At 44.3% G+C, this 57,671-nt stretch carries 43 protein-coding genes, 1 tRNA gene, 1 other RNA gene and 2 pseudogenes (1 of these 47 running past the window's edge); 38 read left to right on the top strand and 9 right to left on the bottom strand.

Going from position 1 to position 57,671, the window contains the following annotated elements:
• The 16 genes from LKD42_RS02285 to LKD42_RS02210 form a co-directional block, all read left to right on the top strand.
• Positions 1-2,275: the end of a discoidin domain-containing protein gene (locus LKD42_RS02285; protein WP_248834687.1), read on the top strand. Its footprint begins 2,537 nt before the window's first position; only the last 2,275 of its 4,812 coding nucleotides appear in the window; its start codon lies beyond the left edge, outside the window; it ends in the stop codon at positions 2,273-2,275.
• A 280-nt stretch (positions 2,276-2,555) separates the two neighbouring features.
• Positions 2,556-2,627, top strand: a tRNA-Glu gene (locus LKD42_RS02280).
• Between the two features lie 112 nt (positions 2,628-2,739).
• The gene (locus tag LKD42_RS02275; RefSeq protein WP_147631539.1) at positions 2,740-4,662 is read left to right on the top strand and encodes a DNA gyrase/topoisomerase IV subunit B; all 1,923 of its coding nucleotides are present in this window, start codon (positions 2,740-2,742) and stop codon (positions 4,660-4,662) included.
• 91 nt (positions 4,663-4,753) lie between these two features.
• The gene (locus LKD42_RS02270; protein ID WP_248834686.1) at positions 4,754-7,003 is read left to right on the top strand and encodes a DNA gyrase/topoisomerase IV subunit A; all 2,250 of its coding nucleotides are present in this window, start codon (positions 4,754-4,756) and stop codon (positions 7,001-7,003) included.
• Positions 7,004-7,168: 165 nt separating this feature from the next.
• Entirely contained in the window at positions 7,169-7,633 is a 465-nt protein-coding gene (locus LKD42_RS02265) for a ribosome maturation factor RimP (RefSeq protein ID WP_147631537.1), read from the top strand.
• 23 nt (positions 7,634-7,656) lie between these two features.
• On the top strand, positions 7,657-8,850 hold the full coding sequence (nusA, locus tag LKD42_RS02260; protein WP_173865833.1) for a transcription termination factor NusA: 1,194 nt from the start codon (positions 7,657-7,659) through the stop codon (positions 8,848-8,850).
• A 3-nt stretch (positions 8,851-8,853) separates the two neighbouring features.
• Positions 8,854-9,132, top strand: a complete 279-nt coding sequence (gene rnpM / locus LKD42_RS02255) for an RNase P modulator RnpM (RefSeq protein ID WP_022119277.1) — start codon at positions 8,854-8,856, stop codon at positions 9,130-9,132.
• Positions 9,119-9,466, top strand: a complete 348-nt coding sequence (locus LKD42_RS02250; protein WP_147631535.1) for a L7Ae/L30e/S12e/Gadd45 family ribosomal protein — start codon at positions 9,119-9,121, stop codon at positions 9,464-9,466. Before rnpM ends, LKD42_RS02250 begins: the two co-directional genes overlap by 14 nt.
• Positions 9,444-12,071, top strand: a complete 2,628-nt coding sequence (infB, locus tag LKD42_RS02245) for a translation initiation factor IF-2 (RefSeq protein WP_248834685.1) — start codon at positions 9,444-9,446, stop codon at positions 12,069-12,071. The genes LKD42_RS02250 and infB overlap by 23 nt, the downstream gene beginning before the upstream one ends.
• 19 nt (positions 12,072-12,090) lie before the next feature.
• Positions 12,091-12,474 (top strand): 30S ribosome-binding factor RbfA, encoded by a 384-nt coding sequence (gene rbfA, locus LKD42_RS02240; protein ID WP_022119358.1) that lies wholly within the window; start codon positions 12,091-12,093, stop codon positions 12,472-12,474.
• Positions 12,464-13,429, top strand: coding sequence for a DHH family phosphoesterase (locus tag LKD42_RS02235; protein ID WP_248834684.1), 966 nt, complete (start codon positions 12,464-12,466; stop codon positions 13,427-13,429). The genes rbfA and LKD42_RS02235 overlap by 11 nt, the downstream gene beginning before the upstream one ends.
• Complete coding sequence (gene truB, locus LKD42_RS02230) at positions 13,426-14,358, top strand: tRNA pseudouridine(55) synthase TruB (protein WP_248834683.1); 933 nt, start codon at positions 13,426-13,428, stop codon at positions 14,356-14,358. The genes LKD42_RS02235 and truB overlap by 4 nt, the downstream gene beginning before the upstream one ends.
• Before the next feature lie 15 nt (positions 14,359-14,373).
• Positions 14,374-15,264: a bifunctional riboflavin kinase/FAD synthetase gene (locus tag LKD42_RS02225; RefSeq protein WP_248834682.1), complete on the top strand. Its 891-nt coding sequence runs from the start codon at positions 14,374-14,376 to the stop codon at positions 15,262-15,264.
• Positions 15,254-15,703, top strand: a complete 450-nt coding sequence (locus LKD42_RS02220) for a DUF3592 domain-containing protein (protein WP_022119363.1) — start codon at positions 15,254-15,256, stop codon at positions 15,701-15,703. The genes LKD42_RS02225 and LKD42_RS02220 overlap by 11 nt, the downstream gene beginning before the upstream one ends.
• A gap of 113 nt (positions 15,704-15,816) precedes the next feature.
• A complete protein-coding gene (gene rpsO, locus LKD42_RS02215) occupies positions 15,817-16,083 on the top strand; it encodes a 30S ribosomal protein S15 (protein ID WP_022119364.1) in 267 nt (88 codons plus the stop codon).
• A gap of 237 nt (positions 16,084-16,320) precedes the next feature.
• The gene (locus LKD42_RS02210) at positions 16,321-18,417 is read left to right on the top strand and encodes a polyribonucleotide nucleotidyltransferase (protein WP_147631529.1); all 2,097 of its coding nucleotides are present in this window, start codon (positions 16,321-16,323) and stop codon (positions 18,415-18,417) included.
• Positions 18,418-18,744: 327 nt separating this feature from the next.
• Here LKD42_RS02210 and LKD42_RS02205 read toward each other — a convergent pair whose 3' ends face one another.
• On the bottom strand, positions 18,745-19,338 hold the full coding sequence (locus LKD42_RS02205; protein WP_022119366.1) for a cytidylate kinase-like family protein: 594 nt from the start codon (positions 19,336-19,338) through the stop codon (positions 18,745-18,747).
• 226 nt (positions 19,339-19,564) lie between these two features.
• On the opposite strand from LKD42_RS02205, the gene LKD42_RS02200 reads away from it, so the two are divergent.
• The 4 genes from LKD42_RS02200 to LKD42_RS02185 all read left to right on the top strand — a co-directional run bounded on the left by LKD42_RS02200 (position 19,565) and on the right by LKD42_RS02185 (position 21,991).
• Positions 19,565-20,344 carry a nitroreductase family protein gene (locus tag LKD42_RS02200; protein ID WP_248834681.1) on the top strand — a complete coding sequence of 260 codons (780 nt, stop codon included), beginning with the start codon at positions 19,565-19,567 and terminating at the stop codon, positions 20,342-20,344.
• 67 nt (positions 20,345-20,411) lie between these two features.
• Positions 20,412-20,593, top strand: a non-coding RNA gene (gene ssrS / locus LKD42_RS02195) — 6S RNA.
• A gap of 151 nt (positions 20,594-20,744) precedes the next feature.
• The gene (locus LKD42_RS02190; protein ID WP_022119368.1) at positions 20,745-21,533 is read left to right on the top strand and encodes a Cof-type HAD-IIB family hydrolase; all 789 of its coding nucleotides are present in this window, start codon (positions 20,745-20,747) and stop codon (positions 21,531-21,533) included.
• A gap of 17 nt (positions 21,534-21,550) precedes the next feature.
• On the top strand, positions 21,551-21,991 hold the full coding sequence (locus LKD42_RS02185) for an acyl-CoA thioesterase (RefSeq protein ID WP_147631526.1): 441 nt from the start codon (positions 21,551-21,553) through the stop codon (positions 21,989-21,991).
• Here the strand turns inward: LKD42_RS02185 and aroA are convergent.
• Together aroA and LKD42_RS02175 are read right to left on the bottom strand one after the other, a co-directional pair.
• Entirely contained in the window at positions 21,945-23,228 is a 1,284-nt protein-coding gene (gene aroA, locus LKD42_RS02180) for a 3-phosphoshikimate 1-carboxyvinyltransferase (RefSeq protein ID WP_248834680.1), read from the bottom strand. The two genes, LKD42_RS02185 and aroA, sit on opposite strands and share 47 nt — an antisense overlap.
• Before the next feature lie 14 nt (positions 23,229-23,242).
• Entirely contained in the window at positions 23,243-24,343 is a 1,101-nt protein-coding gene (locus LKD42_RS02175; protein ID WP_248834679.1) for a prephenate dehydrogenase, read from the bottom strand.
• 355 nt (positions 24,344-24,698) lie between these two features.
• Here LKD42_RS02175 and LKD42_RS02170 point away from each other — a divergent pair, with 355 nt between their 5' ends.
• Positions 24,699-26,774: an elongation factor G gene (locus LKD42_RS02170; protein WP_022119372.1), complete on the top strand. Its 2,076-nt coding sequence runs from the start codon at positions 24,699-24,701 to the stop codon at positions 26,772-26,774.
• Between the two features lie 5 nt (positions 26,775-26,779).
• Here LKD42_RS02170 and LKD42_RS02165 read toward each other — a convergent pair whose 3' ends face one another.
• Entirely contained in the window at positions 26,780-27,154 is a 375-nt protein-coding gene (locus tag LKD42_RS02165; protein ID WP_248834678.1) for a NusG domain II-containing protein, read from the bottom strand.
• A 20-nt stretch (positions 27,155-27,174) separates the two neighbouring features.
• A complete protein-coding gene (gene tig / locus LKD42_RS02160) occupies positions 27,175-28,281 on the bottom strand; it encodes a trigger factor (protein WP_248834677.1) in 1,107 nt (368 codons plus the stop codon).
• Positions 28,282-28,471: 190 nt separating this feature from the next.
• Between tig and scfA the strand changes: the two genes are divergently transcribed.
• From scfA to recJ, 4 genes are all read left to right on the top strand, one after another.
• Positions 28,472-28,615, top strand: a complete 144-nt coding sequence (scfA, locus tag LKD42_RS02155; protein WP_022119374.1) for a six-cysteine ranthipeptide SCIFF — start codon at positions 28,472-28,474, stop codon at positions 28,613-28,615.
• Between the two features lie 78 nt (positions 28,616-28,693).
• Complete coding sequence (gene scfB, locus LKD42_RS02150; RefSeq protein ID WP_147631521.1) at positions 28,694-30,064, top strand: thioether cross-link-forming SCIFF peptide maturase; 1,371 nt, start codon at positions 28,694-28,696, stop codon at positions 30,062-30,064.
• A 5-nt stretch (positions 30,065-30,069) separates the two neighbouring features.
• Positions 30,070-32,223, top strand: a complete 2,154-nt coding sequence (secD, locus tag LKD42_RS02145) for a protein translocase subunit SecD (protein WP_248834676.1) — start codon at positions 30,070-30,072, stop codon at positions 32,221-32,223.
• An 84-nt stretch (positions 32,224-32,307) separates the two neighbouring features.
• Positions 32,308-34,041 carry a single-stranded-DNA-specific exonuclease RecJ gene (gene recJ, locus LKD42_RS02140; RefSeq protein WP_248834675.1) on the top strand — a complete coding sequence of 578 codons (1,734 nt, stop codon included), beginning with the start codon at positions 32,308-32,310 and terminating at the stop codon, positions 34,039-34,041.
• On the opposite strand, the gene LKD42_RS02135 is transcribed toward recJ, so the two are convergent.
• Positions 34,022-34,690, bottom strand: coding sequence for a TIGR01906 family membrane protein (locus LKD42_RS02135; RefSeq protein WP_248834674.1), 669 nt, complete (start codon positions 34,688-34,690; stop codon positions 34,022-34,024). The genes recJ and LKD42_RS02135 overlap by 20 nt on opposite strands.
• Positions 34,691-34,891: 201 nt before the next feature.
• On the opposite strand from LKD42_RS02135, the gene leuS reads away from it, so the two are divergent.
• Both leuS and LKD42_RS02125 read left to right on the top strand, forming a co-directional pair.
• Positions 34,892-37,306: a leucine--tRNA ligase gene (gene leuS / locus LKD42_RS02130; RefSeq protein WP_283094947.1), complete on the top strand. Its 2,415-nt coding sequence runs from the start codon at positions 34,892-34,894 to the stop codon at positions 37,304-37,306.
• A gap of 39 nt (positions 37,307-37,345) precedes the next feature.
• Entirely contained in the window at positions 37,346-38,350 is a 1,005-nt protein-coding gene (locus LKD42_RS02125) for a lysylphosphatidylglycerol synthase transmembrane domain-containing protein (protein WP_248834673.1), read from the top strand.
• 30 nt (positions 38,351-38,380) lie between these two features.
• Here LKD42_RS02125 and LKD42_RS02120 read toward each other — a convergent pair whose 3' ends face one another.
• The gene (locus tag LKD42_RS02120; protein ID WP_248834672.1) at positions 38,381-40,123 is read right to left on the bottom strand and encodes an Rqc2 family fibronectin-binding protein; all 1,743 of its coding nucleotides are present in this window, start codon (positions 40,121-40,123) and stop codon (positions 38,381-38,383) included.
• 274 nt (positions 40,124-40,397) lie between these two features.
• On the opposite strand from LKD42_RS02120, the gene LKD42_RS02115 reads away from it, so the two are divergent.
• The 11 genes and pseudogenes from LKD42_RS02115 (at position 40,398) to LKD42_RS02065 (ending at position 56,423) form a co-directional block, all read left to right on the top strand.
• A complete protein-coding gene (locus LKD42_RS02115; protein ID WP_248834671.1) occupies positions 40,398-44,684 on the top strand; it encodes a putative mucin/carbohydrate-binding domain-containing protein in 4,287 nt (1,428 codons plus the stop codon).
• A gap of 168 nt (positions 44,685-44,852) precedes the next feature.
• The gene (locus LKD42_RS02110) at positions 44,853-49,199 is read left to right on the top strand and encodes a discoidin domain-containing protein (RefSeq protein ID WP_248834670.1); all 4,347 of its coding nucleotides are present in this window, start codon (positions 44,853-44,855) and stop codon (positions 49,197-49,199) included.
• A 171-nt stretch (positions 49,200-49,370) separates the two neighbouring features.
• Positions 49,371-50,249 (top strand): YicC/YloC family endoribonuclease, encoded by an 879-nt coding sequence (locus LKD42_RS02105; RefSeq protein WP_022119385.1) that lies wholly within the window; start codon positions 49,371-49,373, stop codon positions 50,247-50,249.
• Between the two features lie 11 nt (positions 50,250-50,260).
• Positions 50,261-50,539 carry a DUF370 domain-containing protein gene (locus tag LKD42_RS02100; RefSeq protein ID WP_248834669.1) on the top strand — a complete coding sequence of 93 codons (279 nt, stop codon included), beginning with the start codon at positions 50,261-50,263 and terminating at the stop codon, positions 50,537-50,539.
• The gene (gene gmk, locus LKD42_RS02095; RefSeq protein WP_022119387.1) at positions 50,536-51,168 is read left to right on the top strand and encodes a guanylate kinase; all 633 of its coding nucleotides are present in this window, start codon (positions 50,536-50,538) and stop codon (positions 51,166-51,168) included. The genes LKD42_RS02100 and gmk overlap by 4 nt, the downstream gene beginning before the upstream one ends.
• 4 nt (positions 51,169-51,172) lie before the next feature.
• Positions 51,173-51,424 (top strand): DNA-directed RNA polymerase subunit omega, encoded by a 252-nt coding sequence (gene rpoZ / locus LKD42_RS02090; protein WP_022119388.1) that lies wholly within the window; start codon positions 51,173-51,175, stop codon positions 51,422-51,424.
• The gene (gene rimO / locus LKD42_RS02085) at positions 51,414-52,745 is read left to right on the top strand and encodes a 30S ribosomal protein S12 methylthiotransferase RimO (RefSeq protein WP_248834668.1); all 1,332 of its coding nucleotides are present in this window, start codon (positions 51,414-51,416) and stop codon (positions 52,743-52,745) included. Before rpoZ ends, rimO begins: the two co-directional genes overlap by 11 nt.
• A gap of 180 nt (positions 52,746-52,925) precedes the next feature.
• Positions 52,926-53,156 carry a hypothetical protein gene (locus LKD42_RS02080; protein WP_248834667.1) on the top strand — a complete coding sequence of 77 codons (231 nt, stop codon included), beginning with the start codon at positions 52,926-52,928 and terminating at the stop codon, positions 53,154-53,156.
• 129 nt (positions 53,157-53,285) lie between these two features.
• A pseudogene (locus tag LKD42_RS02075) lies at positions 53,286-54,218 on the top strand (MFS transporter); the annotation flags it as partial.
• 351 nt (positions 54,219-54,569) lie between these two features.
• A complete protein-coding gene (locus LKD42_RS02070; RefSeq protein ID WP_248834666.1) occupies positions 54,570-55,370 on the top strand; it encodes an AraC family transcriptional regulator in 801 nt (266 codons plus the stop codon).
• Positions 55,371-55,610: 240 nt separating this feature from the next.
• Positions 55,611-56,423, top strand: coding sequence for an HAD-IIA family hydrolase (locus LKD42_RS02065; RefSeq protein ID WP_248834665.1), 813 nt, complete (start codon positions 55,611-55,613; stop codon positions 56,421-56,423).
• 199 nt (positions 56,424-56,622) lie between these two features.
• Here LKD42_RS02065 and LKD42_RS02060 read toward each other — a convergent pair.
• Both LKD42_RS02060 and LKD42_RS02055 read right to left on the bottom strand, forming a co-directional pair.
• A pseudogene (locus LKD42_RS02060) lies at positions 56,623-56,916 on the bottom strand (Uma2 family endonuclease); the annotation flags it as partial.
• Positions 56,915-57,511: a hypothetical protein gene (locus tag LKD42_RS02055; protein WP_248834664.1), complete on the bottom strand. Its 597-nt coding sequence runs from the start codon at positions 57,509-57,511 to the stop codon at positions 56,915-56,917. The pseudogene LKD42_RS02060 and the gene LKD42_RS02055, both read right to left, overlap by 2 nt.
• Between the last annotated feature and the right edge of the window lie 160 nt (positions 57,512-57,671).

Below are 57,671 nucleotides of genomic sequence, written 5' to 3'. Positions count from 1 at the left end.
AAAAGTAAAACTGAACAATAAAACTGATGAAGTTGTAAATATCCTTGGTAAGATGGATTCTCAGTATGGTATCCAGGTAGACGGTGCAAACGACCGCGTGATCCTGTACTGCTGCGATGCACAAGGTAAATGGCCGGAGATACAGTATAAATATGATGCCGATACCTTCTGGGGAGAGTGGCATGATATCGCACTGGTATATACCGGAACAAATATGCAGCTTTATGTAGATGGAAAAGCTGGTGAAGCTACACCGGGAAGAGTAAATGCATCAGATGGATACCAGGTTGTATTTAAATCTTATGCATCCAGTATCTTTACAATCGGATACAATACTGAAAAGAGTACAAACCACGAGGCAGATGGAAACGGTGTTAAATACTCTACACTGGATCAGGTAGATGGTAAGATTGCAGATATCAAACTTTACAAAGGCACCGATTATTCAGAAGGTCTGACAAAATCTTATAATGAGATCAAGGCCGCTCTGGAAAAGGTGGCACCAGATGCTGATATTTCTGCAATTCCATACACAGCAGTGACAACATGGTCAGCAAACGGTACTGCTCTTGAAAAAGATGCCAAGTTTGCAGGAGAGACGGTATACACGGCAACAACCGTATACACGGCTCCTTCCGGATTCAAATTTACTGACATCAGCAAACCAAGCGTAGACGGTGCAACCGTTACGATTTCAGCAGACGGAAAGACCATGACCGTTACCAAGGCATTCCCGAAAACTGCAAAAATTGTTTGCTCCTGTGTAGTTGGCGAGATCACAGGTGTTGCAGATCAGACGATTGATCTTGGAGTAGCAGACAGCAAGACAGTAACACTGAGTGCAAAAGCACAGGTAACCGGTGACTGCAAGGTAGAAGGACATGACGGAACTGTAAACTATACCTACACAGTAACAGACGCAGGTACAACAGGTGCAACTGTAAAAGACAATGCAGTGACAGTGACAGCAGCAGGTACAGCAAAAGTAAAAGTAACGGCAACTCTGGCATCTGATGCAACCAAGACAAGCACAAAAGAGATCACACTGACTGTTACAACAAACAAAGCGTCTGCACAGGATAAGGCAGATCTGGTAGCAGCGATCAATGCTGTAAAGGATATAAAAGAGGCGGATTATACAGAAGAAAGCTACGCACCGCTGAAAACAGCTCTGGCAACGGCAGATACACTGTCAAAGGACGCAAATGCATCGAAATCAGACATCGCAGCAGCGATCCAGGCGATCAGCGATGCGAAGAAAGGTCTGAAGACCAAAGTTGCTGCCAAGAAAGAAGAACTGAACAGTCTGCTGACAGCTGTTTATGATGATCTGATGGCAAATGGTAACAAATATACAGTAGCATCTTATAATAATGCAGTGACAGTATATAAAGCAGTGAAAGATGTTCCGGGCAAAGACGGAGTAACCGTAGCAGAACTTGAAAAGGCAATCAAAGATCTGAATGATGCAAAAGATGCTCTGGTACTTCAGGAAACAGCTGATCTGGAAAAAGCAAAAGAAAACGCAGCCAACACACTGAAAGACGCAGCAGCGATTGCAGATGCGGGACAGAAAGATTATGAAGAAGCAAGCTGGAAAGTATTTGATGCAGCTTACAAGGCACTGAAAAATGCTCCGGCAGATGCAGATAAAGCAACCCTGGAAAGCCTGACACTGGCACTTAGAAATGCACAGGCAGCCCTGAAGAAGGCAGAGACTCCTGCAGTTGCTCTGGATGCACCGAAGGTAAAAGCAGCAAAAGCAAAAGTTACCAAAACAGGTGTTGTTGTAAATGTAACGGTAGAAGCAGTAAAAGATGCAGCATCTTACGATGTATACCGTGTAGTAAAGGGCAAAGCAACCAAGGTTGGTACAACCGCAGCAGGCAAAACGACCGTAAAAGATAAAAAAGCAGTCAAAGGTGCTTCTTACTACGCAGTGGCAGTTTCCAAAGACGGCAAGGTTGTAAGCAAAGCCGGTGCAGCTGTAGCAGTGAAACTTGCAAAAGCTCCGAAGATCCAGAAAGCAACAGCCGGATCTAAGAACGCAAAACTGAGCTGGAAGAAAGTAAAAGGTGCAAAAGTTGTTGTATATCGTTCTACCAAGAAGAACAGCGGTTACAAAAAAGTAGCTACTACCAGAAAGAATGCAACTTCTGTTACAAACAAGAAGGGTCTGAAGGCAGGTAAGACTTATTACTACAAGATTGCAACGATCAAAGGAAAACTGATCAGTGCAATGAGCAAAGCAAAAAGAGTTAAAATTAAAAAATAAGATTTTCAAAGCATGGAAAACTTATAATTAAATGAAAGAAGAGGGGCGGTACTTCGGTATCGTTCCTTTTTCTTTACCATTTTGGTATCTTAAAAAGACAGCACAGGAATGCTTCTGTATGTTTGATTTTGGAATCTTTGGAATTATTGTATCATGCAGAAAAAACGTGAAAATTCCAAAAAATAAAAAAGTTTAAAAAAATTAAAAAAAGGTGTTGACATTTCCTGAAACATGGTATATTATTAAGGAGTCTTGAGGCAAGACAAAAAACAAAAGATAAGGTTCCATGGTCAAGCGGTTAAGACGTCGCCCTCTCACGGCGAAAACAGGGGTTCGATTCCCCTTGGAACTGCTAAGAAGGCTGTTTTGTTAGAAAACAAAGCAGCTTTTTTCTTTGCCCCATAAGAGAACATTTGTTTTGGGGTGTGATAAGAACAAGCATGTTTTTGAGCAAGGAGGAAAATATGGCAAAAAAAAGCACCTATGATGCCAGCAGTATTTCGGTACTGGAAGGTCTGGAGGCTGTCAGGAAGCGTCCTGGGATGTATATTGGCAGCGTTTCCAGAAAGGGTTTGAATCATTTAATATATGAAATCGTAGATAACTCGGTGGATGAACATCTGGCTGGTTTCTGTGACCGCATTGAAGTGACACTGGAAAAAGACGGCTCTGCAACCATCAAAGACAATGGACGTGGTATTCCGGTGGGCATGCACGAAAAAGGCATGTCGGCAGAACGTCTCGTTTTCACGACGCTGCATGCAGGCGGTAAGTTTGATAATTCGGTCTATAAGACAAGCGGCGGTCTGCATGGTGTCGGATCTTCCGTTGTAAATGCCTTGTCCGAATGGCTGGAAATAAAAGTAAGCCGTGAAGGTTGCGTGCACTATGACCGTTACGAGAGAGGGATTCCGACGGTCGAACTGGAAAACGGCCTGCTCCCGGTTATTGCAAAGACCAAAGAAACAGGAACCTGGATTCGTTTTCTTCCAGATGCAGAGATTTTTGAAAAGACTCGTTTTTCGGCAGCAGAAGTAAAGAGCAGGCTGCACGAAACTGCTTATCTGAATCCAAATCTTACGATCGTATTCAAGGATCTGCGGGATGAGGAGAAAGAGACGGTCACGTTTCATGAGCCGGACGGTATCGTCGGCTATATCCGGGATTTAAATAAGAAAAAGGAAACGATCCACGAGCCGGTTTATCTGTGTGGAGAAGCGGATGGCATTCATGTAGAATGTGCATTTCAGTATGTCAATGAATTCCATGAAAACGTACTTGGTTTCTGCAATAATATTTACAATGCAGAAGGCGGCACGCACCTGACCGGTTTCAAAACCGTGTTTACCACGGTGATGAACACTTACGCAAGAGAGCTTGGGATTTTAAAAGAAAAGGATGCCAACTTTACCGGAGCAGATATCCGAAACGGTATGACGGCGGTTGTTTCTATAAAACATCCGGCTCCGCGATTTGAAGGTCAGACAAAGACCAAGCTGGATAACCAGGATGCCTCAAAAGCAACGGCGAAGGTGGTAGGAGATGAGGTGGTCCGCTATTTTGACCGAAATCTGGAAGTATTAAAGAGCGTGCTCTCCTGTGCGGAAAAAGCAGCCAAAATCCGCAAAACAGAAGAAAAAGCAAAAACAAACATGCTTACAAAGCAGAAATATTCTTTTGATTCCAACGGAAAGCTGGCAAACTGTGAAAGCCGCGATGCTTCAAAATGCGAAATTTTTATCGTGGAGGGAGATTCTGCGGGGGGATCTGCAAAAACGGCAAGAAACCGTAATTTCCAGGCGATCCTGCCGATTCGCGGTAAGATTTTGAATGTCGAAAAAGCAAGTATTGATAAGGTTCTTGCTAATGCCGAGATCAAAACAATGATCAATGCATTTGGCTGTGGATTCTCAGAAGGATACGGTAATGATTTTGATATCACAAAACTCCGTTACGATAAGATCGTGATCATGGCAGATGCCGACGTGGACGGTGCTCATATCTCAACCCTGCTTCTGACGCTGTTTTATCGTTTTATGCCGGATCTGATCTATGAAGGACATGTATATATTGCAATGCCGCCGCTTTACAAAGCGATGCCTTCCAGAGGAGAAGAAGAGTATCTGTACGACGATAAAGCACTGGAGCGTTACCGCAAAACACATAAAGGCAATTTCACGCTGCAGCGTTACAAAGGTCTTGGCGAGATGGATGCCGAGCAGCTCTGGGAGACCACACTGAATCCGGAAACACGTATTCTGAAAAGGGTGGAGATCGAAGATGCACGTATGGCTTCGGATGTGACGGAAATGCTGATGGGAAGCGATGTTCCACCAAGAAAGGCATTTATTTATGAACATGCTCAGGATGCAGAACTGGATATATAGAACGAAACAAAATATAGAATCGCTTCGAACAGATGAAGCATCTGATGGCAGAATCACAAGAACAGGATTGAAATAAGGAGAAAGTTACGACATGGATAGAGAACAGGAACAGATCATCCGGACAGAGTATTCGGAGCTGATGCAAAAATCATATATTGATTATGCAATGAGTGTCATTGTCTCAAGGGCACTGCCGGATGTGCGTGACGGACTGAAACCGGTACAGAGACGAACACTTTATGATATGTATGAACTGGGCATTCGCTATGACCGCCCTTATCGTAAATGTGCCCGTATTGTCGGAGATACGATGGGTAAATATCATCCGCATGGCGACAGCTCGATCTATGAGTCTCTGGTTGTGATGGCACAGGACTTTAAAAAAGGACTGCCTCTGGTGGACGGTCACGGAAATTTTGGCTCGATCGAGGGTGACGGTGCAGCGGCGATGCGATATACAGAGGCACGCCTGCAGAAAGTGACTCAGGATGCATTTCTCTCGGATCTGGACAAAGATGTGGTGGATTTTGGACCAAACTTTGATGAAACAGAAAAAGAACCTCAGGTTCTTCCGGTGCGGCTTCCGAATCTTCTCGTAAATGGATCAGAAGGAATCGCCGTTGGTATGGTGACCAGCACACCGCCGCACAATTTGGGCGAGGTGATCGATGCCGTCAAGGCAACGATTTTAAATCATAAGATCACGACGGAAGAACTGATGCAGTATATTCAGGGTCCGGATTTTCCGACCGGCGGCATTGTCATCAACAAAGACGATCTGCTTTCCGTTTACGAGACAGGGACAGGCAAGATCCGCCTGCGTGGACGTGTGGAGATTGAAAAGCTCAAAGGCGGAAAAGAACGCATTGTGATCACAGAGATCCCATATACCATGATGGGGGCAAATATCGGCAAATTTTTAAATGATATCGCAGGGCTGGTAGAGAACAAAACCACCACAGATATCGTCGATATCTCCAATCAGTCCTCGAAAGACGGTATAAGGATCGTTCTGGAGCTCAGGAAAAATGCAGATACGCAGAATATCATCAATATGCTTTACAAAAAGACCAGACTGGAGGACACGTTCGGTGTCAATATGCTTGCCGTGGCAAACGGAAAACCGGAAACGCTGGGATTAAAAGCGATCATCGAACATCACATTGATTTTCAGTTTGAACTGGCAACCAGAAAATATAAAAATCTTCTTGGTAAAGAAAAAGCGAAACAGGAGATCCAGGAGGGACTGATCAAAGCCTGCGATGTGATTGACCTGATCATTGAGATTCTGCGTGGCAGCAAAAACCGCGATCAGGTAAAAAAATGTCTGGTGGAAGGCATAACAGAAGGAATCCGTTTCCGTACCAAAGCATCTGAAAAAGCTGCGGCAAAACTGCATTTTACGGAGAATCAGGCAAATGCCATTCTGGATATGCGTCTTTACAAACTGATCGGGCTGGAAATCGAGGCACTGGAGGCGGAGCATGCCCAGACCCTGAAAAACATTGCTGCTTACGAAGATATTCTGACAAACTACCGTTCTATGGCAAAAGTGATCATGAAAGATCTGGATCGTCTGAAAAAGGAATATGCTTCTGAACGAAAAACTTCCATTGAGAATGCAAAAGCAGCTGTTTTTGAAGAGAAGAAGATGGAGGAAGCGGAAGTGGTGGTTCTGATCGATCGCTTTGGCTATACAAGAAGCGTGGATCTTTCGGTATATGAACGGAACAAAGAATCAGCAGATGCGGAAAACCGCTTTGTGGTGCATTGCCTGAATACCGACAAGCTCTGTATTTTTACGGATACCGGACGTTTGCATCTTCTGAAAGTGGCAGATCTTCCTTATGGACGTTTCCGTGACAAAGGTACACCGCTTGACAATCTCTGCAATTATTCCAGCACGGAAGAAGAAATTCTTCGCATCGAAGGCCTGAATGCGGTCAAGAGCACAAATCTGTTGTTTACAACGCAGCAGGGCATGATCAAAAAGGTAGAGGGGACGGAATTTGATGTCTCCAAACGGACGATCGCATCCACAAAACTTACGGATGGCGATAAACTGATTGCAGTTTTACTGATCGGTGAGGAAGAACAGATTGTCCTGCAAAGCACAGATGGCTATTTCCTGCGTTTTATGCTGGAAGAAGTTCCGGTCAAAAAGAAGGCGGCAATCGGTGTCCGCGGTATGAAAATGAATGCGAAAGATCAGCTTTTGCAGGTACATCTGCTTACACCGAACGGAGATGACATCGCTATATACAAAGACAAAGAAGTACATTTAAATCGCCTGCGGATCAGCAAACGAGATGCAAAAGCAGTCAAAACGAGGGTTTCCTGATAAAAAACAGACAAAAAGTGCAAAAATTAAATAATAAGAAATTTTCAACAAAGTCTTGCATTTTAACAGCAGTAGTGTTATAATTGGAGCGATGATAGAAGATTACCAGAGTGTGAGTGGGCAGTTCGCCCACTCATTCTTGTTGTATAAGAAAGGGTGAAGCGAATGACAAGAAGAGAGACTTATGAAGCAAAGACAGAAGAACTGCTGCAGCCGCTTGTGGATGCACACGGGTTCGAGCTTGTCGATGTAGAATACGTAAAAGAGGCCGGTAACTGGTATCTGCGTGCCTATATTGACAAACCGGGCGGGATTGCAGTAGATGACTGCGAAGTAATCAGCAGAGCGTTGAGTGACAAACTGGATGAAGAAGACTACATCGAAGATTCCTACATTCTGGAAGTGAGTTCCCCGGGACTTGGACGTCCGCTGAAAAAGGACAAAGATTTCCAAAGAAGCATCGGAAAAGAGATCGAAGTCCGCACTTTCCGTGCCATCGACAAACAGAAAGAATTCACAGGTATCTTAAAAGAATTCAACAAAGACAGCTTCACCATAGTGATAGAAGACAACGAAATGACGTTCCAGCGTTCCGAGACAGCACTGGTAAGACTGGCGTTTGATTTTTAAACATAATAGGAGGATAAAAGAAAATGAATAGCGAGTTGTTGGAAGCATTAAATGTACTGGAGAAAGAAAAAAACATCAGCAAGGATACCCTTCTGGAAGCAATCGAACAGTCCCTGCTTCAGGCATGTAAAAACCACTTTGGAAAAGCAGACAATGTAAAGGTATTTATTGATCCGGTAACCTGTGAGTTCAACGTGCACGCAGAAAAGACGGTTGTAGAGAAAGTAGAAGATCCGATCATGGAGATCAGCCTGGAAAACGCAAAACAGCTGAACTCCAAATATGAGCTTGGTGATATCGTAAACGTAGAGATCAAATCCAAAGAATTCGGACGTATCGCTACTATGAATGCCAAGAACGTGATCCTTCAGAAAATCCGTGAAGAGGAAAGAAAAGTACTTTTTGAGGAATATTATCAGAAAGAAAAGGATATCATTACCGGTATTGTTCAGCGTTATGTCGGCAGAAATGTCAGCGTAAACCTTGGTAAAGTAGATACTGTCCTGATGGAAAATGAAATGGTAAAAGGTGAAGTATTCCGCCCGACCGAGCGTATCAAGCTTTACGTTCTGGAAGTAAAAGACACACCGAAGGGACCGAAAGTTGTTGTATCACGTACCCATCCGGAGTTGGTAAAACGTCTGTTTGAGTCCGAAGTAACCGAAGTAAAAGATGGTACTGTAGAGATCAAGAGTATTGCAAGAGAAGCCGGAAGCAGAACAAAGATGGCAGTCTGGTCCAACAATCCGGATGTAGATCCGGTCGGAGCATGTGTCGGCATGAACGGTGTGCGTGTCAATACGATCGTAGAAGAACTGCGAGGAGAAAAGATCGATATCATCAACTGGGATGAAAACCCGGCAATCCTGATCGAGAATGCATTAAGTCCGGCAAAAGTAATCTCTGTTATCGCAGATGACGATGAGAAGACCGCAAAAGTGATCGTTCCGGATTATCAGCTGTCTCTGGCAATCGGAAAAGAAGGACAGAATGCAAGACTGGCAGCAAAACTGACCGGATTCAAGATCGATATCAAGAGTGAGACACAGGTAAGAGAATCCGGCGAGCTGGATGAATATCTGATGCAGGGCGATTACGAAGAAGACGCTGATACAGAAGCAGCAGATGAGGATACTTTTGATTATGAAGAAGCATACGAAGAAACTTCTGACAAAGAAACGGAAGATATGCTGAATGAAGAAGGCGATCAGGAGTAAAACATGAGTCAGGTTAAAAAAATCCCCATGCGGAAATGCGTGGGATGTCAGGAAATGAAAAGCAAACGGGAGATGATCCGCATCCTGAAAACAGAAAGCGAAGGGATCATCCTGGATGCGACAGGAAAGAAAAACGGCAGAGGTGCATATATTTGCAGATCCGGGGAATGCCTTGAAAAAGCGATCAGAAATCACGGGATCGAGCGTTCACTGAAAACCGGCATCTTGCCGGAGATATATGACAGCCTGAAGAAGGAGATTGAAAAGATTGAGTCAGAATAGAGTGCTCTCTATGATCGGTCTTGCACAGAAAGCCGGAAAAACGGCCAGCGGAGAATTTTCTACGGAAAAAGCGGTCAAAACGGGTTGTGCAGCACTGGTTATCGTATCCACGGAATCTTCGGACAATACAAAGAAGAAGTTCCGGAATATGTGCGAATATTATAAGGTGCCGTTCTATCTTTATGGTACAAAAGCTGAATTAGGTGCAGCTATGGGTAAAGAATTTCGGGCATCACTTGCGATCACAGATACAGGACTTGCAAATGCCGTCCGGAAATATTTACCGGTGGAAAATGATGGAGGTAGATGTGATGGCGAGAATCAGGATACATGAACTGGCCAAAAAACTTGGCAAAGAAAATAAAGAAATTTTGAACTATTTGACAGAAAAGGGCATTCAGGTAAAAAGCCCTATGAATTCATTAGAAGAGGAACAGGTGGCTATGGTAGAAGATAAATTCGGAAAGAAAGAGACGAAGCCGGAAGGAAAGGCAGAAGCAGCAGAAGAAAAGAAAGCACCTGCTAAAAAGAAAAATATTACACAGGTATTTCATCCGCAGAACAGCCGTACAGGTATCGGACGCGGCACAAGAGGATCACAAAATCGAACAGAAGGACAGCAGGGACGCAGAAACGACGGCCAGAATAATCGACAGGATGGTCAGACACAGAATCGTGACGGTCAGAACCGTACAGGTCAGCAGGGAGGACCAAGAAGAGACGGCCAGAATGGAGGCGGACGTTTCCGTGACGGCAATAATGACTCCAGAAATCAGGGCCAGGGACGCAGAAATGACGGCCAGAACCGGGGCAGCCAGCAGGGAGGACCAAGAAGAGACGGTCAGAATGGAGGCGGACGTTTCCGTGACGGCAATAATGACTCCAGAAATCAGGGCCAGGGACGCAGAAATGACGGTCAGAGACCATCCGGCGGAAGAAATCAGGGAAGCCGTATGGGCGGCGGTTCCGCAGTGATGGAAAAACCGATCACCAAAGAATCCAGAAACCGCAATGACCGCGGAAGAAATGACCGTCAGGATAAAGTTGATAAATTTGAGAGCAAGAGCAACCGTTTGGGTCAGGGAGGAAAAAATAATTCCAAGAATAATAACGGCCGCGGCGGAAAGAATAACAAGCAGCAGGTAAAACAGCCGACACCGCCGGTACAGGAGAAGAAGGAAGATGAAATCAAAACCATCACACTTCCGGAAACCATGACGATCAAAGAGCTGGCTGACGCTATGAAGATCCAGGCATCTGCGATCATCAAAAAGCTCTTCCTGGAAGGTGTTATGGTAACGGTAAACCAGGAGATCGATTTTGAAAAAGCAGAAGAGATTGCACTGGAGTTCAACTGCATCGCAGAAAAAGAAGAAAAAGTAGATGTGATCGAAGAGCTTCTTCATGAAGAAGAGGAAGATGAGAGCACCATGGTTTCAAGACCGCCTGTAGTCTGTGTTATGGGTCACGTTGACCACGGTAAGACTTCTCTTCTGGATGCGATCCGTAACACGCATGTGATCGCAAAAGAAGCTGGCGGTATTACTCAGCACATCGGTGCTTATGTCGTAGATATCAACGGACAGAAGATCACATTTCTGGATACACCGGGACATGAAGCATTTACTGCCATGCGTATGCGTGGTGCAAATGCAACCGATATTGCGATCCTGGTTGTTGCAGCAGATGACGGTGTAATGCCGCAGACTGTAGAAGCGATCAACCATGCAAAAGCAGCCGGCACAGAGATCATCGTTGCGATCAACAAAATCGATAAGCCAAGTGCCAACATCGACCGTGTAAAACAGGAACTTTCCGAGTATGAACTGATTCCGGAAGACTGGGGCGGAAGTACGATCTTTGTTCCGGTATCTGCCCATACACACGAAGGTATCGACACACTGCTTGAGATGATCCTTCTGACTGCTGAAGTTTCTGAACTGAAAGCAAACCCGAACCGTGCAGCAAGAGGTCTGATCATCGAGGCTGAGCTGGATAAAGGAAAAGGTCCGGTAGCAACGGTTCTGGTTCAGAAGGGTACGCTGCATGTCGGTGATCCGGTAGCATGCGGTTCCAGCTATGGCAAAGTCCGTGCGATGATGGATGACAAGGGAAGAAGAGTAAAAGAGGCAGGTCCTTCTACTCCGGTAGAGATCCTTGGTCTTTCCGATGTACCAAACGCAGGTGAGATCTTTGTTGCATGCGAAAATGACAAAGAAGCAAGAAACTTTGCAGAAACCTTCGTAAGTGAAGGAAGAGAACGACTGCTCGAAGAGACAAAGGCAAGAATGTCTCTGGATGACCTGTTCTCACAGATCCAGGCAGGTGACCTCAAAGAACTGAACATCATTGTAAAGGCAGATGTACAGGGTTCTGTAGAAGCCGTAAAACAGAGTCTTCTGAAACTTTCCAACGATGAAGTCGTTGTCAAGATCATCCACGGCGGTGTCGGTGCGATCAACGAATCCGATGTCAGCCTGGCAAGTGCATCCAATGCGATCATCATCGGATTTAACGTTCGTCCGGATGCAACTGCAAAGGCAACTGCAGAGCGTGAAGGTGTGGACGTAAGACTGTACCGTGTCATCTACGATGCGATTGCAGATGTAGAAGCAGCTATGAAGGGCATGCTGGATCCGATCTTCGAAGAAAAAGTCATCGGACACGCAGAAGTACGTCAGCTGTTCAAAGCTTCCGGTGTCGGAACCATCGCCGGTTCTTATGTGCTGGACGGTACGTTCCAGAGAGGCTGCTCTGTCCGTATTACCCGTGAAGGAACACAGATCTTTGAAGGACCGCTGGCATCCCTGAAACGATTCAAAGATGATGTAAAAGAAGTAAGAGCCGGATACGAATGTGGTCTTGTATTTGAGAAATTCAATGATGTCCACGAACTGGATCAGGTAGAAGCATATATTATGGTAGAAGTACCAAGATAGGAAAGCAGGTTTTGCCAATATGAGAAAGCATAGTATTAAAAACACCCGCATCAATGGTGAAGTACAGCGTGAACTGGCAAATATCATCCGCGGGGAGATCAAAGATCCGAGAATCCATCCGATGACATCAGTCGTTGCGGTGGAAGTTGCACCGGATCTGAAGACCTGCAAAGCATGGATCAGCGTGCTGGGCAATGAACAGGCCCAGCAGGATACCATTGCAGGTCTGAAAAGTGCAGAAGGATTTATCAGACGAAAACTGGCACATACGATCAATCTCCGTAATACGCCGGAAATCCGTTTTGTGCTGGATCAGTCCATTGAATATGGTGTCAGCATGTCAAAACTGATCGATGATGTAAATAGTCATTCTGAAAAGAGAGAGGATGAGCATGAAGATTAAACTTTCTGAAATTTTACAGGATACAAAGACCGTTGCGATCTCCGGCCATATTCGGCCGGACGGCGACTGTGTCGGCTCCTGTATCGGACTTTATCTCTACATACAGCAGGAATTTCCGGATGTTCAGCCAACGGTCTATCTGGAAGAGATCCGTGATTCTTTTAAATTTCTGGAAGGAAGCGACCGGATCATATATTCCTGTGAGGAAGAGAAAGTATACGATTTGTTCATTGCACTGGATGCCGGGGACAAGCAGCGTCTCGGAGCGTCTGCAAAATATTTTGACACTGCAAAACGCACGGTCTGCATTGACCACCATATCAGCAACCCAGGCTATGCACAGACCAATTATATCGAAGCAAAGGCAAGTTCTACCTGTGAACTGATCTATGATATTCTGGATGAAGATAAGATCGGCAAAAATATCGCAGAGGCTCTTTATATGGGAATCGCCCACGATACCGGTGTCTTCCAGTATACCTGCACCTCTTCCAAAACGATGCAGATTGCCGGAAAACTGATGGACAAAGGCATTGCATTCACCGACATTCTCGATAAAACGTATTTCGAAAAAACATACCTTCAGCACCAGATCACAGGGCGTGCCCTGCTTGAGAGCATGCGGCTGATGGACGGCAGATGTATCATCAGCGGACTGCGTCAGCGTGACATTGATTTCTACGGCGTGACCCCGACGGATCTTGACGGTATTTCTGCACTGCTTCGCAATACGGAGGGCGTAGAGGTTGCTATTTTCCTGTATGAGGCCAACACGCAGGAATACAAAGTCAGCATGCGTTCAAAGTCCTATATCGATGTGCAGAAAGTGGCACAGTTTTTCGGCGGCGGCGGTCATGTGCGTGCAGCCGGATGTACCATGCAGGGTTCCATGCATGATGTGGTAAACAACCTGACCAGAGAGATTGCAAAACAGATGCCGGAGGAAGTACAGTGACACCACAGAAGAACACTTTTAACGGAATTCTGAATGTATACAAAGAACAGGGCTATACCTCACACGATGTCGTTGCAAAACTCCGCGGGATTTTAAAACAGAAAAAGATCGGACACACCGGAACCCTGGACCCGGCAGCAGAAGGTGTGCTGCCGGTGTGTCTTGGAAAAGCAACGAAAGTGTGTGAGCTTTTAACAGATAAAGATAAAACCTATCAGGCTGTTCTGCACCTTGGCGTCGTCACGGATACGCAGGATATGACCGGCGAAATCCTGGAACAGAAGGATGCAGCCGTATCGGAAACAGAGGTACGTGAGGCGATCCTTGGTTTTGTCGGAGAATATGCACAGGTTCCGCCGATGTACTCCGCACTGAAAGTGAATGGAAAAAAGCTCTGCGATCTGGCAAGAGAAGGAAAAACCGTAGAGAGAAAAGCGAGAAAGATCAAGATTCTGAAAATTACGATCGATCAGATTGCCCTGCCTTTTGTCACCATGACCGTTACCTGTTCCAAGGGAACATATATCCGCACGCTTTGCCATGACATCGGAGAAAAGCTTGGCTGCGGCGGATGCATGGAATCACTTCTCCGTACCCGTGTCAGCAGTTTTACATTAAAAGACAGCCTGAAACTTCCTGAAATTGAAAAATTGCAGGAATCAGGAAAAATCAAACAGATTCTGATGCCGGTCGATGCTGTTTTTATGCAGTATCCGTGCGTATCGATCCTGGAAGAGCAGGAAAAGATCCTCAGAAACGGCAATCCGTTTCGTGTTCGTGAGATACAGAACCTTTTGCCGGAAGGGCAGAACGTGGGTGAGCTGGAAAAGGACAGGATCCGCGTATACGATACCGCTGGACAGTTCTGTGCGATCTATGAATACCGGGAAGAAAAAGGCATGTTTTTTCCGGTAAAAATGTTTTTATAAAATAGGAATGTGATTATGGAATACATGAAGGGAATTGACGGACTGTATATCCAGGAGGAGACAGCCGTTACACTTGGAAAATTTGATGGCGTGCACAGAGGGCATCAGAAGCTTCTGTCCCGCATTCTGGAAAAAAAGAACCTGAAAAGCGTAATGTTTACCATCAACGGCAGAAAAAGCGGATTTGTTTTGACGGACGAAGAAAAACGGTTCATGTTGGAAAAAACGGGACTTTCTTATCTGATCGACTGTCCGTTCATTCCGTCGGTATCCGGTATGGAGGCAGAGGATTTTGTAAGAGAAATCCTCGTGAACCGGCTGCATGCCAAATCGATTGTTGTCGGAAAAGATTTTCATTTTGGTTATAAACGAGGCGGAGATGCCACTCTTCTTCTCTGGCTCCAGAAAAAATATGGTTTTCAGGTCGAAGTCGTAGAGAAAGAGCAGTATAAAGGCAGAGATATCAGCAGTACCTATGTCAAAGAAGCCCTGGAAGCAGGCAATATGGAACTGGTCAATGATCTTTTGGGCTATCGCTATTTTATTTCCGGTGAAGTGCTTCACGGCAGGCGGATCGGCCGGACACTTGGCATGCCGACTACCAATCTGGTACCGAGCACCAAAAAACTGCTTCCGCCAAACGGTGTCTATCTTTCCAGGACACGCATCGGTGAACAGGCATATTACGGTGTGACAAACATCGGCTACAAACCGACCATCGGTGAGACGTTCCGTGGAGTAGAAACGTACCTGTTTGATTTTGACGGAGATCTCTATGGAGAAAATATTGATGTAGAACTTTGGAAGTTTAAACGGCCGGAGATGAAATTTGACTCTGTCGAACACTTGAAAAATCAGATGCAGGCGGATATTGCTTTTGGAAAGGAGTACTTCTTTGAAAAATAGTATCGGGATGCTTGGCGATCTTATGATGCTGCTTGGCGTGATCTTTATTTTTCTGGGATTTCTGTGCAGACGCTACCGCAACATTCATGCAAAATATAAAGGGCGGGCAGAAGCAACGGTCGTTGAGATCGTGGCCGGCCATCCGGATGAAAAGGGTCGGCAGGAAGGCGTCCACAACTATTTTTATCCTGTCTTTGCTTACTATGCAGACGGCGTGCTGATACGGAAACGGTATCGCTACGGCAGTAATCCCTGCAAATTTGTGCTGAATCAAAAAGTGAATATCAGATACAAGATTTCAAATCCATCGATTTTTATCATAGAAAGAGGAAATTATCTGGAGAGACGGGCAAAAATCCTCTATTATCTTGGGATTTTCCTGGTTCTTGCCGGAACATTTATTTTTATTTTATTTGCCAACCGAAAATGGTTGACGTAGTTTATCATACTGTGCTATACTTAACAAGTATGAATTAAGCCGATATTCAGAGCTGAGGACGACTCCGACCCTGTTCTTAGTATCCGGCGTGTGAAAAACAAGGAGGAAATATCATGATTTCAAAAGAAAAGAAAACAGCTATTATCGCAGAGTATGCAAGAAAAGAAGGAGATACAGGTTCACCGGAAGTACAGATCGCTATCCTGACAGCACGTATCCAGGAGCTGACAGAGCATCTGAAAAATCATCCGAAGGATCATCACTCCAGACGTGGTCTGCTGAAAATGGTTGGACAGAGACGTGGTCTGCTTGCTTACCTTAAGAAAACAGATCTGGAAGGATACCGTGCACTGATCGCAAAACTTGGTATCAGAAAATAATCTGGGAATCACAGGGGGACGGAACGATTTCCGTCCCCTGTTTACGTTGCTTGAAGTATGCGTAAACTTCCAGAATGGTTTCTCCTGACAGAAACCGAGCCGGCAGCTGCTTTACATTCCGAGACCACTGAAAAGTATTTTAACGATATATTTTGATGATAAAATGTTTTTCAGTTGTTTCGGAGAGGCTGCCGTAAAAGCAAAACAAATTCAGAGAAAAAGAAAAGGAGAGTAATTATGTACAAAAGTTTTTCTATGGAACTTGCCGGAAGAACTCTGACCGTTGATGTCGGAAGAGTGGCAGCACAGGCAAATGGTGCGGCATTTATGCATTACGGCGATACTACCGTATTATCAACCGCTACTGCATCCGAAAAGCCTCGTGAAGGGATTGATTTCTTCCCTCTGAGTGTGGAATACGAAGAGAAAATGTATGCCGTTGGAAAGATTCCGGGCGGCTTCAACAAACGTGAAGGAAAGGCTTCTGAAAATGCGATCCTGACATCCCGTGTCATTGATCGTCCGATGCGTCCGCTTTTCCCGAAAGATTACCGCAACGATGTAACTCTGAACAACATGGTTATGTCTGTTGACCCGGACTGCAGCCCGGAGCTGACTGCAATGCTTGGTTCTGCGATCGCAACTGCTATTTCTGATATCCCGTTTGACGGACCGACTGCTACCACACAGGTAGGTCTGATCGATGGTGAGTTCGTATTCAATCCGACCTCCGCACAGCGTCAGGTTTCTGATATGGCTCTGACGGTTGCATCTACCAGAGAAAAAGTCATCATGATCGAAGCCGGTGCAAATGAAGTACCGGAAGATAAGATGATCGAAGCAATTTTTGCGGCACATGAAGTCAATCAGCAGGTGATTGCATTCATTGACAAGATCGTTGCCGAGTGTGGAAAAGAGAAACATAGCTATGAAAGCTGTGCTGTACCGGAAGAACTGTTTGCAGCCATCAAAGAGATCGTAACACCGGAACAGATGGAAGAAGCTGTGTTTACCGATGATAAACAGACAAGAGAAGCAAACATCCGTGAGATCAAAGATAAACTGGAAGAAGCTTTTGCCGAGAATGAAGAATGGCTTGCTGTTCTGGATGAAGCTGTTTATCAGTATCAGAAAAAAACTGTTCGTAAGATGATCTTAAAAGACCACAAACGTCCGGATGGCCGTGCGATCACACAGATCCGTCCGCTGGCAGCAGAAGTAGATTTGATCCCAAGAGTACATGGTTCTGCCATGTTCACCAGAGGTCAGACACAGATCTGCAACGTCTGCACACTGGCTCCGCTTTCCGAAGCTCAGAGACTGGATGGGCTGGATGAAAACGTCATTTCCAAACGTTATATGCATCATTATAACTTCCCAAGCTACTCTGTAGGGGAGACAAAGCCTTCCAGAGGACCTGGAAGACGTGAAATCGGTCACGGAGCACTGGCAGAGAGAGCACTCGTTCCGGTTCTTCCAAGCGAAGAGGAATTCCCGTATGCGATCCGTACCGTATCCGAGACTTTTGAATCCAACGGTTCTACTTCACAGGCAAGTATCTGTGCATCCAGCATGTCCCTGATGGCAGCCGGTGTACCGATCAAATCTGCAGTCGCAGGTATTTCCTGTGGTCTGGTAACCGGTGAGAGCGATGATGATTACATCGTTCTGACAGACATCCAGGGACTGGAAGATTTCTTTGGAGACATGGACTTCAAGGTAGCAGGTACAAAGAAAGGTATCACAGCGATCCAGATGGATATCAAGATCCACGGACTTACCAGACCGATCATCGAAGAAGCTATCGCAAGAACACGCGAAGCAAGAATGTACATCATGGATGAAGTCATGGCAAAAGCCATTGCAGAGCCGCGTAAGAGTGTTGGCGAGTACGCACCGAAGATCATCCAGATCAAGATTGATCCGGAAAAGATCGGTGATGTTGTAGGACAGAGAGGAAAAACGATCAATGCGATCATCGAAGAGACCGGTGTGAAGATTGATATTTCCGATGAAGGTGCTGTCTCCATTTGCGGAACCGACGCTGCCATGATGCAGAAAGCCGTAGATCTGATCAACATCATCGTAACCGATTACGAGCAGGGACAGATCTACACCGGTAAAGTCATCAGCATCAAAGAGTTCGGTGCTTTCCTTGAGTTCGCTCCTGGAAAAGAAGGTATGGTACACATCTCCAAGATCGCAAAAGAGCGTATCAACCATGTAGAAGACGTTCTGACACTGGGCGATGTTGTGAAAGTTGTATGCCTTGGAAAAGACAAGATGGGACGCATCAGCTTCAGCATCAAAGATGTGCCGAAGGATGCAAAATAAAGATGTGGCGGAGATTTTCTTAATGTGCAAAGGAACGCCATAAAAATAATTTTATAAAAATAGGACGCCATGATGATTCGAAAACAATCTCCTGACACGCTTCGTTTCCTGTTCGGTTCGCTCGTGTGTTAGCCGCCCTTCGCCTAAACTCGCCTCTTCGAGGCTCAGACAGCGGCTCGGGGGACGGCAACATCGCAAACCTCACGACGGAAGCCTTGCTACCGTCAGAGCGATTTGTTTTCGAGTTCATCATGGCTGTATTATTTTACGCACTATATTTTGCAATGCAGTTTCATTTGCACATTCGACAACCTTTCTTATCCGAACTCAATTTGATGCATTTACAATATACTCCAGCATACCTACCGTTCCTTCAATGCCAAGAAGCGAACTGTTGACGATGATGTCACGGTCTTTCGTATGCTGCCATTTGCGGTCTGTAAAATAAGAATAATAATTGTTCCGCATTTTATCAATCTGCACCATCAGTTTCTCTGCCTGAGTCTGCGTAACATCTTCTGTTTCCATGATACGCTGGATGCGGTCTTCATCCGGTGCCGTGATAAATACGTTCAGCACATCGTCGCGGTCTTTTAAAATCCAGTCTGCGAGCCTTCCGATAAAAACACAGCATTCCTTTTCTGCAAGCTCCTCGATCAGTTTACTTTCCATGCGGAACAGATAGTGGCTGGTATTATAGTCCGTTACTCTGGTCGGAACATAGTGATCCAGAATCTTCTGCGGCAGTTTCTCGTCCGCACTTTCCAGCCCCTGTTCACTGATACCGGTCTTCTCTGAGAGAAGATCCAGCAGATTGCGGTCATAGAAATGATACTCCAGTCTTCTGGCCAGTTCCTCACCGATCATGCGACCACCGCTTCCGAAACTTCTTGAAATGGTAATGATTCGCTTTTTACTCATACAAAAACCCCCTTGTCTGTAAAAAATCCAAATACATAATTATAATGATGCCAGGATCAAAAGGTCAAAATGTCATTCTTGCTTTCTGGATGAGACGCTTTGTACCAAACACCTTATAACTTCAGTATACAAGAAAATATAAAAAAAGTAGTTGAAAATTTAAATAACTATGTTACAATATTGTTACAAGTTATTAACAAGATGCTGAAAGTGCAGGAGAGACAAAATGACGCTATACGAAGCAGTGTACACACGCAAATCAATCAGAAATTTTCGCAAGGATAAAGTAGAGACAAGCATTCTGGAAGGGATGATCCAGTTTTACCATGAAATGGAACCGCTGTTCCCGGGGATCGAGACCAGCATCGAACTGATCGATACACAGGGCAGTAAAAAAGCAAAGTCCAGGCTGGGCGGTATTATCAATGTAGCAGCTCCCTATTATCTTGTGATCTATACAGAGGACAAAGAAAGAGCGGATATGAATGCCGGCTATATCATGCAGCAGATCTCGCTTTATCTGTTTTCAAAAGGTGTTGGAAGCTGCTTCCAGGGTATGGGACATCTGAAAGGCGAAATGCCAAAAGAGGGCATGCGATGCGTCATCCTGATGGCAATTGGATATCCGAAAGTAGATATGGTGCGGAATCAGGAAGATGCCAAAAGGGAATCCATGGAAGATCTCTGTGCCGTCAAAGAACCTCCGAGAAGATTTGTAAAAGAATTTCTGGAAGTGGCCAGACTGGCACCGTCTGCATTTAACAGTCAGCCATGGCGTTTTGTCGTTTATGAAAACCGTGTCCATGTCTTTTCCAAACAGACTGTCGCTCATCGCAGACTGCTTGGCAAATACAACGAATTTGATTTCGGCATCATGCTCGCAAACATTATGATTGCAGCAGAACAGCTGTGGGTAGATGTTGATCTGATTCGTCTGGATAATATCACACATATGGATCTTCCGAACAACCGTTATGTGATCAGTATCATCATGCGGGAACCGTGAAACTAAAATTGCTTGAATTTTCAGTTGAAAAATCGGATATACTGGAGTATAATAAAGCCAGTGAGAAATCCACCTGGGATGTGCGACACTCCTGTTATTTTGAACCTGCAATGTTATAACAGGGAATCCTATATTGCTTTATACAATGTCATGCCGTTTTTTGTAAATGGAAGACAACGGATACGGCTGCGGATACCCACCTGGCCTGGCCAGGAATCAAAAGGCAGGAAACGGCATTCTGGGAATGAAAAGTTCGCTGTCTGGCTGACAGCAAAAAGTCAGCCGGCAGCTTTTTTTGATGCAAAAGTATAAGAAAAACTTTGCAGCATCTTTTGATGCATAGTATAATGCTGCCGAAAAGACAGCATACCAATTCTTTATTTCAGGAAGGATACGAAACATGAGAAATGCATTATTTTTTGATATCGACGGCACGCTTTTAAGTGATGTGACCGGAAAGATACCGGACAGTGCACTCGATGCTCTAAAAAAAACGATTGAACTTGGAAATCTGACCTTTATCAATACCGGCAGATGCTACTGCAGCGTTCCGATGGAATTAAAACGTGCACCGTTTTCCGGATATCTGTGTGGATGTGGCACCTACATCATGCTTGGCGATGAAGTGATGTTCTCCCGTATTATACCGCATAAAAGAGGAAGAGAGATTATCCGTGTGCTTCAGGAGAATCATGCAGAACCGATCCTCGAAGCAACGGACGACTGCTATTTTTCAAAGCGAATAACCAGATTTGAAGGGATCGAACACACCAGGCGTTATTTCGCACCGATGGGTCTTGGAATCGAAACCTACATAGAACAGGATCGTTTTGATTATGATAAATTTGTGTTTTATTATGATCAGAAGACCAATCTTGCGGCGATCAAGGCAAATCTTGGAAAAGATATGGATCTGATCGACCGCCAGAACGGATTTTTCGAAGTTGTCCCAAAAGGCTTTTCAAAGGCCAGCGGCATCGCCTATATTCTGGAACACATGAACATTCCGATGGAAAACGCCTATGTGTTCGGGGACAGCAGCAACGATCTTCCGATGTTTCAGTATGTAAAACATGCCGTTGCCATGGGCGTACACAGTAATGTTCTGGAACCGTATGCGGAATTTGTAACGAAAACGGTAGAAGAGGACGGCATTGCATTTGCCATGAAACATTATGGGCTAATCTGATAAGGGGTGGATTTTGTATGTATACACACAGAGTACAGTATTATGAAACGGACCAAATGGGCATCGTACATCATTCCAACTATATCCGCTGGTTTGAAGAAGCACGGATCGACTGGATGCGGCACTGCGGGATTTCGTACCGTGAAATGGAAAAACAGGGCATCATCGTTCCGGTGCTTGGAGTTGAAGCAACTTATCGTCAGATGGTCCATTTTGATGATCTTGTGGATATCAAAGTGACAGCTGCAAAGTATAATGGGATCGTTCTGGAATTTTGCTATGAAATTTATCATCAGAAAGATGGGAAATTATGTACAACCGGAAAAAGCAGGCATTGCTTCTTAAATAAAGAAGCAAAACCTGTTTCCTTGAAAAAAGAAAATGCAGTTCTGCATCAGAAGATTCTTACTTTTATCGGCAAAGACGTTCAAGATCCTGATAAAAAGCAGGATAGCTGATGTTGACACAGTCGGCACGCCGGATCGTCAGAGTGCTTTCGCATGCCAGAGAAGCAATCGCAAAGGACATGGCGATGCGGTGATCTAGAAAACTGTCAAGAACGGCTCCTTGAAGCGTTTTGCCTCCATTTATGATCATGCCATCTTCGGTTCCTGTGATATCACATCCCATTTCACTTAAATGATGCACCATGATATCCAGGCGGTTGGATTCTTTTACTTTTAATTCTTCAGCATTTCGGATCGTAGTTGTTCCATCTGCAAATGCAGCTAAAACAGCAATGACCGGTATTTCATCGATCAGCGTCGGAATGATATCTCCTTCGATCACACAGCCTTTCAGATCCGGCGTGTAGCGTACCAGAAGGTCTGCAACTGCCTCACCGCCGGATGTATGTGCATTCAGGACGGTGATATCCGCTCCCATTGCACGGCAGACACGTAAGATGCCATCTCTTGTCTCGTTGATGCCGCAGTTTTTGATCAGGATTTCCGATCCCGGAACAATCAGTGCAGCCACAATAAAATACGCAGCAGAAGAGATATCGCCAGGCACTTCTATTTTCTGTCCATGAAGATCCGGATCCGGCAGAATCGATGCGGTAGTCCCCTCAGAAGTGACCGTGGCTCCGAAAGAACGAAGCATGATCTCCGTATGGTTTCTGGATAATGCCGGTTCGGTCACAGAAGTTTTGCCGTCAGCATAAAGTCCTGCCAGCAGAATGCTGGATTTTACCTGGGCAGATGCGACCGGTGACTGGTAATGAATCCCCTTTAAAGCGTGTCCGCTGATGCGAAGCGGTGCACATCCGTTTCCTTTGATACTTTCAATCGTGGCATCCATCATGGATAACGGTTTGATGATGCGTCCCATCGGACGTTTCTGGATCGATGCATCTCCGGTCAGTTCGGATGTGAAATCCTGTCCGGCGAGAATACCTGAGATCAGCCTTGTTGTGGTACCGCTGTTTCCAACATCCAGGATTTCCGTCGGAGCAGTAAGGCCATGCAGCCCGCGTCCGTGAACCAGAATTCGTTCTGAAGTATTTTCGATTTCAATCCCCATTTTTCGGAAACAGGAAATGGTTGACAGACAGTCCTGTCCCTGAAGAAAATTTGTGATTTCTGTTGTTCCCTGACTGATCGCACCGAACATAACGCTGCGGTGTGAGATCGATTTATCACCGGGAATGGTAATTTCACCGCGAAGCGGTTTTTCTGTTTTATGAAATTCCATCAAAGCCTCCTGTTTTATCTTTCATATATAGTATAACGATATTTGCGAAGCAGCTCGGCTGCCTTTATTTTTGCCATTTCTTCATAAAATTCTACGTGGAGCACTGCTTCTTCAAATTCACGGTTATGTACGATACCGATGTTTTTGATACTGATACCGTTTGTGGCAAGGATCGTAGCAAGTGCGGCAATCCCGCCGGCCTCATCCACCATGTCACAGTAGATCGAGTAGGCTTTCGGGATTGGACCGCTTCCGGAATCAGAGATCGAGTTGCGATAATCCCTGGATGTCTCAAACAAATCATGGATACAGTGTGTATTATGTTCCGCAAGTGAAAATTTGATCTCGATCAGGCTGTTGATATATTCATCTAACACGGAAAGAATATTTTCACTGTTGGCAGAACAGATCTGTTCCCACATCTCCGGAGAAGAAGATGCGATTCTTGTGATATCCTTAAAGCCGCCTGCCGCCACTTTCTTCATCGTTCCGTCCTCGTAATCGCAGTCTTTGACCAGATTGACCAGGGACGAAGCAATGATATGCGGAAGATGGCTGATCGCAGCCGTAACATAATCATGCTTTTCATAGGTAAGGATCAGAGGGATCGCTTTTAAAGATGCCACCAGGTCACGGTATCGCTCGACCATTTCACCGGTCACTTTGGCAGCCGGTGTCAGAACATAGTAAGCATTTTCCAGAAGAAGAGCCTTGGCATTTTCGATTCCGGTCTTCTCAGAACCTGCCATCGGATGTCCACCGATGAAATATTCTTCCAGACCCAGTTCTTCTACCTTTTTATGGATGTTGGTCTTTGTGCTTCCGACATCCGTAAGAATACATCCTTTTTTCAGATACGGCTTCAGCAGTCCCAGATAAGAAGCATTGCATTCCACAGGTGCACATAAAAAAATGTAATCGCACTTGTGGTATCGTTCATCGACTGTATCACAGATCTCATCAATGATGCCATGTTCCAGTGCGTATTCGGTTGTATGGCGACTTCTCGTGTGTGCCAGTATCTGCACATCCGGATAATATTTTTTCAAAGCCCGGGCAATGGAGCCGCCGATCAGGCCAAGGCCAATAAACCCGGCAGTAAAGGTTGTTTCCATTTCTTCATCCTCATCGCATGCCGAAAAATCGGCAGTCTTTCTTCATTTTTGCTGGCTTTTATTTTACTATTGCCAAAATAGAATGTCAACACTTTTCCACGTTAAAGTGAAAATGCAGAAATTATTGTGTGGTAATGACAAAAAAATTCAGCTTGATATCTTGCATTGTCTATATTGTTTGTATAAAAAGAACAATTCAAAAGAAAAATGGCAGATTCATATACCATATTTCGATAAACTTGTAAAAAACTTGTATATTTTGAATAAAAAGCTTGAAAAACTTCAAATCTTTTAGTAGAATATACCCATAAGCACTTGAGCAGATCAAGAATAAATTGTATTGGAGGATAATAGCATGAAAGTTTACACAACAGACAGAATTCGAAATGTCGTGCTCCTTGGACATGGAGGCTCGGGCAAAACCAGTCTGGTTGAAGCCATGGCGTATCTTGGCGGTATCACAAGCAGACTGGGAAATGTGACGGACGGTAATACCATCAGTGACTTTGACAAAGAAGAGATCAAGAGAAAATTCTCGATCAGCACTTCTTTAGTACCGATCGCCTGGGGCGATGTAAAGGTGAACATTCTGGATGCACCTGGTTATTTTGATTTTGTAGGAGAGGCAGAAGAAGCAGCAGCGGCAGCAGATGCAGCCGTGATCGTTGTAAACGGAAAGAACGGCGTAGAAGTTGGTACTTTGAAGGCATGGGCTCTGTGTGAGAAATACAGTCTCCCACGCATGATTTTTATCACAAATATGGATTTTGACAATGCAAGTTTCCGAAAGATCACCGAAGATCTGACGGAACAGTTCGGAAAAAAGATCGCACCGATCCACTTCCCGATCCGTGAGAATGAGAAATTTACAGGATATGTCAACGTAGTAAAGAAAGCAGGAAGAAAATGGCTGGAAAAAGGTCAGAAAGAAGAATGTCCGATTCCTGAATATCTGGATGAATATCTTGAAAAATATAGAGAAACTCTGCTGGAAGCAGTTGCAGAGACAAGCGAGGAGTTTATGGATCGCTATTTTGCAGGAGAAGAGTTCTCCGTGCATGAGATCATGATGGCACTGACACAGAACGTTTCCAGCGGCGATATCGTTCCGGTAGCGATGGGCTCACCGGTTCAGCTCCGCGGCGTGGCAAATCTTTTAGATGATATTGTGCAGTATTTCCCAAGTCCGGACAAACGCAGTGTAGCCGGCATCAATACAAAGACAAACGAGATTTTTGAAGCAAATTATGATTTTGCAAAAGCAAAATCCGCCCAGGTATTTAAGACGATCGTCGATCCGTTCATCGGAAAATATTCTATGATCAAAGTGAAATCCGGCGTTATCAAGAGTGATGATGTCATTTTCAATATTGACAAAGATGCAGAACAGAAGCTGAATAAGCTGTATGTATTTGAAGGAAGCAAACCGATCGAGATTCCTGAGCTTCATGCCGGAGACATCGGGGCGATCGCCAAACTCGACAAGGCACGTACCGGCGATACCCTTTCTACTAAGGCAACACCGATCCGTTACGGCAAGATCGAAGTTTCCATTCCATATACTTACAAACGCTACCGTGCAAAAAACAAAGGGGACGAGGATAAAGTAGCTCAGGCACTTCAGAAGATCTCCCACGAAGATCTGACAATGAAAGTGGTCAATGATTCTGAGAACCGTCAGACACTGCTCTATGGTATGGGCGACCAGCATCTTGAGATGATTCAGAGCGAATTGCTCACGAAGTACAAGATCGAGATTGAACTGGAAAGACCAAAGGTTGCATTCCGTGAGACGATCCGCAAGAGTGCCGATGTGGAAGCTAAATACAAAAAGCAGTCCGGCGGACATGGACAGTATGGTCACGTCAAGATGCGTTTTGAGCCGCTTGGAGATCTGGAAACACCTTATGCATTCGAACAGGAAGTGGTCGGCGGAGCCGTTCCGAAGAACTACTTCCCGGCTGTAGAAAAAGGTGTCCAGGAAGCTGTATTAAAGGGACCTCTGGCAGGTTACCCGGTTGTCGGTGTAAAAGCCATTCTTTATGATGGCTCCTATCATCCGGTTGACTCCTCTGAAATGGCATTCAAGACCGCATCCATTCAGGCATTTAAAAAAGGATTCCTTGAGGCATCACCAGTACTGCTGGAGCCGATCGCATCTTTGAAAGTCACCGTTCCGGATAAATTTACCGGAGACGTGATGGGTGATCTGAACAAACGCCGTGGCCGTGTGCTTGGCATGAATCCAGATCACAAAGGCAATCAGATCGTAGAAGCAGACATCCCGATGATGGAGCTTTACGGCTACTGCACAACGTTACGTTCCATGACAGGTGGAAGCGGCGATTTCGCATATGAGTTTGCACGCTATGAGCAGGCACCGAAAGATATCATGGATAAGGAGATCGCTGCAAGAGCGGGAGAAGAGTAGGATTCTTACTGCACGACCGCATCGATACCATTGGAGGCGGCAGTAAGGCGTTCAATTTGAATAACCAGCTTGTGGGGCAGGCAGGTGACCGGATATCCGGTATCCGACACCATGCCTCTCTGCTGGCAGATTTTGTCCGGGCAGTCGGCATCTTTGATGCCGATTGCCCCTTTTTCTACCCGGATCAAGTTGTAGCCGCCATCCGAAGCCTCCACCTGAAATTCATAAGGACTGGCAACATCGGTCAGTGACACTTCGCGGATCAGCTTACCGTCCTGATAAATACGGGCGATCTCGCCCTGTTCGTTGTGGCTGTTCAGAAAAAAGACAGCAACAAGCGACAGGACAAGAAGGAGGGCAACTACCAGAAATAACAACATACTTTTCTTTTTTTGGGACATTACTCTGTCATCTCCAAATCTTCGGCATCTGTCTCATTTTCCGTGATTTCTTCGGTATCGTACGCTTCCTCATCCATCTCGGTATCTTCTTCATAGTACTCGTCCTCAGAAACTTCGGTAACGGTTGCATTCTGCATCAGAAAATCCATAACTTTATTATAGAGGATGGTATTTACTGTCTCGTCTTTGGTGTAATCTTCTTCATATTCTTCTGCGGAAGTGTAGCCGCTCTCCTCATAGACGGAGTTGACGTAGTCGGTGTATTCATCATCCGAAACGGTGATATTTTCCTTTTCTGCGATCGCGGTCGTCAGCATTTCCGTATAAACCATTTCTTCTACGGCACTCTTGACGTTATCTTCGGAGCCTGCAATGTCAGAGACATCGATACCAAACATGTCTGCAAGAATCTGGTTGTTAGCATCATATTCTTCTTTGCATTTATCGTAGAGATCCTGCGGATAACCGGAAACTTTGGAGTTTTCAAGGATCTGGGAGAGCAGATCATTCTGGGCCGTCTCGGTGTTTGTCTCATCATAATATTCTTCCAGCTCTTTTCTGACACCGGCACGGTATTCATCAACGGTATCATAGTCGGTGTACTTCTTGCAGTAATCGTCATTCAGTTCCGGAACGTTGATCTCCTGCACCGCATTGACCGTTACTTTGAAATCTGCATCTTTTCCGGCGTAATCACCATCGTAATCATCCGAGAGCGTGATCGTAAATTCCAGTGTATCGCCGGCTTTTGCACCGATCAGATGTTCTTCGAACTCCGGCTGGAAATCCTCCGAACCGATCACCAGATCGTAGTCGGTATCCGAATCCCATGCTTCTCCGTCAATGCTTCCGTCGAAGTCAATGTTTACCTGATCGCCGTCTTTTGCGGCACGGTCTACATCCGTATACTCCGCATTTTCATCCAGGGCACTTTCAATCTCAGCCTCCACATCGTCATCGGTTACTTCCGTTTTTACTTTGGTGACGCTCAGACCTTTGTATTCGCCAAGTGTCAGGTATTTGGCATAAGTGCCCCTGGAAGAACACCCTGCCAGAAATGTCATGGTCATTGCTGCAATGGCAGCTGTTGCAACTTTCTTTTTCATAGTTAAATTATTCCTTTCGACTGTATTAAAATGGATGCGGATCGCAGTTGCCGATCCTATGATTGTGTCTTATTATAACATGGATTTGTGAAAAAGTTGTGTTATTGTAAAAAAAATGCTTTTACTATTGTGAACATTATGTTATAATCTAATTAAATTTCCGCGTAAGCGAAGATAAGGAGGCGATAATATGAAACATATTCAGACATTAAATACCAAAAGTCTGCAGAACACAGTAAAGAAAGGCGGATGCGGCGAATGTCAGACATCTTGCCAGTCCGCATGTAAGACATCCTGCACCGTAGGAAATCAGAGCTGCGAAAGCAATAAATAATAACAGGACATACAAGCAAGCAGCGGGCATCTTGCTCGCTGTTTCTTAGCGTCTGGAGAACTGAAAGGGGATTACGGGTTGATCCATCAATATAAAAGCAACGGTTTTAACATCGTTATGGATGTAAACAGCGGTTCCGTACATATCGTAGATGATGTGGTGTACGATGTACTGCCATACCTCGAAAAAAAAGAATCAAAAGAAGAGATCTTAAAAGCACTTGCGAACAGCTATGCTCCGGCAGAGATCGAAGAAGCACTGGAAGAATGTCATGAACTGGAAGAAGCCGGGGCACTGTTTACCGAAGATATCTATGAAAATGCAATCGACGCATTTAAAAACCGTCCGACTGTTGTGAAGGCACTCTGCCTGCACATTGCTCACGACTGTAACCTCGCCTGTCGTTACTGCTTTGCAGAAGAAGGTGAGTATCATGGCCGTCGTGCCCTGATGAGCTACGAAGTCGGCAAAAAAGCACTGGATTTCCTGATCGCAAATTCCGGAAGCAGAAGAAATCTGGAAGTGGATTTCTTTGGCGGGGAGCCGCTGATGAACTGGCAGGTAGTAAAAGACCTGGTTGCATACGGAAGAGAGCAGGAGAAGATCCATAACAAAAATTTCCGTTTTACACTGACTACAAACGGCGTTCTGTTAAACGATGAGGTTATGGAGTTCTGTAACCGTGAGATGGCAAATGTCGTACTCAGCATCGACGGCAGAAAAGAAGTACATGACTACATGCGTCCGTTCCGCAAAGGAAAAGGAAGCTATGACCTGATTCTCCCGAAATTTGAAAAATTTGCGGAGAGCAGACATCAGGATAAATATTATGTAAGAGGGACCTTTACCAGACACAACTTGGATTTTGCATCCGATGTCCTGCATCTGGCAGATCTGGGCTTCAAACAGATCTCCGTGGAGCCGGTTGTTGCTCAGCCGGAAGAGGAGTACGCACTGCGGGAAGAAGATATTCCGGCAATCTGCGAAGAATATGACAGACTGGCAAAGGAAATGATCAAGCGTCATAAGGAAGGAAGGGGATTCAATTTCTTCCATTTTATGATAGACCTGACGGGAGGTCCATGCGTTTACAAACGCCTCTCCGGATGCGGCTCCGGAACAGAATACCTCGCTGTCACACCGTGGGGTGATTTTTATCCGTGTCATCAGTTCGTCGGGGAAGAACAGTTCCTGATGGGAAATGTGGAGGAAGGTATCAAAACACCACAGATCCAGGCTGAGTTTAAAAACTGCAATGTCTATGCAAAAGAAAAGTGCAAAAACTGTTTTGCAAAATTCTACTGCAGCGGCGGATGTGCGGCAAACTCCTGGAATTTCCACAAATCCATCAACGATGCATATGATATCGGATGTGAATTGCAGCGGAAGCGTATCGAATGCGCGATCATGATAAAGGCAGCACTCGCTGCCGAGGAAAAGGAGAATTAAGAAACATGAAAAAGAACAAAGCGATTGGTGTAGTCGTTGCGATCGCCCTGTTTCTTGGGCTTTTGACCTACACCACAGCTGTCGGCTTCGGACCTACCGGAACGGGAGCTGCCAAAAACATCACACTTGGTCTGGACCTGTCCGGCGGTGTAAGTATCACATATGAGGTAGTTGGTGATGAGAATCCGTCTGCCGAAGATATGAAAGACACGATCTACAAGCTGCAGCAGCGTGTTGACGGCTACAGCACAGAAGCACAGGTTTACCAGGAAGGTACTAACCGTATCAACATCGAAATCCCTGGTGTATCCGATGCAAATACCATTCTTGAAGAACTTGGCAAACCAGGTTCCCTTCAGTTCCAGCTGGAAGACGGCACTGTTGTCGTAGACGGAAGCCAGGTCGCATCCGCAGAAGCAGGCGTTCAGCAGGATAACCTGAAAAACAATGAGAACGTTGTAAAACTGGAGTTTGACAGTGCAGGTGCCGCAGCCTTTGCAACTGCAACTTCAGAAAATATCGGCAAATCCATCTATATTGTATACGATGGAGATGTCATCAGTGCTCCGACCGTACAGAGTGCGATCACAGACGGTTCTGCTGTCATCACCGGCATGGCAGATGCACAGGAAGCAGAAAATCTGGCTTCTTCCATCCGTATCGGTTCTCTGTCCCTGGAACTGCAGGAGCTGCGTTCCAACGTTGTAGGTGCTCAGCTTGGGGAAGCCGCAATTTCCACCAGCTTAAAAGCAGGAGCGATCGGTCTGGCACTTGTCTGCATCTTTATGATGGTTGTTTACCTGCTGCCAGGTGTTGTTGCAGCGATCTCTCTGCTGCTGTACACCGTACTGACACTGGTTACTTTAAATGCATTTGATATCACACTGACTCTGCCGGGTATCGCAGGTATCATCCTTGGTATCGGTATGGCGGTCGATGCAAACGTTATCATCTATGCACGTATCCGTGAAGAAATCGCAGCCGGTAAATCCGTGAAAAGTGCGATCGATATCGGTTTCAAAAAAGCTCTGTCTGCAATCCTGGACGGAAATATCACAACCCTGATCGCAGCGATCGTGCTGGGTATCATGGGAACCGGTTCTGTAAAAGGTTTCGCATACACACTGGCAATGAGTATCATTCTGTCCATGTTCTCCGCACTGGTTATTTCCAGATGTCTGGCAAAGGCATTCTTTGCCCTTGGATTCCAGGATGTGAAATATTATGGCTGTCCGAAAAAACATGACACCATTGATTTCCTGAAACATAAGAAAGTATTCTTTGCGATCGCGATCGTATGCATGATCTCCGGTCCGGTTACCATGCTGATCCACAGCCAGGGCGGTGGAAAAGCACTGAACTACAGCCTTGAGTTTATGGGCGGTACTTCTACAAACGTAACCTTCAACGAAGATTACTCCATCGAAGAGATCGATGAAAAAGTAAAACCGGTTGTACAGGAAGTAACCGGCGATGCAAATATCCAGGCTACCAAGGTAAGCGGTTCCAATCAGGTTATCATAAAGACAAGAGAACTGTCTCTGGATGAAAGAACCGAGCTTAGCCAGAAACTGAATAAAAAATTTGGTGTGGATGAATCCACAATCACCGCAGAGAGCATTTCTTCTACCGTAAGTAATGAAATGCGTCAGGATGCGATCGTTGCGGTTATCATTGCAGCCATCTGCATGCTGATCTACATCTGGCTGCGTTTCAAAGATATCCGTTTCGGTGCAAGTGCCGTTCTGGCTCTGCTCCACGACGTACTGATCGTGCTGGCATTCTATGCGATCGCCAGAATCTCTGTCGGTAATACATTTATTGCCTGCATGCTGACGATCATCGGATACTCTATCAACGCATCTATTGTTATCTTTGACCGTATCCGTGAAAACCTGGGTAACTCAAAGAAACACAGTGACGAAGCACTTAAAGAGATCGTAAACAGAAGTATCACACAGACTCTTACAAGAAGTATCTATACTTCTCTGACAACCTTCATCACGATCGCAGCACTGTTCATTCTCGGCGTTCCGTCGATCCGTGAATTTGCAGCACCTCTGATGGTTGGTATCGTTGCCGGTGCATTCTCTTCTGTATGCATTTCCGGTCCGCTGTGGTATACACTGAAAACCAAATTCAAAAGCAAAAACAAATAAGTTTTCTGCTTCTTCAAAATAAAAAAGATGCTCTTTCCCTCTGTTCGGCGAAAGGGCATCTTTTTTTCAGAAAGGACTTTTACTATGGAAAAATGGGTTGTCTCTGCAAAGCGTGCCGATTTTCAGGCAATAGCAGAAAAATTCGGGATCGATCAGGTGACTGCAAGGCTGATCCGAAATCGTGATATTGTAGGTGAACCGGAAATCCGGCAGTATCTTTACGGAACAAAAGAAGATTTCTATGATCCGCATCTGCTGAAAGATGCAGATAAACTGGTAGAGATTCTGATGTGTAAAATAAAAGAACAGAAAAAAATCCGTATCATCGGCGATTATGATATTGATGGCGTGAATGCCTCCTATATTCTGCTGAGAGGACTGCGTCGCTGTCATGCCAATGCAGATGTGGAGATCCCGGACCGTATGAAAGACGGCTATGGAATCAACGAACACCTGATCCGCTATGCATATGAAGAAGGAGTCGATACCATTCTGACCTGTGACAATGGAATTGCAGCTGTGGAACAGACAAAACTGGCCAAAAGTCTTGGCATGACCATTCTGATCACCGACCATCACGAAGTACAGGAAGAAGTACCGCCTGCGGATGCCGTAGTCAATCCAAGGCAGGCAGACTGCCCTTATCCGTTCAAGCACTTATGCGGTGCAGCCGTTGCCTATAAAGTGATCTGCTGTCTTTATGAAGCTTATGGTATCCCCAAAGAAGAAACGGAAGAATTTCTGGAGTTTGCCGGTTTTGCAACCGTCGGGGATGTCATGGATCTGATCGGGGAAAATCGGATCCTGGTCAAAGAAGGTTTAAAGCGGCTGAACCATACGCAGAATGTCGGTATGGCATCCCTGATCCGTGCCTGCGGACTGGAAGAAAAAGAGATCAAATCCTACCATATCGGGTTTGTACTGGGACCGTGCATCAACGCTGGCGGAAGACTGGACACTGCAAAACGCTCTCTGAACCTGCTGCTTCAGAAAGACAGGGCAAAGGCAGATGTGATGGCGGCAGAACTGAAAACACTTAATGACGAGCGAAAAGATATGACACAGACAGGGGCAGAAGAAGCCATAGAGTGGATTGAAAAAGAGGGCAGAAGCCAGGATAAAGTCCTGGTTGTCTATCTTCCGGACTGTCATGAAAGCCTGGCCGGGATCATCGCCGGGCGTATCCGGGAACGCTACAACAAACCGGTGTTCGTTCTAACGGACAGCATCGACGGTGTCAAAGGCTCCGGACGTTCGATCGAGGCCTATTCCATGTTTGAAGAAATGTCAAAATGCAAAGAGCTTTACACAAAATACGGCGGACATCCGATGGCAGCCGGACTGTCGCTTCCAAAAGAAAATGTGGAAAAATTCCGTACTTTTTTAAATGAGCATACCACACTGACAGAAGAAGATTTTATCCCGAAGATCACGATCGATGTACCGATGCCGATCGGCTATATCACCGAACATCTGATCGAGGAACTCTCTGCTTTGGAACCATTTGGAAAAGGAAATGAAAAGCCTTTGTTTGCCGAAAAAAATCTAAATATTTTAAGTATGCGGATTTTAGGAAAGAACAGAAACACGCTGAAAATGCAGGTGCGAAGTCAGCATGGCACCGTCATGGATGCCCTGTATTTTGGTGACATCGAACAGATTCTGACTTATATTATGCAGAAACACGGAGAATCCGAAACAGAAAAATGTTTCCAGGGGCAGGAAAATGCAGTGACCCTTTCTTTCATCTATTATCCATCTGTCAATGAATACCGTGGAAGAAAGAGCCTTCAGATGATCATTTCGCACTATTGCTGATCTTTCTGCGAAGCAGACGGAAGAGCAGCAAAGAGAAAAGACTTGCCGCAAGAACGCACAGCAGGATCAAAGCGGCGGCGTGAAGAAAGTAAGCGTCCGGCAGGATCGTGATGACCGGATCGCACGCCGGGTCAAAGATCCAGTAATCGTTGCGGAACAGGATCTTATGGAACAGTACAAAACAAAAATCCCAGTTCAAAGCGACAAGCGAGCCGACGATCACCACAAGGAACGTCGGAAATGCGGATAAAACGGCAAAGAAGGGAGCGTTTTTCTTTCGGATCTGCCATGCGGTCAGCAGAAGCGTAAGCGGGACCAGGACGAAGGAAGCGTATTCGATATTCAGGAAAATACGTTTCACCTCTTCAAAATGGATCTCACCTTTTTCTGACATTATAAAGTCTGAAAACGTAAGCCTGGATGGACCGGAAATGGAATTATAGTCGATCAGCTCATCGTAATTTCTGCGGATCACTTCCTCTGAATAACCACTCGTGGCAGGAATATCAAGATGATCGATGTCAAAATAATAAAGAGGGCGAAAATGCAGGGTAAACACGATCGCCATGGAAAAAATGCCAAGGGTACAGAGAAAAGCAGCGACCAGATTTTTCCAGGAAAAAACAGATCTTCTGATTTGTGGATTCATAATAGAAACAACTCCTTTATCATACTTCGAACAATCCCGGGCAGTAAATGCTTCGTTTTGTCCCTGATATTACTATAGTTCATTCTGATTTTTGCGTCAATTCACTTTTTTGCCATCTATTGACAAAAGCGAATATATTGGGGTAAAATAACAGATAGTTTTAATTATTTATAAGAATTTAACTTTCAGGAGGAAAAGAAAATGGCAGTGCCTTATAACCATAAAGCCATTGAAAAAAAATGGCGTCAGAAATGGGAAGAAAATCCGGTAAATGTCGATGATGGCAAAAAGCCGAAATATTATTGTCTGGATATGTTTCCGTATCCGTCAGGAAATGGTCTTCACGTAGGTCACTGGAGAGGTTATGTGATCTCCGATGTATGGAGCCGCTACAAAATGATGCAGGGATATTACCTGATCCATCCGATGGGATGGGATGCATTCGGTCTTCCGGCAGAGAACTATGCAATCAAGACCGGTCAGCATCCGGCCATCTCCACCGCAAAGAACATTTCCAACATCAAACGTCAGATCAACGAGATCGCAGCTATTTATGACTGGGATCGTGAAGTCAATACCACGGATCCGGACTTCTACAAATGGACACAGTGGATCTTTGTAAAAATGTTCAAAGAAGGGCTTGCATACGAAAAGGAGTTTCCGATCAACTGGTGTCCTTCCTGTAAGACAGGTCTGGCAAACGAAGAAGTGGTAAACGGCTGCTGCGAGCGATGCGGCACACCGGTCACCAAGAAAAACTTACGTCAGTGGATGCTGCGTATCACAAAGTATGCAGACCGTCTGTTAAATGACCTGGACAAGCTGGAATGGCCGGAAAAAGTAAAGAAAATGCAGACTGAATGGATCGGCAAATCTTACGGTGCAGAAGTAGATTTTCCGGTAGAAGGAAAAGATGAAAAGATCACAGTCTATACGACAAGACCGGATACCCTTCACGGTGCAACTTTCATGGTACTGGCTCCGGAGCACAAACTGGCAGCAGGTCTTGCAACACCGGATCAGAAAGAAGCCGTTGATGCTTATATCTATGCAGCATCCATGAAATCCAACGTGGACCGTATGCAGGATAAGGAAAAAACTGGTGTATTTACCGGAAGCTATGCGACTAATCCGCTGAACGGAGCAAAAGTTCCGATCTGGCTGTCCGACTATGTACTGGCAGATTACGGTACCGGTGCGATCATGTGTGTACCGGCTCATGATGACCGTGACTTTGAGTTCGCTAAAAAATTTGATATCCCGATTATCCAGGTTATCGCAAAAGACGGCAAAGCAATTGAAAACATGACAGAAGCTTACACCGAAGCTTCCGGAACCATGATCAATTCCGGCGACTGGAACGGTATGGAATCCGCAGTCCTGAAAAAGGAAGCTCCGCATATCATCGAGAAGATGGGTATCGGACGCAAGACCGTAAACTACAAACTGCGTGACTGGGTATTCTCCCGTCAGCGTTACTGGGGCGAGCCGATTCCGATCATACACTGCCCGAAATGTGGAAATGTTCCGGTTCCGGAAGAAGAGCTTCCGCTGCGTCTTCCGGATGTAGAATCCTATGAACCGACCGGTACCGGCGAATCACCGCTGGCTGCGATCGAAGACTGGGTAAACTGCAAGTGTCCGAAATGTGGTGCTGATGCAAAACGTGAGACAAATACCATGCCGCAGTGGGCAGGTTCTTCCTGGTATTTCCTGCGTTATGTAGATTCACATAACGATAAAGAACTGGTATCCAAAGAAAAAGCAGACAAGTACCTTCCGGTAGATATGTACATCGGCGGTGTAGAACATGCTGTACTGCATCTTCTTTATTCCCGTTTCTATACCAAATTCCTGTACGATATCGGAGTGGTCGATTTTGATGAACCGTTCCACAAACTGTTCAACCAGGGTATGATCACCGGTAAGAACGGTATCAAAATGAGTAAATCCAAAGGAAACGTCATTTCCCCGGATGATCTGGTACGCGATTACGGATGTGATTCTCTGAGAATGTACGAACTGTTTGTAGGTCCGCCGGAACTGGATGCAGAGTGGGATGACCGTGGTATCGAAGGTGTATACCGTTTCCTGTCCCGTTTCTGGAACCTGGTCATGGACAATAAAGACAAAAATATCAAAGCAAGCAAAGAAATGATCAAAGCACGCCATAAGATGATCCACATGATCACAACCCGTCTGGAGGGCTTCAGCCTGAATACGGTTATTTCCGGTTTCATGGAGTGCAACAACAACCTGATCGCGATCGCCAAGAAAGAAGGCGGCATGGATAAAGAGACTCTGGAAGCAGCCGTTCTGCTTCTGGCACCATTTGCACCGCATATGGGAGAAGAGCTCTGGGAGGAACTGGGTCATACGGATTCTGTATTCCACCACGAATGGCCGGCTCATGATGAAGAAGCAATGAAAGATGACGAAGTCGAAATTCCGGTGCAGGTAAATGGAAAGACAAAAGCAGTCATCTCCATTCCGGTTGACATCAGCAAAGAAGATGCGATCGCAAAAGCAAAAGAAGTTCTCGGTGACAAACTTTCCGGAAACATTATCAAAGAGATCTATGTTCCGAAGAAGATTGTAAACATCGTAGCAAAATAAAACATTTGCACAGCTGTTTTTACAGCATAGATTTTGGATATGAAAAATAAAAAGAAACATTTTATAACAGCCATTCTGGCAACGTTGTTTCTGATACTGGTTTTATACCTGATTTTTCATGATTCCTTAGGTGAAATCAAAACCCAGCTTTTCCAGGCAGACAAAAAAGCTCTGTTGATCCTTGTGATCTTCGGCAATCTTTATGTACTGCTGGATGGCTGGGTACTTCATTATATGATTGTGAAAAACCTTGAAAAATGTACCTTTTGGCAGGCCATCCGCCTGGCATATATGGTGGTGTTTTTTAATGTTACGACCTTTGCGGCGGGGACGAAACCGGCCCAGATCTATGATCTGTATCAGGAAAGCCAGATCAAACCAGGGAAATCATTTGGAATCCTGACGATGGAGTATGTATCACATAAGCTGACGATTGTACTCTATGCAGCAGTGATGCTTTGTTTTTTTCATACGGTTCTTTTTCAGGTTTCGGGATTGGAGAAAAATTATCTGCTGACAGGATTCGGGGTCAGCTTTGCTATACTGCTCTTTCTGACCATGTTCTGCATCAATCAGAAGTTTGCACCGTGGCTGCTTCGCTGCAGCGATCATATCAAAAAAGAAAAAATCAAAGAAAAGGCAAAAGCCGGAATTGCACAGATGGAAGATTTTTCCAGAGTCGGGAGTGTGGTAATCAAAGATAAACAGCAGTGGATAGGACTGATTTTTCGAAATGCAGTAAAAATGACCTGTCTGTATGCACTTCCTGCGGTTGCCATCTTTGCAGTTACCGGAGAAAGGCTGCCACTTTCTGTTCTGGAATGTCTGGCTTTTTCATCCGTCATGCAGCTGCTGATCGGAGTGATCCCAAGTTCCGGCGGCACAGGTTCGACGGAACTGGTCTTTCTGATGCTGTTTGGCTCTATGACAGAAAAGTCCGTCTGCGGTGCAGCAATGATCCTGTATCGCATGGCAACGTATTATCTGCCGTTTCTGATCAGTATTCCGTTACTGTTTTTTGGAAAAAGAAGCACCGAGGCATAGTAGTTATGCAGCAGTGCTTCTTTTTTTGCGTTATTTTTCTTTTACCTGTCGGATACCGCTGATATCAGAATCGATCACCATGGAATAATTGGTGTGATAGATCACAAACCCCGGTTTTCCGCCGTTTACTTTTTTCACCTGTTTTTTCTCAACATAGTCAACCTCCACCTTGTCTGCACCGCGGTGGCTGGAATACCAGGCAGCCAGCCTTGCGGCTTCTTCAAAGGTACGGTCCGGCGGCAGCCCCTGACCTGCTTTCACAATGACATGCGATCCCGGGGCACCTTTTGCATGGAACCACCAGTCATTTCCGGTGGCAAATTTAAAGGTCAGTTCTTCGTTCTGATAATTATTTTTTCCGACATAGATATCATAACCATCCGAAGAAAGATAGTGGAACGGTTTTGATGTGATCTTCACACGCTTTCCGGTGTATTTCCGGCGGATGTAGCCGTACTGTGTCAGTTCTTCTTTGACCTGTACCAGATCTTCTTCATTCAGGGCAATATCAAGAGCTGTGGAAATGGATTCCAGATGCTGGATCTCTTCTTTTGTCTCTTTGATCAGATGTTCCAGTGCCTCGTAGGTACGTTTCAGTTTTCCGTAACGGTCGAAATATTTTTTGGCGTTTTCCTGTGCAGTCAGTGTCGGATCGAGCGGTATTTTTACCGTTTCACCGGTGTAATAGTTCACTGCGGAAAGTTCCCTGCTTCCAGGTACTGCTTCATATCCATACGTGTTTAAAAGTTCTCCGTAAATGCGGAATTTATCGCGTTTTTCCGTGTCCTTTAACTGTTTTTTCTGAAGATCGTATTTTTTACGGCTGCGATCAAGTGCCGTTTGGACGATACGGCGAAGATCGGAAGATTTCTGGCGGATGCGTGTGATCGTATTCTTTTCCGCATAATACCTTTCCAGGACTTCTGACATCGTATCGTAAGTTTCCGTGTGCATGTCCTTATACTGGGTAAGCAAAAAGGCTGCATATTCCAGCGGAACTTTTCCGTCATAGACAATATTCGGCGTAAAAGCATGGGTTTCAAGATCCTCCATCATCCGTTTCAGGGTATGGAAAAGGTGAATCTGCTCGATCTCCTGAAAAGAATTTGCACTCTGATCCGACTCCAGGTTGCTGCGGTGGCAGAGTTCTTCGGCAATCAGCGGACTGATACCGGTCAGAGTTGTATAGATCGCCTTTGAGAGCGGCATCGGCTTCTGGCAGACACTGCTGAAAAATTCTTCTTCTGTGATCGTCTGTGGATCGTACTTATGTTGCGTTTCCGGGATAAAATACATCCGCCCCGGAAGGACTTCACGCACGGAGCTGACCTGTGCGGAGACATGTTTGATGGAGTCCAGGATCATGCCGTCCTCCTGGCAGAAAATAATATTGCTGTGCTTGCCCATCAGCTCGATAATCAGAAGCTTGCGGCAGATATCACCCAGTTCATTTAAATGCTCAATCTCCATATTTAAGATACGTTCCATGCCAGGCTGCCAGATCCTGAGGATGCGTCCGCTTCCGATATGCTTACGCAGCAGCATACAGAAATTCGGGGCAGTCATAGGACCGGTCTTGTTCTGATCTGTCAGATAGACCAGCGGAAGGCTCGCACTGGCAGAAACAAGAAGACGGTATTGTTTACGGTTATTTTTTATAGTAAGCATCAGCTCATCTTTTTCCGGCTGTGCGATTTTGTTGATTTTTCCGCCTGCAAGAGCATGATTCAGTTCCCATGCCATGCAGGAGATGACGGTTCCGTCAAGTGCCATATCAATTTCCTCACTTTCTGAATATTAAGACGTTTGAGTCAAAAGATGCCGTACGGATCCTAAAGCCATAAACCGCTCCTGTGCAAGCACATTGATGTTTCTGACTTTTGATCCCGACATTTTTTACTATCATAACATTTTATCGGGAGAAGAACAATATTTCTTTGGAAAAGCTTGCTATACCATGACAGCATATGTTAAAATCAGACAAATCCTTTGTGCTTTTGAAGAGGGAAAAGTGACAAAGAAAACAAAAACAGGAGGATATTTTTATATGAAAAAGAAAAAGTGGGAACTGGCTGCCATGACAGCTGTAACAGCTTTTCTGATGCTTGGAACAAAAGCAGAAGCGATGGATGATGCCTATCGTATGCCTCAGCTTTCCGGTGTCACAAAAACCTGGGTTTATCAGGGAGAAACTTCTGATCAGAACTGGGAGCGTATGCTTGCGGATGACCAGGAGGACGGCGATCTTACGTCCGTGATCAAAAGCAGCGGAAGTGTCAATACGTCCAAAACAGGAACTTATGTGCTCTCCCGAAGTGTAACCGATTCGGATCAGCATACTGCTGCACTCGATACGCAGGTTACGGTGCTGGATAGAAATGCATCTGAAGAAGAGAAAAGCATTCAGCGTATTTTGTATACACTTCCGGATGCATCACATCTGACCGGCATCAGTTTCAACCGTGGCTATTACCATGACCGGCAGAATCTCGGACTGTGGATGCCGCATGGAAGCAGTCTTCAGATCCGTATCGTCAATGCAGAGGAATTTCAGCAGGATCTTACCGTTCAGTTTAAAAACGATGATTCGCAGACAGAGTCTTCCGCGACCATTCCAAAAGATGGCAGCTGGGTGACTTTATCCAATACGTTCACCGGTGATAATGGAGAAGAAAGTGCCGACAGCGTGCCGTTTATCACAACACCGAAAAATACGGCCGTTCAGCCGGTTATCGAATACCGATGGACCGACGATCTGAAAGAAATCCCATATTATCGCTACGGAGATTCCCAGCAGGCATTTTTTGATTCCTGGGAGGAAAGTCAGGCACCGTTTGCGATCATAGAGGGAAGTGCCGCAACGTTCCTTGTTCCGATCTGTGATAAGAATAACATTCTGAACTCTTCCTATGGCAACAAAAAAGAAGTTTACCGTTTTAAAACACTGGATGAGATGCTGGACTGGTATGCATCCTTTGTAAAACAGTACGATGCTTATTCCGGTCTTGACTATTATGCAAAAGATCCATGGAATCAGGATATCCGTGCAAAATTTTTCATCAAAGCAAATGCCCATGGGGCAGGGCAGGCTTATTATACAACCGACCACAGTGCTTATAATGGAAAAAGTCTTGAGACATACCTGGTGCGGGACTGGCTTTCTCTTCATGAATTTGGTCATGGATACGAGGGTGCGATCGCTTCTCAGGAAAATCCTTTTGTGGAAACAACCAACAATATTCTGGGCTATTATTTTGAGCCGACTTATCGCCCGGCTGAGGATTTTGGCTGGCTGCTCGGTGATTTTTCCGGCACAAAAAGTGAACGTTATGCACAGCTTGGAAACCGCATGAAAGAAAGCCTTGCTTCCAGCAATACGTTTGCCGATATTGTATCCGATCCATGGCATTACAACGTAAGCCTTTATATGTTTACCAACCTCATGGACAAACTCGGTCCGCAGCAGGCTGTTTCCGCAATGCATTCTCATTACCGGGAAGTTTATTATAAAACCGGCAAAAAAATGGGATCATCCGACGCCCTTGCGGAAAGTCTGGACAGCCTGGATTATAACGTGCTTCCTTACTTTGCATCCTGGCATATCCTCCCGTCAGGAAGGATTGCCGATCAGGTCTATGCGATGGACAAGCCGATGATCTATTATCTCAAGGAACTGATCCCGGACGATGCTGCGTGTGAGAAAACAAGGGCAGCACTTGGACTGGACGGCATCTACAGTCTGGTAAGCACCGATGACCTGGCAGATACCGGATATACCAGCAAAGTCCGTTTGAATATTCAGATCGATGATCTGACACAGATCAAAGGCAAAACGATCCGGATCAAAAACGGCAGCAAGATTGTAAAAGAAGTGACTGTTTCTTCAGGTGAAATACAGCTGGAACTTCCGGTCGGTATCTATGAGCTTGAGATGCCGCTGCCAAAGACAACTGCTTATCAGTACGATAACGAATATTTGATCGCATCCGCCGGAAACGTATCAAAAACAGTCTCCTATACCAGACAAACCGGAAATCCGCTGGCAGACGATATGCAGATCAAGATGCTTGGCCTTGGGGATGCATCCGTAGCATCCGTCAAGATTGATACAAACATGCAAAAACTGACCTGGACGGTAAATAGTACCACACCGCATTTTTATCTTGATGGTACTTACATCAGCATCCGGGTACTTGATCCGGATGGAAATGAGCTTTTGAACCAGGCTTTGCAGGCGAATGAAAAAGCAGATGGCGGAAACTTTGAGGTCGATTTTAAAACAGGTTCCACGCTGATTCTCTATCACCGAGAGGCAAGAGGAAGACAGCGTTTTGTAAGTTCCTACACCGGCGAGTCTTTAGAAGAATATCAGCTTGCAGCAGCTGAGCAGACTGCCACTTACCGTATGACAGACAAAGGCCTGATGCAGGACGACTGGAGCAAAGAAAAACAGATGCAGGTTTATCTGCATAGTTTAGAACAGTATTCTGCCTTTCTGATGAGCCATATCACAAAGGCTGAGATCGCCGATTCAGAAAAATATCATAATGAAAAGACAACACTTTTGCTTGCATATGAAAAACTGGATCAGGCAGCAGCAGACAATTATCGGAACAGCTACGGTATTCTGATCGGGCAGAAACCGGAAGTGTCTTATGGTTACACACAGATCGCACCGGAGCATTTAAAAGGAAGTGCTGACAGTGAACATCCGGGAGAAGAGGCTTCTCTGGCCGTTGACGGAAAAAAAGACACTATATGGCACAGCAATTATGGAAACGGCACAAAAGCAGATATTGCCGGCAATAAAAACAATACCTACACCATTCTTCTGGATCAAAAGACGGATATCGGAAAACTGACTTACCTTCCAAGACAGATCGGAAATAATAACGGAATTATTTTGAAATATGAACTTTCCTACAGTCAGACAGACGATGGTGATGATTTCCAGATCATCCCTCTGACAGACAATACCTGGGCAAATAACCGGTCAGAAAAAAGTGTTTCTCTGGATCTTACAAATGTAAGAAGAATCCGCATCCGTGCACTTTCCACGGCCGGAACCCCTGCAGATACCTATATTTCCGCAGCTCAGTTTTCTCTTTATGAAAAATACAGTATCTACGACAAACATACCTATCTCAGTGATCTTTATCAGACGCCTGATGAAAATGGAAATACGATAAAAGAAAACGCAAATGCCGACGGGACAACGATCACACTGAAAACAAACGAAAAAGAACGAACCTTTGAAAAAGGAATCGGCATGAGATCCGGTGATACTGCCGTCTGGGATATCTCAGGGCTGAACAGCGATGCACTCTCCTTATGGATCGGTATGAATAAAAAAGGAACTTCTGATGCATCGGTACAGATTTACGGCGACGGGACATTGCTTTACACTTCTGTTCCATTTAATGGAAGTGACAATGCCATTTCCGTTTATCTGGATATCACCGGCGTAAAGATTTTAAAATTCTGTGCAGACGGCAAAAACGGATCAGAACAGATCGCTCTTGCAGATGTCATGCTTGAAAATCAGAAAGACAAAGAAACCCTGAATTTAAAAGTCGGGGATCAGGCAGTGTTTCTTCGAAACACTTCCCTTACACCGGAAGACCGCGGAAAAGCAACGTTTGTCAGCAGTGATCCTTCCGTGGCAACGGTAAATGAAAGGGGTGTTGTGACCGCACACAGTGCCGGAAGTGCAACGATCCAGGTAAAATTTGGCAGCAATGAGACCGTTGTATGCAAAGTAACTGTAACAGAAAAGCCAAAGAGAAAAGAACCGGAAACACCGGATACGGAAAACAGGATACCTTCTGTATCTGACAGACCGGAAACATCGGAAAGCGGCAACACCAGACCATCGCAAAAGATTCCTTCTGTTGGCAGTGTGAAAAAATTAAATGGTGTCCACTATACTGTTACAAAAACTTCCGCAAAAGGCGGAACGGCGGAAGTAACGAAAATAACCGGCAAAAAACGCAAGATTACCATTGCATCAGAAGTAAAGATCAACGGATTTTCTTTCAAAGTTACTTCCGTCCGGAAAAATGCCGCTAAAAACAACAAAAAGATCAGCACTCTGACTATCGGAAAAAATATCATTTCCATCGGTGCAAACAGTTTTTCCGGATGCAAAAATTTAAAGAATATTACATTTAAAGGAACAAAATCCATAAAAATCAAAGCAAAAGCACTGGCAGGTACTTCCAGAAAGATAAAGATAACCGTACCAAAAAAAATTTCTGCAAGGACATTGAAAAAACTGAAAAAGAATCTGCAAAAAGCCGGGATCAGCAAAAAAGCTGTTTATCAAAAGAAATGATCCGTATAGTATAAAAAGAAAAAGAAATACGGTCAAAGCTTGACGGAAAAGTCAAAAATATGCTATGCTTATCCAAGAATAGTTTGTGCATATTAAACAAAAACCGTTTTGAATTATGCAAAACTATTTTTCTGGTATTGTCTATTTTCTAAAGAAGGGAGAATGAAAATGAAAACAAGACATAAAATCATGAGTTTCTTGCTTTCAGGTGCTATGGTATTCAGCCTGTTGCCGGCATCGGCAATTGGTACAGTAAAGGCAGCTTCTGTGAATTATGCACTGACTGCAACAGCAACCGCATCTGGAAGTGAAACATCGGCATTTGGTCCGGAAAAGGCAAAAGACGGAGATACAACAACAAAAACTTCCCGCTGGGCAAGTGAAGAACGTGATGCAAGTGAGAGCAATCCACACTGGCTGGCCATGGATCTTGGTGAAGTCAAGACTGTAAACAGTGTTATCATCACCTGGGAGAGACGAAATCCAACCAATTATGCAATCGAAACTTCCGAAGACGGAAGCACATGGAAAGCGGTAAAAACTTTTACTTCTGCTCCTGCGGAAAAAAAGCAGATCATCAATCTGGATAATCCGGTGCAGACCAGATATATCCGTGTCCGCATCAATACGTTTAACCCAACCGCAGAAGGCATTACCTGGAAAACAGTTTCCATCTATGAATTTGAAGTTTATGGGGAAAAACAGAGCAGCGGAAGTGAAGTCTGGGATGCTCTGAACAATCTGACTGTAAAAGCAGGAGACAAAAAGTTGAATCTTCCGACCGTAGAGGGTGGAAAAGTAGAAGCCTATGCAGACTATGAACAGATCATCGACACAGACGGAACCATTTATCAGCCTCTGGAAGATAAGACCGTTTCTGTTGAATTTAAAGTTACCGATCAGAACAACAAGGTAACAAAAAAAGAGATTGCAATTACCGTTCCTGGAACGCATACAGCGACCGCAGATGAGAATGCAAAACCTGCCGTTCTTCCGGAACTGGCAGAGTGGGCAGGTGCTACCGGCAATTTCACCATCTCGAAAAACTCACGCATCGTGATCAATGCTGCTGACAAAGATACACTTTCTTCCATGGCAGAAGCATTTGCAGCAGATTATAAAGACATTGTCGGAAACGATATTTCCGTTGTATATGGAAGTGAAAGCGATGTGAAAGCAGGAGATTTTTATTTTGCATTGACAGCAAAAGGAAAAGGCCTGAAAGACGAAGGTTATCTCTCACAGATCGGAGATTCCATCAAAACAGAATCCGAGACTGCAACAGGTGCTTACTGGGCAACCAGAACCTTCCTGCAGATTCTGAAGCAGAACAAAACAACGATCCCGAAAGGAACAACCAGAGACTATCCAAAATACAAAGTCAGAGGTGTGATCCTGGATGTCGGACGAAAAGCAACCGAACTTCAGACCGTAAAAGATGTTGCGGCAACAATGTCCTGGTACAAGATGAATGACTTACAGGTACATCTGAATGATAACCTGATCTTCCTTGAGGACTACTGGGATACCAATGCGGAGACTACGATGCAGAACAGCTTTACAAAGGCCTACGCTGCTTTCCGTCTGGAATCTTCTGTAAAAAATGATGAAGGTAAAACTGCGACAGCAACCGATCTGTATTATACAAAAGATCAGTTCCGCAGCCTGATCAAAGATTCCAGAACGATCGGTGTCAATATCGTTCCGGAAATCGATGTACCGGCACACGCACTGGCATTTACAAAAACATTCCAGAACTGTGCTTTAAAGAAAATGAATTCCAGCAATTGGAAACGTCCACTGACAGATCATCTGGATCTTTCCAAACCGGAATCCACGCAGCTGGCAAAAAATATCTTCTCCGATTATATTGATGGAGAAAATCCTGTTTTCGATGAACAGACAACCGTACATATCGGTGCGGATGAGTACGAAGACGATGCAACCCTGTACCGCAATTTTGTAAATGAAATGGATGATTATATGAAGTCCAAAAACCGAAAAATGCGTATGTGGGGCGGTCTTACCAGAATCAAGTCTGATACAGAAGTCCGCGGCGATGGTGTGGAGATCAATGTATGGAGCAAAGACTGGGCAGATCCTACGGAAATGTACAATCTTGGCTTTGAACTGATCAACTCTCTGGACTCCAATGTATATATCGTTCCGGCAGCAGGATACTATGCAGATTATCTGAATGCTGCAAGCCTCTATGCAAACTGGAAACCGAATGTATTTAAAAGCGGTAATTTAAATACAACGATTCCGGCCGGTGATCCGCAGATGATCGGTGGTGCTTACGCACTGTGGAATGACTCCATCGATACCAGAGGAAACGGTGTCACAGACTATGATGTCTTTGACCGTATCTACCAGCCGATGTCTGCACTGAGTGAAAAACTCTGGGGCGAAGGCACAAAGACCTACAGCGAAGTGAAGACAACCACTGCAAAAGTTTCCACTGCTCCGAACACCAATCCGTATCATGAAATTGAGAGTGCGGGAAATACTTACGCAGAATACAATTTTGACAAAGAAGACGGAAGTGATGCTTCCAAGAACAAATACAATGCAGTGTCTGCTGAACATGCAACTTACACAGAAGGAAAAGTCGGCAAAGCCCTGTCTATGGAAAGTAATACCTATATTGAGACGCCGCTTGACAAAGCTCCGGCAGGAACCAGCCTTTCCTTCTGGGTGAAAAAGGCAGCAGGAGGATCCTCTGATGAACAGGTTCTGTTTGAAGGTTCTTCCACACTTGGTGATTACACGATCAAAGCTGTGCAGAAGAACACCGGAAAAGTCGGATATTCCAGAGAGGGATATGATTATTCCTTTGACTATACTCTTCCGGAAGATGAATGGGTACATCTGACGATCAAAGGTTACAAAGACCGTGCAGAACTGTATGTAAATGATTCTGACACTGCAATCCCGGCTGTTATGGATACTGCAACAAAGCTTGGTACACAGTACCGTCTTGCAACATTAAACATCCCGATCAAATACATCGGAAGCACGACAGGAAACAGTTTCAATGGTCTGATTGATGAAATCGAACTGACAAACGATCAAGATGACAGCATCATCCCTACAACGGATTTCAGCTTCACCTGTGATAACGAGCAGAATCCGGCACAGGGCAGCGACGGTCCGATCTCCAATGCATTTGACGGAGATATTACTACCTTATGGCACAGCCAGTACTCACCATCCATAAAAGCACTTCCGGCAACCTTTACCGTAGATATGGGCAAAGAATATAAAATCAATAAACTGACTTATGTTCCAAGACAGTCCGGCGGTAAAAACGGATACATCACAAGTTATGATCTGTATGTCAAGAAAGCAGAAAGTGATGACTGGACACCGGTTGTAACAAATGGTGTATGGGCATCTGATACAAAAGAAAAGACAGTGAAATTCAACACTGCTGATGCAAGATACATCAAGTTTGTTGCAAAAGAGGGAAGCAATGGTTTTGCTACTGCAAGTGAGTTCCATATCCATCAGGTTCTGAATGAAGAAGAACAGGAAGTAACAAAAGCTCAGGAAGCACTGAATGAAGCGGTAAATGACAGCAGCATAAAAGGTATTTATGAAGCAGGAAATGCAGATGGAACGTATACAAGTGCAAGCTGGACAGCGTTCAAGGAAGCATACGAAGCAGCAAAAGCACCATCCGATGGAGCAACTGTGGAAGAACTGAAAACACTGCTGACAAATCTTAAGAGTGCAAAAGCAGGTCTGAAAAATGCAGCCGTAGAATCAGCAAAAGAAACACTGAAAGCGGAAGTAGATAAAGCAGAGAATAAGAATATCTATGAAGCTGGTAATGCAGACGGAACGTATACAAGTGCAAGCTGGGCAGCGTTCAAAGAAGCATACGAAGCAGCAAAAGCACCGTCTGAAGGAGCAACTGCGGAAGAACTGAAGACACTGCTGACAAATCTTAAGAGTGCAAAAGCAGGTCTGAAAAAAGCAGAAAGCGAAACAAACCCGGCTGAGAAACCGACTGAGAAACCAACCGAGAAACCAACCGAGACACAGCCTGTCGAAGAAACCGAAGCACCACAGAAAGCAAATAAGACCGTCAGAAAGAATGTGACTTACCGTGTTCTGGATGCTAAGAAAAAAACAGCCGTTGTTGTTGGTGTTGGAGGTAAAAAAGGGAAAAACGTTACTTCTGTATCCATCGCAAAAACAGTGAAGATCAATGGCGTTACCTATAAAGTAACCAAGATTGGCAAAAACGCATTCAAAGGCTGCAAGTATCTGAAGAAAATTACAATCGGAAGTAATGTGAAGAAGATTGAAAAAGGTGCATTTGCAAACTGCCGAAAACTTGCAAGTATCAATATGAAAAAGGCAAATGGAATCACATCCATCGGAAGCAAGGCCTTCAGCAAGATCAATTCAAAAGCAAAAGTGAGCGTACCTTCCAAAAAACTTTCCAAATATACAAGAATGCTGAAAAAAGCTGGACTTCCAAAGAAAGCGGTTATTAAAAAATAGAAATATGCTTTAAAAGCATATCTTCCGGAAAAAGAGACGGAGAGAACAAAATCTGTTTTCTCCGTCTTATTTTTCTTTGTTTTTCGGTTGACGCTTCCGACGCTTTCGACTATAATAAAAATAGTATGGCTTTCTATGCCGCAATTTTGAAAGAAAAGAGCGAATATAATTATGATAAAAAGTATGACAGGCTTTGGAAGATATGAAAATCACCAGGGCGACCGCAAGTTTACGGTTGAGATGAAGTCCGTCAACCACCGCTATTTTGATTCCAACATCAAAATGCCGAAAAAACTCAGTATTTTTGAATCTGCTATTCGAAATCTTCTCAAAGAATATATACAGCGTGGAAAAGTTGATATTTTTATTACTTATGAGGATTTCACAGAAACCAATGTCTCTTTGAAATATAACGAGAACATTGCAGCAGAGTATGTAAAATATTATCAGCAGCTTTCGGAAAAATTTGATCTGCCAAATGATATCCGTGCCTCCGTGATCGGACGCAGTCCGGAAGTTTTCACAATGGAAGAGCAGCCGGTAGATGAACAGGAGATCTGGGCAGTCCTTGAAACAGCACTTCGTGGGGCATGCGAGCAGTTTGTAGAATCCCGCATCCGGGAAGGGGAAAATCTGAAGCTGGATCTGATTGAAAAACTGGACGGTATGCTTACCGATGTGGCAGCGATTGAAAAACGTTCCCCGGAAATTCTTCAGGCATATCGCACCAAACTGACTGAAAAAGTAAAAGAACTGCTTAGTGACACACAGCTCGAGGAGAGCCGTATCGCAACAGAAGTGATTCTTTATGCAGACAAAATCTGCACGGATGAAGAAACGGTTCGTCTGCACAGCCATATCGAGAGCATGAAACAGACACTGCAAACCGGCGGAAGCATCGGCAGAAAACTGGACTTTATAGCCCAGGAAATGAACCGGGAGGCAAATACTATTTTGTCCAAGGCAAACGACCTGGAAACTTCCAATCTTGCGATCAATCTGAAAACAGAGATTGAAAAAGTAAGAGAGCAGATCCAGAATATAGAATAGGGGGGATACGATTGTCAGGATTGATCAATATCGGGTTTGGCAATGCAGTCAATACCGCCAAAGTCGTGGCAGTCATCAACCCGGATGCAGCACCGGTCAAACGTCTGGTGTCCCATGCAAGAGAAGAGGGACGCATCATTGATGCCACACAGGGAAGACGTACCAAGGCTGTGATCATCACGCAGGAAGACCATATCATTCTGTCGGCACTGCAGCCGGACACGATCGCAAAACGTTTTTCACAAAAAGATGCATTTCAGGAACGAGAGGATCAAGGAGGCAGTTTATGAATAAAAAAGGCATTCTGATTATTTTATCCGGATTTTCCGGAGTAGGAAAAGGAACCGTTGTCAGACGTCTTCTTTCCGATTACGATAATTACGCACTTTCCATTTCCGCAACAACACGAAAACCACGTGAAGGAGAAGAAGATGGGGTGTCGTATTTTTTCAAGAGCAAAGAAGAGTTTGAACAGATGATAAAAGAAGACTCTTTTATCGAACATGCCAGATATGTTGAAAATTACTATGGTACGCCAAAAGCATATGTACAGGAACAGTTAGATGCCGGAAAAGATGTGATTCTGGAGATTGAGATCCAGGGGGCTTTAAAAGTAAAAGAAAAATACCCGGATGCTCTGATGCTGTTTCTGGTTCCGCCGGATGCACAGACTTTAAAAGAACGTCTGGTTGGCCGTGGCACGGAAACAGCCGATGTCATCCATGACCGTCTGGAACGTGCAGCACAGGAAGCCCAGGAAATGGGCTCTTATGAATACATTATTGTAAATGATGATCTGGATACCTGTGTGAAACAGGTGCACGAATTGATACAGAGTGCACACTGTAAGAAATCCCACAATACAGCATTTATCAAAGAACTGCAGCAGGATATGAACTGCTTTTTGAAAGGAGAATGATTTTATGTTACATCCATCTTACACAGACTTAATGAAAGTTGCAAACAGTGAGGTAAATGAAGGCGAAACACCTGTCGTAAACAGCCGCTATTCTATCGTAATGGCAACGGCAAAACGTGCCAGAGAACTGATCGACGGTGCACCGGCACTGGTATATAGCGACGGCAAAAAACCGCTGTCCATCGCAGTAGAAGAATTAGATAAAGGAAAGATCAAAATCCTGGCTGAAGATGAGAGCGGTGAAGATGAAGAATAAGAAAATTTTATTTATCTCTCTTGGCTGTGACAAAAACCTGGTTGATTCGGAAGTGATGCTTGGCATCCTCGCTGACCGCGGCTTTGAGATGACGGACACGGAAGACGATGCGGATATTATCATCATCAACACCTGCTGTTTTATCAATGATGCTAAAGAAGAAAGCATCAACACGATCCTGGAAATGGCAGAATATAAAAAGACCGGTCCGTGCAAGGCTCTGATTGTAACGGGCTGTCTGGCACAGCGTTATAAACAGGAGATTGTCGATGAAATACCGGAAGTCGATGCGGTGATCGGTACTTCCAAGTACGATGAGATTTTTGATGCAGTAGATCAGGCTTTAAAAGGTTCTCATTTTCTGGATGTAGATGATCTTGACCGGCTTCCGTCCGTACCCGGCAAGCGTATTCTGACAACAGGTGGGCATTATGCACATCTGAAGATTGCAGAGGGATGTGACAAGCACTGTACCTACTGTATCATCCCGAAGATTCGCGGCAATTACCGCAGCGTCCCGATGGAGCAGTTACTTGCAGAAGCCGCTTCGCTTGCCGAGCAGGGCGTAAAGGAACTGATACTGGTTGCACAGGAGACAACGCTGTACGGCATGGATCTGTACGGTAAAAAGTCACTGCATATCCTTCTCCAGGAACTTGCAAAGATCAAAGGGATCCGCTGGATCCGTATCCTGTACTGCTATCCGGAAGAGATATATCCGGAACTGATCGAGACGATCAAGAATGAGAAAAAAGTCTGTCACTATCTGGACATGCCGATCCAGCATGCCAGCGATGCCATTCTCAAACGCATGGGAAGACGCACGACAAAAGCACAGTTAAAAGAAACCGTTTCCCTTCTTCGAAAAGAGATTCCGGATATTGTTCTGCGAACCACGCTGATCGCCGGCTTCCCGGGAGAGACACAGGAGCAGCATGAAGAACTGATGGAATTTGTCGATGAGATGGAGTTCGAACGCCTTGGCGTCTTCGCTTATTCACCGGAAGAAAACACACCGGCAGCCTCTATGCCGGATCAGATTCCGGAAGAAGTAAAAGAAGAGCGAAGAGATGCCATCCTGGAACTTCAGCAGGAGATCGCTTTTGATAAAGCAGCCGATATGGTCGGACGTACCTTATATGCCATGATCGAAGGCAAAGTAGCGGATGAGCCTGCCTATGTCGCAAGAACCTATGCCGATTCCCCGGATATTGACGGTTATGTCTTTGTCAACACAGGCGAGATGCTGATGTCCGGCGATTTTGTAAAAGTAAAGATCACAGGTTCCGCAGAATACGATCTGATCGGAGAACTTGTGTAAAAATAATCGAACATTGGGTGTAACTCTGGTAACACAGGGCTGCACCTTTTTTTGTGCATTTTTGCTGCGATAAAAAATATCTATATGTTCGGTATTTATTGTAAATGGATTGATTGTCATTACACCGGATTTTGATAATTTTACTACAAAGCTCATCGCAGCAGATAAATATCAAAATATATGACAGAAATACCAATTTTGGAGGGAGTTAAAAACAGGGAATATTATGGAAGATCAGCAACGACTATTGAAAACAAATGCAAGATAGAGTATGGAACAGAGCAAGGATTAGCAGCACTGATGTATGGAGAAAAAGGGTTAAGCTCGTTGCCAATACAGGATATTGCAGGGGAGCATATAGATACAGATAATGAGTACATGTATTACTATTCGGTTGAATTTATAAAATAGCACTAATAAAAAGAAGAGGATGTCACGTAATCTGCTTTGATTCGTTGGCATCCTTTTTTGACATTTAGTTTTTATGACATTATAGATTTCATAACCTATTTCTTATCTTTCGGTATTCTCTTGGCGAATATCCTTTCATTTTCAACAAGTCTTCTGATTCAGGCGATTACAGTTGGATTTGTAGATAAATGTGGTGGAGATGCTGCGGCATGGAGAACGGTTGCTATTATCTATGCAATCATTGGTCTGGTCGTAAATACGATTTCAGCACTTTCTGTTAAGGAACTTCCGGAGGAAGAACTTAATGAAGGAGAAGTAAAGAATGATAATGAAAAGTATGGAATGGTACAGGCATTCAAGCTTCTTGTCAAAAACAAATATTACATGATGATTTGTGGAACATATATTTTACAGCAGTTATATGGTGCCATGATTGGAGCTGGCATTTATTACATGACATGGGTACTGAAAAATAAGAATTTGTTTGGACAATTTGCATGGGCAGTAAATATTCCACTGATCATTGCCCTGATTTTCACACCGACATTAGTTGGTAAGTGGAAAGGTATGTATAAACTGAACTTAAGAGGTTACGTCTTAGCAGTCATCGGTAGAGCACTTGTTGTTGTTGCCGGATATATGGGCAGTGTTCCGCTGATGATGGCATTTACAGCTCTTGCAGCCTTAGGTCAGGGACCATGGCAGGGAGATATGAATGCAGTTATCGCATCTTGCTCTGAATACACTTATCTTACGCAGGGAAAGAGAATTGACGGAACGATGTACTCTTGTACTTCTCTTGGTGTAAAAATCGGTGGAGGTATTGGAACCGCTGTTGTTGGATGGATGCTTGAGTTCAGTGGATATGTCGGAACAAATATAACTCAGCCACAGTCTGCACTTGATATGATGCAGTTCATGTATCTTTGGCTTCCGTTAATCTTTGATGTATTGATTATGTTTGTACTTTCAAGAATGAATGTAGAAGATGCAAATAAAAAACTGAAAGCAGAAAAAGGAATTGCTGCAGATGAAGTAACAGATGCATCAGACATAAATTAGAATTGACAGGAGAAAGCGTTGTCTGGTCGTTGCTCGATGAGACAGTGCTTTTTTCTATATATAAAGTGATAGAACTGTATTTTGAAAATAAAAAAGGACCACTTCATTTTTGTGAAATGGCCTTAAGAAAATATTCAGTTTTCACAAAATAGTCCTTTTAGTATTTATACATGGTAAGGATGCTCAAAATATTCAGTGTAGAATACTAAAAGGTTATTCAGATATTTTTTTAGGTTGCTCATTTGCAATTCCTCCTTTCCTTATTTACAAGTTGATTATAAGATAGGTGTAAAAGGATTGCTTGCCAAATCGAAAGAAGATATAGACAAATGTTGCAAAGGGGAGTATTTCATGCAGTTAAAATATGTTAACACAAAAGAGGAGATTATAGCAATAAATAGGAAGTCAAAACATATTGAACCACATCTTCATAATGCACTGGAGATCGTTTGTGTAACAAATGGATCATTAGAACTTGGTGTCGGACAGGAACTATACCATATGGAAAAAGGAGATATAGGCTTTGTATTTCCAGATGTTATTCATCACTATCAGGTACTGATACCCGGTGTAAATAAAGCGACTTATCTGATTGCATCGCCATTTACGATAGCCAAATTTGCAGATATCATGCAATCCATGGCTCCTGAATACCCAATCATCAAAGCGGAAAAGGTTGAACCGGAGGTATATAGGGTTATAAATGCAATTTTAGAGACAGAACAGTCGGATATTACTGTTACACAGGCATATCTTCAAATTGTGTTGGCACGCTGCATAGGAAAATTAAATTTGGTAGAAAAGAGTAATGTGGGGAGCAACGATCTTATTTACCAGACAGTTTCTTATATATCAGCAAATTTTAAGAAGAAGTTTTCTCTGGAAGAGATGGCAAAAGATCTGGGGGTGAGCAAATATGTTTTATCCAGACTCTTTTCCAAAACATTCCATAGAAACTTTAATCAATATCTTAACGATGCAAGGCTGAACTATGCATGCCATCGTTTGGAAAATACGAGTGATTCTATTACAAATATTTGTCTGGATAGTGGATTTGAAAGTCAGAGAACGTTTAACCGAGTATTTAAAGAAAGATATAAAATATCACCAAGTGATTATCGAAGTACTTGTGTGAAAGAGATGTTGTCATAAAAGGTTCTGTTGATCGAAATATTTACTTTGATTTTACAGTGCTATGTATTTGATTTTATGTGTGGATGATATAATGAGCGAAAGTGAGAAAAATGCAAATTTATTTGCATTTGACGAACGGCGATATTATTGAGTGATGAAATCACGATATAATATAAAAATATTTGTAGAAAATAGTGCTTTATTTTATTATGAAAAGAGCAAGGTGTATTTTAAAGAAACAAGAAAGGCAGGGCGCATATGAACATGAGAAAATCCATAATCGATTTTAATGAAAAAAAAGGATTCATCTGTGATATGGATGGTGTGATTTATCATGGCAATCAGATATTGCCAGGTGTTCCAGAATTCATCCAGTGGTTGCATGATGAAAAGAAAGAATATTTGTTTTTGACAAATAATAGTGGATATACACCACGGGAATTAAATCAGAAACTGGCTAGGATGGGACTTGATGTGTCAGAAGAACATTTTTATACCAGTGCATTGGCAACAGCCGCATTTTTAAAAGAACAGGCGGCAGGCTGTTCGGCATTTGTGATAGGAGAAGCCGGCCTGTTAAATGCACTTTATGATGTAGGTATCACAATGAATGATGTAAATCCGGATTATGTTGTTGTGGGAGAGGGACGCTCCTATTCATTGGATACCTTAACGAAAGCAACGAATTTAGTTCTGAAAGGTGCAAAGCTGATCGGAGCAAACTCAGATGTTTCCGGACCGATTGAGAACGGCATTGCTCCTGCTTGTCGTGCATTGATTGCACCTATAGAAATGGCAACAGGAACACAGGCATATTTCTGTGGGAAACCGAATCCACTGATGATGAGAACAGGATTGAATATGCTTGGATGTCATTCAGCAGAAGCTGTAATGGTTGGGGATCGTATGGATACAGATGTGATTTCAGGAATGGAAAGTGGTATGTCTACTGTATTGGTTCTCTCTGGATGTTCAACGAAGGATACACTCAAAACTTATGCTTATCTTCCGACAATGGTGTTGAATGGAGTGGGAGATATCGCCAGTACGGCAAAAGCAAAAGAGGAATAGTGTGATTAGGCAAATACCAGGAGGTAAAGTATATGATGAAACTTGATAATTTTGTAGGAATGATGACAGGACATTTTGATAATAAGGATCAATTTAATAAGATAAAAGTTCTTTCTGACATAATATTCTAATAACGGGGAGGTTCCCCTCCCCATAAAATTTTTTCTTAAAATCTACACAAAAAACTTGACAAACCCATCTACAGATTTATTTTGCTAAAATCAATATACAAATCTTCATAAATCCCTGCTTTGATCGTATCAGCAAAGGTATATTGTCCGGAATCACTGGTATCGAAATTATAGACAATTACAAAGTTTTTTGCCGGATCTACAATCCAGTATTCATGTACCCCGGCAGTCCGATATTTGAACAGCTTGATAAAATAGTCCATTCGCCTGCTGCCCGGTGAAACAATTTCAATGATCCAGTCCGGAGCACCATCGCAGCCTTTATCTGTGAGCTTACTGGTGTCGCAGATAACACTGGTATCATGATTCTGCTTCGGAAGTGCTTTCACTTTCCGATGTTGTTTCGGCTGTCTCGGAATCTGCCGTTGTTTCCGCTTCATCGGTTAAGGTATAAAGAATATACAGATTCTCTGCCTTCTTTGGAATATCTCTTGCTTCCACGGTTCCGTCCTGAATACTCTGGATCAGTTCTTTTGAAACATCAAACGTAACGGCTTTTACTTCTTCGCCGCCGCTGTTTTCTGCAACGCCTTCGTAATGGATTACATCGTACTTGTCCGGATTGTTTTTCACAAACTGGAGGATGTTGTAGTAGTTCTGCTCTACGGTCTGGTCTTTGGTACGTTTTGCCTGGATCTTGACTTTCAGCGTGCACACCTGTTTTCCGTTTTCGGTTGTCTCATCCTGACTTAAAACTTTGCCGTAAGTAACTGGTGCATCTGCAGAGTTACGCTTCAGGGAGCTTACAACACCACCCTGGTCAATCCAGCCCATGTCGGTACCAATGATGCTGATCGCACAGATGATAAATGCAGCAACTGCAAAGAAAATAACACCTTTCCGGTTAAAATCAAACCGCATCCGGATCTTATTCTTTTTCTTTTTTTCTTTATACATTTTCTGTTCATAAGGTTTCTTTTTCATAGCATTACCTTTTGTCGAAATCGACGATCCTTTCTTAATTAATGTCCCTTGACAAAATATGATGCCAGGGTCAAAAGCCTGAAACCACGATGTGCTTGCACAGGAGTGGTTTTATGGCTTAATGACCCGCCCC

It is taken from the genome of Hominisplanchenecus faecis, from assembly GCF_020687205.1.
In the GTDB taxonomy this organism is placed as follows: Bacteria; Bacillota; Clostridia; order Lachnospirales; family Lachnospiraceae; genus Hominisplanchenecus; species Hominisplanchenecus faecis.
The sequence above is the reverse complement of the archived record's forward strand: the minus strand, read 5'-3'. Positions and strand labels throughout refer to the sequence as shown.

Coding starts and splice junctions, on each gene's coding strand:
- LKD42_RS02275 (WP_147631539.1), top strand. CDS start 2,740: ATGGCAAAAAAAAGCACCTATGATGCCAGCAGTATTTCGGTACTGGAA.
- LKD42_RS02270 (WP_248834686.1), top strand. CDS start 4,754: ATGGATAGAGAACAGGAACAGATCATCCGGACAGAGTATTCGGAGCTG.
- LKD42_RS02265 (WP_147631537.1), top strand. CDS start 7,169: ATGACAAGAAGAGAGACTTATGAAGCAAAGACAGAAGAACTGCTGCAG.
- nusA (WP_173865833.1), top strand. CDS start 7,657: ATGAATAGCGAGTTGTTGGAAGCATTAAATGTACTGGAGAAAGAAAAA.
- rnpM (WP_022119277.1), top strand. CDS start 8,854: ATGAGTCAGGTTAAAAAAATCCCCATGCGGAAATGCGTGGGATGTCAG.
- infB (WP_248834685.1), top strand. CDS start 9,444: ATGGCGAGAATCAGGATACATGAACTGGCCAAAAAACTTGGCAAAGAA.
- rbfA (WP_022119358.1), top strand. CDS start 12,091: ATGAGAAAGCATAGTATTAAAAACACCCGCATCAATGGTGAAGTACAG.
- LKD42_RS02235 (WP_248834684.1), top strand. CDS start 12,464: ATGAAGATTAAACTTTCTGAAATTTTACAGGATACAAAGACCGTTGCG.
- LKD42_RS02225 (WP_248834682.1), top strand. CDS start 14,374: ATGGAATACATGAAGGGAATTGACGGACTGTATATCCAGGAGGAGACA.
- rpsO (WP_022119364.1), top strand. CDS start 15,817: ATGATTTCAAAAGAAAAGAAAACAGCTATTATCGCAGAGTATGCAAGA.
- LKD42_RS02210 (WP_147631529.1), top strand. CDS start 16,321: ATGTACAAAAGTTTTTCTATGGAACTTGCCGGAAGAACTCTGACCGTT.
- LKD42_RS02205 (WP_022119366.1), bottom strand. CDS start 19,338: ATGAGTAAAAAGCGAATCATTACCATTTCAAGAAGTTTCGGAAGCGGT.
- LKD42_RS02200 (WP_248834681.1), top strand. CDS start 19,565: ATGACGCTATACGAAGCAGTGTACACACGCAAATCAATCAGAAATTTT.
- LKD42_RS02190 (WP_022119368.1), top strand. CDS start 20,745: ATGAGAAATGCATTATTTTTTGATATCGACGGCACGCTTTTAAGTGAT.
- LKD42_RS02185 (WP_147631526.1), top strand. CDS start 21,551: ATGTATACACACAGAGTACAGTATTATGAAACGGACCAAATGGGCATC.
- aroA (WP_248834680.1), bottom strand. CDS start 23,228: ATGGAATTTCATAAAACAGAAAAACCGCTTCGCGGTGAAATTACCATT.
- LKD42_RS02175 (WP_248834679.1), bottom strand. CDS start 24,343: ATGGAAACAACCTTTACTGCCGGGTTTATTGGCCTTGGCCTGATCGGC.
- LKD42_RS02170 (WP_022119372.1), top strand. CDS start 24,699: ATGAAAGTTTACACAACAGACAGAATTCGAAATGTCGTGCTCCTTGGA.
- LKD42_RS02165 (WP_248834678.1), bottom strand. CDS start 27,154: ATGTTGTTATTTCTGGTAGTTGCCCTCCTTCTTGTCCTGTCGCTTGTT.
- tig (WP_248834677.1), bottom strand. CDS start 28,281: ATGAAAAAGAAAGTTGCAACAGCTGCCATTGCAGCAATGACCATGACA.
- scfA (WP_022119374.1), top strand. CDS start 28,472: ATGAAACATATTCAGACATTAAATACCAAAAGTCTGCAGAACACAGTA.
- secD (WP_248834676.1), top strand. CDS start 30,070: ATGAAAAAGAACAAAGCGATTGGTGTAGTCGTTGCGATCGCCCTGTTT.
- recJ (WP_248834675.1), top strand. CDS start 32,308: ATGGAAAAATGGGTTGTCTCTGCAAAGCGTGCCGATTTTCAGGCAATA.
- LKD42_RS02135 (WP_248834674.1), bottom strand. CDS start 34,690: ATGAATCCACAAATCAGAAGATCTGTTTTTTCCTGGAAAAATCTGGTC.
- leuS (WP_283094947.1), top strand. CDS start 34,892: ATGGCAGTGCCTTATAACCATAAAGCCATTGAAAAAAAATGGCGTCAG.
- LKD42_RS02125 (WP_248834673.1), top strand. CDS start 37,346: ATGAAAAATAAAAAGAAACATTTTATAACAGCCATTCTGGCAACGTTG.
- LKD42_RS02120 (WP_248834672.1), bottom strand. CDS start 40,123: ATGGCACTTGACGGAACCGTCATCTCCTGCATGGCATGGGAACTGAAT.
- LKD42_RS02115 (WP_248834671.1), top strand. CDS start 40,398: ATGAAAAAGAAAAAGTGGGAACTGGCTGCCATGACAGCTGTAACAGCT.
- LKD42_RS02110 (WP_248834670.1), top strand. CDS start 44,853: ATGAAAACAAGACATAAAATCATGAGTTTCTTGCTTTCAGGTGCTATG.
- LKD42_RS02105 (WP_022119385.1), top strand. CDS start 49,371: ATGATAAAAAGTATGACAGGCTTTGGAAGATATGAAAATCACCAGGGC.
- gmk (WP_022119387.1), top strand. CDS start 50,536: ATGAATAAAAAAGGCATTCTGATTATTTTATCCGGATTTTCCGGAGTA.
- rpoZ (WP_022119388.1), top strand. CDS start 51,173: ATGTTACATCCATCTTACACAGACTTAATGAAAGTTGCAAACAGTGAG.
- rimO (WP_248834668.1), top strand. CDS start 51,414: ATGAAGAATAAGAAAATTTTATTTATCTCTCTTGGCTGTGACAAAAAC.
- LKD42_RS02080 (WP_248834667.1), top strand. CDS start 52,926: ATGACAGAAATACCAATTTTGGAGGGAGTTAAAAACAGGGAATATTAT.
- LKD42_RS02070 (WP_248834666.1), top strand. CDS start 54,570: ATGCAGTTAAAATATGTTAACACAAAAGAGGAGATTATAGCAATAAAT.
- LKD42_RS02065 (WP_248834665.1), top strand. CDS start 55,611: ATGAACATGAGAAAATCCATAATCGATTTTAATGAAAAAAAAGGATTC.
- LKD42_RS02055 (WP_248834664.1), bottom strand. CDS start 57,511: ATGTATAAAGAAAAAAAGAAAAAGAATAAGATCCGGATGCGGTTTGAT.